Raw genomic sequence first — 47265 nt, forward strand, 5'->3', positions numbered from 1 at the left:
TGGAACAGGCATCTTGCCTGTGCCCAGAAGCCCACAAGAAACCACCCACAAAAAAACTCACTCTTTGTGGAACAGGCATCTTGCCTGTGCCCAGAAGCCCACAAGAAACCACCCACAAAAAAACTCACTCTTTGTGGAACAGGCCGGAAAGCCTGTTCCCAGAAGCCCACCAGAAACCACCCACAAAAAAACTCACTCTTTGTGGAACAGGCATCTTGCCTGTTTGTGAGCCCCACCCACAAAAAAATTCACTCTTTGTGGAACAGGCATCTTGCCTGTTCCAAAAGGAAACTTATATTTCATTTCACAGGGTACATTTACCTAGCTAACTTTTTTTCCAAACGCAAGATATTTCCCCTAGCATTAGTACGGTACACCCAAGTTTGCCTACCATCAGAAACCACAACCCGCCAACCTTCAACAATCATTTGACCGCAAATTTCATCCGCTTTCGAGAGTCCTAAACAAGTATTCGGCCAACTTTGTTCGCTCGATTCAGTTACTTTCAACTTGTCAGCAGCAATGCCAGTGGAGTCCGACAACTCTCGGCGAACTGCTGCTGCTACGGTTGCGGGCAATTTGTTCGGGGGATTTGGGGGAGTCGTCTCCGCCAAATTTCCCGGTTCGGAAATTAGAGTATTGAGTGCCAATACCGAATAGCTGATTTTTTGGGGCACCGCTGCTGAGGAAAATTGCTGCGCGGTTTGCGGCGGTTGCCTTTCCAACTGAGCAAGGGAATCTTTGAGAGCGCCCGCGTTAGCTGCTGCGGTGTGTCTTAGCGCCGGATACATTTCCCATACCAGAATTCCTGTCAGCACCAAAGCCAAGATTACAGGATTGGGCTGCTTTTGGTCTCGGTTTTTATTTATTTGAAATTTATTTGTGGAGATTCTTTTCATCATACGCCCTCTGCCTCACTTTACACAATGCGCGATCGCTCCTGAACACTCAACTGCAGATACTGATTTAGACACTATTGCTGGTGCTATTGGTTCCTTTGTGCAGAACCGACTTGACTGCTGGTGCGTGCGGCGCAAGTATTTCCTACTCGCTGCCGGCTGTTGTGTTTCAGGAAACTTGCACTACCCAGTTATTACTTAATTTTTACTTTTTGTCTCCGGGTATTAAGAAAAATTTATGCTTAAGTAAATATTCTTAAAAGCCTCTCATCTTGCGCCCGCATCTCAGTACAAATTACTATTCTGCGTCCCAAAACTGCTAAACGTGTTTTAGACTGGGGGAAGCGAGCTGAGCCAAGGATATCACAGGGATGCCTCAAATTGGGTTGCAACAGGACGAAAACGCATTAGAAATTAAATCAGCTATCGCTGATTAATTATATTAGCGTTGTGGTTTTCTAGAGCGATCGTCCCCGAAACTACTAAAAAAGTAGCGATCGCTACTTTTTTAGTAGAATATTGTTGAAATCTATCGATTATGAACAGAAAATCTCTGGGAATCCATTTAATGAATCGGCTGAGCTATCCTCAAAAATTTACCTTAATCGGTCTTCTATTTGCAATACCGTTAACCTTGGTCATGTACCTGCTGATTTCCGAAATTAACAGCAGGGTTGATTTTTCCCAAAAAGAAATCTACGGTAATCAATACCTGCGCCCACTGCGCCAGTTGAGGGAATACATACCTCAACTGCAACTCTTAAATTATCAGCCTTTAAATACAAATTTAAGCCTGCCAGATACGAGAGCCGATTTAGAAGCTAAGATGGACGCGAACTTTCAATCCCTAGCTAATACAGATCGCCAGCTTGGAAACATATTAATGTCCAGTGAAAAATTTAATAATCTTTATCAAGATTGGCAAAACTTCAAACTTCGTCGCAGCCAGTGGAGTTTAGAAACTTGCGATTTGGTATATCAACGTTTAGTGGCCGACATTGATAGAATGAGCACTCACGTCGGCGATACTTCTAATCTAATTTTAGACCCCGATCTTGATACCTATTATTTGATGGATGCTACCTTACTGAAGATTCCAGAAATCCAAAAATTCTTGTCAGAGATTAGGCTTATTTCTCAAAAAAACAGCTTGCGTTCCTATGCCACACCTGAAGAAAGATCGAAACTGATTACTTGGGCAGGCAAATTGAGAGAACTTAATCAGGATTTAGCAATCAATATGGAGGTAGGATCTAGCAATAATCCTCACGGGAATCTGCGACAGAAATTAAGCGAGGATGTGACCAAATTCAACTCCGTAGTAGAGCAGCTAACTGGGCAAATAGATAAACTGATTTATCCCACAGCCTTAGTGGAATATTATGCCTATCTCGATGGCAGCGATAGAGTTATGAATTCGAGTTTTGAACTGTGGGACGAAACTATCAAGGAATTAGACTTTCTCCTGCAAAAACGCATTGAGAGTTTTGTTGCCAAGAAACGCATAATTTCTATTGTTGTGTTAATAACCTTAGCCTTAGTTATTTATTTATTTGTAAGTTTTTACAGAAGCGTTATGCAAACTGTATTTGTCCTTGACGAAGCTGCAAAAAAGATGGCAAACGGCAATCTTAACCACAAAATTATTTTGGATAACAGAGATGAACTCGGGCAAGTTGTGGGTGCGTTCAACAAAATTGCCGATGCCTTAGTTGGTGCAAATCAAAAAATTACTGTTCTCAACGATCGCCTAAAAGCTGAAAATATGCGAATGAGCGCCGAACTAGACGTTACTCGCAAGATTCAGCAGATGCTGCTGCCCAAAGACCGAGAGCTCAACGAAGTTATCGGCTTAGATATTGCGGGATTTATGGAAGCTGCTGAGGAAGTAGGCGGCGACTATTACGACGTACTCCAGCACAAAGGTAGAGTAAAAATCGGCATTGGGGATGTGACGGGACACGGATTGGAGAGCGGGGTTTTAATGATTATGGTTCAAACGGCAGTGCGAACCTTGCTCGCCTACAATGAACCAGACCCAGTAAGATTTTTAAGTGCTATTAACAGTGTAATTTACGATAATGTGCAGCGCATGAAATCCGATAAAAACGCCAGCCTTGCTTTGCTAGACTATGAGGAGGGGATGCTGAAATTGAGTGGCCAGCATGAAGAAATGATTGTTGTGCGGTGTAACGGTTCTGTCGAGCGGTTTGATACGATCGATTTGGGTTTCCCGATCGGGCTGGATGTAGATATTGCTGAATTTGTTGCTGAGAAAATTGTGCATTTGCGTTCAGGAGATGTGGTTGTGCTGTACACTGACGGGATTACGGAAGCTAAAAATATGGATAAAGTGCTTTATGGTTTAGATAGGTTAATTGAGGTAATAGAGATTAATTGGCAGCGTTCGGCTGCGGAAATCAGGCACGCTGTAATTAAGGACGTGCGATCGCACATCGGCGAACAAAAAGTTTTTGATGACATCACATTGCTGGTACTCAAACAAAAATAACTACTTGCATATCCCTTCTAAAGTTTAAAATATATTCAGTGATGCCCCTCATCTCAAACTTTAGCTCTCACCTCGGTATGACTCAGATTTTCGGCGATTTCATCGAGCAGCCCGCTAGCCAAGAATACTTAATAATTGGATTTTCTCCGAGTTCGGTTCCTCTGAAGCAGCGGTGGCGGAACAACGGTTTGTCGGCGGATTTTCTGGCTGACTATCTGACGACTTTTTTTCCGGGCAACCAAGATGAACCCTCGACAATTGAAAGACAAGCTGAAATAAAAAGCGCTGTTAGCTACATTGCCAACGAGTTATTGGAAAATGCCATGAAGTTTAATGATGAAACCTCAGAGTACCCGATCGATATTAAACTGCAATTAGAGAGCGACGGAGTGATTGTCTCAGTGGCTAACAGCATCTCTCCGCAAGCTGTGGACAAGTTTCAGGCTTATATTCAGGAGTTGCTGGCCTCGGAGCCAAGCGAACTTTACCTTCAGCGGTTGGAAAAAAATGCTGCTGACGACAACTGTACCAATTCTGGATTGGGTTTGTTGACCATGCTCACCGATTATACCGCCAAACTTGGCTGGAAATTCCAGACCGTGCACCAAGACCCGGAATTAATTGCGGTGACAACGATGGTGCAATTAACAGTTTGACATACCTCCTCGTCCTCAAGGAGCGAGGATTCCTTAACGCTTCACAGCAACGCGCTACCAAAGTAGTCTTACCGTCGCTCCACGTCCGTTTAGAGTCTCCCAATGCCCGCTAGGCGACTATGTTTCGTTGTACTCAAGCAAAAAGCTTGGTGTCTTCAGGGTTGCAGTTAAGCATTGCCCCTCCGAACTGTCTAGGTGCGCTCTCATCGTAGCTATTTCAACGCGTCTTGAGCCTGTAGACTTCTCTATTCTAGCTCAAAGCCCTCGTAGAACGACGGGGTTTTAGACCCATTTCTTTGATAAGCAACGCTAGCGATCGATAATATTTAAGGGACTTTTTTTTGTGGCTATGGAAATTAATACAGAAGATTACCAGATCTGTTACGATCCAGCAACGGCAACCGTGAGTTTGATTGGATCTCTAAGACTGAGCGGGCCTGCAGAGTACGCGCCGATAGCGCAGTTGCTGGCCCAGGTTGCCGACTTGGAACCGACGAAAATTATCCTCAATTTGCAGCAGTTAGAATTTTTGAACAGTTCTGGCATCAATATGCTATCGAAGTTTATTATCGAGATCCGCAAAACAGCCAGGGTGCAAATGGCGGTACAAGGCTCTCACAGCATAGCTTGGCACAGTAGATCTTTGAGGAATTTCCAGCGCCTGATGCCTGGTTTAGAGTTGGAATTTCTATAGAAACACGCTTACTTTTTGGGTGCGAGCTATTGAGCAATTTTTTGTTAGTCGAGGCGCAAATTCTAGAGTTATGCTGGAAGAACAACCATCTAGAGAACAGCTACTTTTAGAGATAGAAAGACTGCGCCAGCAAGTGGAAGACTTGAAGGAGGAAAAAGCGGATCTAGAAATCTTGCTGGAAACTACTGCTGAACATTCCGATACGGTTGAAACTGAGTTGCGCTCTCGCGCATTCGAGGCGGTGCGCGAAGGCGAAATCAAGCTGGCTCAATTTCTCGAAGCGATTCCGGTAGGCGTGGTAGTGCTCGATTCTCAAGGCAAACCTTACTACGTAAATCACGCGGGACACCAGTTGCTCGGTCAAGGAGTTTTGCCCTTAAATTCAGTTGAGGATTTGTCAGAAAGTTATCAAATTTATATGGCGGGAACTGAGACTATTTACCCTTTCGAGAATTTGCCTATCGTCCGAGCTTTGAGGGGCGAAAACGCGACGGCTGAGGATCTGGAAATTCATCGAGCCGACAAGAAAGTTCCCCTAGAGATTTGGGGAACGCCAATTTTCGACGAGGGTGGCAAAGTTGCTTTTGCGATCGCAGTTTTTCAAGATGTCACGGAACGCAAAGAAGCTGAAGCAGATCGCCAGTTATTTATTAAGAAACTATTTGACCTCAACCAAAATTTAGAAAAATCCCTGGATGCCGAATCAGACTTAACTGATGCCTACGGTAGATTTGTGCCGCACCAATTTCTAAATTTGTTGGGATATGAAAGTATTATAGATGTCCATTTAGGCGACCAAGTGCAGCAGGAAATGTCGGTGCTATTTTCGGATATTCGCGATTTCACGACGCTTTCCGAAACTATGACTCCCCAAGAAAATTTTAAATTTATCAATGCTTACCTTTCGCGGATGGAGCCTGCCATTACTAGCAATAACGGGTTTATTGACAAATACATCGGCGATGCAATTATGGCTTTGTTTAGTGACTTTGCAGATGATGCAGTGAAAGCGGGTATTGCAATGCTAAATACCCTCAAAAATTACAACGAATACCGTCTAGAGGTCGGCTACGTCCCGATCCGAATTGGCATTGGCATCAATTCGGGTTCTTTGATGCTGGGGACAGTCGGGGGGAAAAGCCGAATGGACAGCACTGTGATTAGCGATGCTGTTAATTTAGCATCTCGCATTGAAGGATTGACCAAAGATTACGGCGTACCTCTGTTAATTTCTCAGCAGACTTTAGAACGGTTGCGAAATCCGAACGATTATGCTATTAGGATTGTGGATAAAGTACAGGTTAAAGGAAAATCTCAATATGTCGTAGTCTATGAGGTATTTGATGCAGATATGCCGGAAATTATGTCGGCAAAGCTAGCAAATTTGCCTGTATATAATGAAGCTATGTTACTGTGCGATCGCAAGGAATTCCGAGAAGCGGGAAAATTATTTGAAGAGTGTTTGCGAACAAATCCCAGCGATCAGGTAGCTCGCATTTACCTGAAACGCTGTCGGGATTGGCGATCGCTCCTCAAAGGAATTTAAAGCAACTTAGTCTATTTTAGATTTAAGATTGACTTCATATAGACATCCTCGCATCATTTGTGAATTTCTTACTTTCTCAGAGCGGGTTCGGGGAAGGTTGGGGTGGGGTAAAAAATTTACGACTCCTGTAAGGATGGCTATATATCTTGAGAGAGATGACTGACCCCTAGCATCTGTCAAAGGTGTAAAATATAAATAGCTTTATACCTGTTACTTCTGAGGCTTCTCAAAATAGAACGGCTTAGGGCTCCAAAACCAGCGATCGGTAATTTGGTGCGAGAACGGCCGCAAGGGCTGAAGCTGTATCAGAAAAAGTTGGCGGATGAATTAGGGTTTAAAGCTGTAACGTGATTCTTGGACAAAGTTACCCATTGATGGAATTGTTGGGTAACTCTCTAGCAAGTCTCTCGATAACGTCACTAAGACTGCTTGCGGTAAGCTGAACTCGTTTTTCCTCTAGCCACTTAGTAGCAGTCTCGGTTAGGCTGAGGTTGACCTTACGCTTAGGCTCGCTGTAAATCTTTTTTCTAGGCATTTTCTTGTTCCGTATTAATTCCGCATACAATAAGAGTAAGGCAGAAATGAGGTAAAAGCAAATGTTACTTAGTTTCAAGACGGAATTAAAACCTAATAACAAACAGGTGACTAGATTTCGGCAGCATTGCGGAGTAGCAAGACACGCTTACAACTGGGCAAATTCAATCATCCTTGAAACATTGACACTCAGGAAGACGGATAAAACTATTAAGATCCCTTCTGCAATTGATCTACACAAGCGTTTAGTGGCAGAAGTCAAACATGAGCATCCCTGGTATTACGAATCTTCCAAAGCAAGCCCACAACAGGCTCTAACTGAATTGATAACAGCTTGGGATAGATGCTTCAAAAAGGTATCTAAACAACCTAGATTCAAAAAGAAAGGTGTATCGGGGGACTCCTTCTACCTAGAACAAGGAACCAAAGCAAAGCCAGGAATTAATAACGACGGCAAGCGTGTCAAGTTACCTAAGATTGGCTGGGTTAGGCTGCACGAACCATTACCAATTACGGCAGTTCACAACTGCGTAATCAGTCGAAAAGCTGACAGATGGTTCATTGCTTTTAAATACGAAATTGAGCAGCCCGCAACTCTACGTGACCGTCCTACTGTCGGAGTTGATATCGGCATCAAGCAGCTAGCTGTTTGTTCTAACGGCGAAGTCTTTGCCAACCCTAAAGCCTATCGTCGGATGAACCGTAAAATGAAACGTCTGCAACGGCGTGTCTGTGCGCGAGTCAAAGGGTCTAACAACCGCAAAAAGGCAATCGCTAAACAAGCCTTGCTGCACCTAAAAGTGTCAAACATCCGAAAAGATGCTATTCATAAGCTAACAACTTACCTCGCCAAAAACCACAGTGAGGTGAAGATTGAAGATTTGAATGTTAAGGCCTTTTTGAAGAACCACAAGTTAGCTGGTGCAATCGCCGACTGCGCCATGTACGAATTCAAGCGTCAACTTGAATATAAAACCGAAAAGTTTAACTCAAAATTGACGCTCATAGATCGATTCTTTCCTAGCAGTCAAATCTGTTCAAATTGCTGTAATCATCGGCATAAAATGCCATTAAGAGTCCGAGCCTTTGAATGTCCCAGTTGTGGAAATATTCAAGACCGTGACTTGAATGCGTCGAAAAATATAGAACGTTGGTTTGAAGGAATATTTATTCCAGAACGTTCAGAATTGGCGGTGAGTTCCACTCCCGTCAGCCTGCGGAGTAGACAAACCCGACAGCAGTCATGTTGTCGCTACTGTGAAACAGGAAGTTAACACCACAAGCACTCATGTCTAGCTATGTCAAGATTTGGGTAGCTATGGGTAAGTTTTTTAGAACGGATGACCTTTGCCACGATTAATCGTTGGGAAAATGGACAGGCTACGCCTTCTGGGTTGGCAGTCAAGCAAATTTAGATATTGCTGGATGAGTTGATAATTTGCCAGATGCAACGCTTCGCGAATGCAGTAAGGCGCTGCGAGCAAGATATTTTTCGGATAAGGAGTACAAACGGTGAGTTTAGAGGGAATCAACAGCATTTTCAGAGATATTCGACTACTTCCCTATGGTGTGGCGATCCTCTCCGTGGCTGTGGCACTGGCGCTAACCCGATCGCTTTTACCGTGGCTCTACCCAACCACGACGCCCCTGTTTTTCATCGCGGTGATGGTGAGTTCCTGGTATGGCAGTTTCGGGGCGGGGTTTCTGGCAACAATTTTATCTACGCTGGCAATCAACTATTTTTTTATTGAGCCGTTCTATTCCTTACAGATAGTTAATGTAGAGACAATTGTTCGGCTGGGTATGTTTTCGATCGCCGCAGGATTGAGCGCTTCACTCAATCTATCGTGGCGCACTGCTATAAGAAACGCAAAAGCAGCCTTGCAAACTTTACAGGAGGCAAGGTTCCTAGAACAAAAAGCCCAGGTTCGGGGCCAAGTAGCACAAACTGCGGCGACTGCGGCAAAAGAACAGCTAGAAACGGTACTTTCTACCATCAACGATGGGTTTTACATCCTCGATCGCGATTGGCGCTACACCTATGCCAACGATCGCTACTGTGAAATGGTTGGAATGTCGCGGTCAGCGATTCTGGGTCAGAACGTTTGGGAGCTATTTCCGGCTGCCGTTAACACCGATGCTTATGTGCAGTTTCATCGGGCAATGCGCGAACAAACACCGCTCCAGTTTGATTATCTCTACTCACCTTGCAAGCGTTGGCATGACCATCGAATTTACCCTTCGCCCAGTGGACTGACCGTTTTGCTTGCTGACATTACCGATCGCAAACAGACGGAACTCCTCCTAATCGAGCAGAAACGACTGCTGGAGTCGATCGCATTCGGGCAGCCACTAGACGACTGTCTGGCAGCCGTGTGTGACTCAGTATCCAGGCTGAATCCGGGTACCCGCGCCTGCTTCCTGCTAGCCGATGCTCAGCGGCTGATGTTTAAGAGATCCATTACTCCAGACTTTTCACCGTCTTTTGGTGAAGGACTCAAGGATGCTCCGATTAACGATTTGTGCATTGGAACCTGCGGCGAAGCAGTGTATAGCGGTCAGTCCGTGACCTGCGCCGACATTGCCAACGACGATCGCTGGTCGCAAGCATGGCGAAATTTATGCGTGGATCATGGCATTCTAGCCTGTCATTCTCAGCCCGTGCTCAGGCAGGACAATGTACCTATGGGATCGCTGATGCTGTGCTTTAGCGAGGCGCGGATGCCGACTGATTGGGAATACAAACTCGCGGAGTTTGGCATCCAAGTTGCCAGCATCGCCTTCGAGCGCGATCGATCGTTCCAAGCGTTGCGCGAGAGCGAAGAACAGCTCCGACTGGCTTGCGAAGGCGGCAATTTGGGTTTGTGGTATTGGGATATGGAAACTGACACGCTGAGTTTGACGGACATAGCCAAAGCGATGTTTGGTTTACCCGTCAATACCGCAATGTCCATGCAGGTGTTTTTAGAAGCGGTGCATCACGACGATCGCCCATTCGTTCACAGCGTCCTCACTGAGCTAAAAGCGAATCAACCGCATACTGAAATTGAGTATCGGACGCTGTGGGCAGATGGCACCGTTCGTTGGATTTTGGCAAAGGGCGATTGCGCCTACAACGCTGATGGCGTCAGAATTTCGATGCGCGGCGTATTAATCGACATCAGCGATCGCAAACAAGTCGAAGAAGCGTTGCGTCAAAGCGAAGAGCAGAGTCGCAACATTCTAGAAAGTATTGATGATGGATTCTTTTCCCTTGATGAGAATTGGCGTTTCACTTACGTGAATCGGTCAGCGGAAATTCTGCTAGACCGCACTCCGGGCGCTCTGATTGGGAAGAATTTGTGGGAAGAATTCCCAGGACTCAATGGCACCGAGTTTGAGCGGGTTCATCGGCGCGTGGCAAACGAGCGCGTGGCTTTTTCAGTCACGGCGTTTTATCCCGATCACGATCGTTGGTATGACGTTCGCACCTACCCTGCCGCGAACGGGATTACGATTTATTTCCGAAATGTCACCGCTCAAAAACAGGCCGAGGAGGTATTGCAACAACGAGAAGCAGAACTTAGTTTAGTCACCAATGCCGTGCCTGCCTTGATTTCCTTTGTAGACTCAGACCAGCGCTATCGCTTCAACAATCGAGCATATGAAGAATGGTTTGGACATCCGGCAACGGACATCTATGGCAAGCACCTTCAAGAGGTTTTAGGCGAAACTGCCTATGAAGAGATTCGTCCTTATGTTGAGCAAGTCTTGGCAGGAGAGGAAGTGACCTTTGAAACCCAAATTCCCTACAAAGACGGTCGAACCCGTTATATCAATGCGACCTATGTTCCCCGCTTCAATAGCCAGGGAAAAGTTGAAGGGTTCGTAGCACTGGTCAACGATATCACCGATCGCAAACAAGCCGAAGCCACACTACGGGAGAGTGAGGCACGGTTCCGGCTGATGGCAGATGCCGCCCCTGTGCTGATTTGGATGTCGGGCACCGATAAACTCTGTTATTACTTCAACCTCCCGTGGCTAAACTTTACGGGACGGACGATCGAGCAAGAAAGGGGCAATGGTTGGGCAGAAGGAGTCCACCCCGACGACTTCGATCGCTGTTTAGACACGTATGTGACTGCCTTTGATGCCCGTCAACCGTTCAAGATGGACTATCGCTTGAAACGCTGTGATGGCATATACCGTTGGATTATGGATGAAGCTGTTCCTCGCTACGGATTGGAAGGTGAGTTCTTGGGCTACATCGGCTCCTGTGTTGATATTGAAGACCACAAACAAGCTGAGGAAGCCCTACGCGAGAGTGAATCCCGCCTCCGTCTGATCATTGAAAGCGCCAAAGATTATGCCATCTTCACCCTCGACCTTAACGGCATCATTGCCAGTTGGAACTCAGGGGCAGAAAGGTTGTTGGGCTATACCGAGACAGAAGCAATTGGTTGCTCGAGTCGGATGATCTTCACACCCGAAGATAACGAACAAGGACAAGCCGAGTACCAGAGGCAAACGGCTCTACTGCAAGGACGGGCCGAAGACGAACGCTGGCACGTCCGCAAAGATGGGAATCGCTTTTGGGCCAGTGGATTGATGATGCCCCTGCTTAATGAAGCGGATTGTCTGCAGGGATTTGTCAAAATCATGCAGGACAAGACTGCACAACGGCAAGCAAGTGAGCGACTGCAATTGCTGTATGAAACTACCCGCGATCTGATGCAGACAGAACAGCCTCTGGCTTTGATGGACACGCTATTCCGCAAACTTGCAGTGCAACTCGATCTGCACTCTTACTACAACTTCATGGTGGAAGAAAAAGACAACCGCCGGATGCTGCATTTGACAAACTATGATGGCATCTCTGAAGAAAGGGCGCAGGCGATCGCATGGATCGATTTAGGGGAATATCTCTGTGGACTGGTTGCCCAAACGCAGCAGCAACTTGTCTTGAATCAAGCCGAACTCTCCACTCATCCGAATGGTAAAGCCGCCTATGAACTGGGCATCACGGCTTACGTGGGTCAACCGTTAATCGCTCAAGGACGGTTATTAGGAACGCTCTCCTTTGCCAGTCTGACTCGGACGGACTTCACGCCTGCTGAAATCGAGCTGCTGGGATCGACCTGTGACCAGATCGCGATCGCTCTGGAACGGGCAAATCTGAACGATTCACTGCAGCAGCAAGCGGAACAGCTAAAACAGGCAAATCGGATCAAGGATGAGTTTTTAGCGGTACTATCCCATGAGTTGCGATCGCCCCTCAATCCCATCCTGGGGTGGTCAAAGCTGCTGCAAACTGGCAAGCTAGATGCGGCCAAAACTGCACAGGCGTTAGCGACGATCGAACGCAATGCCAAGCTGCAAAGTGAATTGATTGAAGATTTGCTTGATGTCTCGAAAATTCTCCAAGGCAAGCTCAGTCTTAATATTCGTCCAGTCGATTTAGCTTTAACTGTGGAATCGGCGATCGAAACTGTCAATTTGGCGGCTGTTGCTAAATCCATTGATATTCGGACTGTGTTAGATCCTCAGATCGGACAAATTTTGGGGGATTCGGGCCGTTTGCAGCAGATTGTCTGGAATCTTGTTTCCAATGCGGTCAAATTTACTTCAGCCGGGGGGCGCGTTGAGGTGAATTTGACTCGTGTTGGCAATCAGGCTCAAATTACGGTGGCGGATACAGGGATTGGCATCGCACCGGAGTTTTTACCCTACGTGTTTGACTACTTCCGCCAAAAAGATGGCGCTACAACCCGCAAGTTTGGTGGCTTGGGATTGGGGCTGGCGATCGTGCGGCATCTAGTCGAACTGCACGGGGGCACCGTTGGGGCCCAGAGCCAGGGTGAAGGGTTAGGAGCTACCTTTACTGTAAGACTGCCTCTATCAGGGAAGGTAAGACAAGAAAACTCTCTTGCAGGACTTTCGGAACGATCGACTGCGGAGGAACCGTTATCCGGGATGCGGGTACTTGTGGTAGATGATGAGCCGGATATGCGAGAGTTGATTTCCTTTTTGCTAGAAGATGCAGGTGCAGAGGTACTGACTGTTGCTGTCCCTCAAGAAGCCCTCACGGCGTTGACTAATTTCCAGCCAGATGTCCTGGTGAGCGACATTGGAATGCCGGGGATGGATGGCTATATGCTGTTGCGGCAAGTGCGAGCCCTGCAGCCAGAACAAGGCGGGCTGATTCCCGCGATCGCCCTTACTGCGTATGCGGGCGAGGTTAATCAACAGCAAGCTTTGCAAGCTGGATTTCACCGACATCTGGCAAAGCCGATCGAACCGGATAAATTAATTAAGACGATCGTCGCACTTCTTAGCAAGAATACTCATGAGCCAGCAAGCTCTAAAAATTGATCAGAAGGAGTTCAAACCGATCGAACATCACCAAGCTTTTAAGTTGCTCAGGTTAGGCAGGGATATTTGTATTATCTTCTGTCCGGTCGATTCCCTCCGCTTCGCTTCGACCGAAATCAGGTAGGGGCGGGTTCAACAACAATATCTGCGAATAATTGACAATCTCAAAAACCCGCCCGGCCGGGATATTATGGTCAATCGCTCGGACGTGATAAGCTGTGTTGCATCTAGATTGCCTATGGTATTAGAGAGGGAGAAGGGGAGAGGGGGAGAGGGGGAGAGGATTTGGCGATTTTTGATCGGGACTCGAAATATACAATTTAAATGCACAACAGCTTATTACATGAGAATCTATCAATAAATCCGGTTTCTAGTCTAACAGTGCGTAAGTCCTGATAATATAATCAGTAATTTGGAGTGTCAAAAAAAGACGATGAGAATCAACAAGCAGCAGCCTAAAATACATATAAAACCTTCAGTGATTAAAGCGATAGCTCTGTTCTTTCTTTGCTGCTTGTTAACTGCAAGTTGTGGACAAAGAACACGTCCATCGGTCACTGCGAGCGGCGAAAATGCTAATAACCGCGTTACTATTGGCACAACTTTGAAATTGCGGACGATCGACCCTGCGGACGGTTACGAAACCTTATCTGGACAATTGCTACGCAATTTGGGCGACACTCTCTACGCTTACAAGTCTGGAACTACTGAGTTAATCCCCCACTTAGCGACAGCAATGCCAAAAGTTAGCCAAGACGGATTGACATATACAATCCCCTTGCGTCAAGGCGTTATTTTTCACGACGACACACCGTTTAACGCCGCAGCAATGGAATTTTCCTTGCAACGGTTTATCCAAAATGGCGGCAGTCCGGCTTTGTTGTTGAGCGATGCAGTAGAATCGGTGAAAGCGACGGGCGAATACGAATTAACTTTTCAACTCAAAAAGCCTTTTGCTGCTTTTCCTTCCCTGTTGACATTTTCGGGTATGTGTGCAGTTTCTCCGAAAGCTTACGAGATTGGGCCGGGTAAATTTAAACCCGATACCTTTGTGGGAACTGGACGTTACAAGCTGGCGAAGTACGGCAGCGATTCTCTCAAGTTTGACGTGTTTGACAAGTATTGGGGGGAAAAGCCGGTTAATCAAGGAATTGACATTTTGTTGCTTTCTAGTTCGTCAAATTTGTTCAATACTTTTCAGACTGGTGCAGTTGATGTGGCTTATTTGTCTCTGGATGCAGACCAAGTTCGCAGCTTGGACGAGGGAGCAAAAAAAGGGAAATGGCAGAAAATCGCGGGGGAAAGCAGTACGGTTAATTACATGACGCTGAATATGCAGTCTAAACCGCTGGACAAGTTAGAAGTGAGACAGGCCATCGCAGCAGTGATGGATCGCCCCTTGATTAATGAGCGCGTCCTGCAGGGACAAGCACAACCGCTTTACAGTCTGATTCCCACAACCTTGGACGTTCAAAAACCGGTTTTCAAAGAACTGTACGGCGACGCCAACACGGCCAAAGCCAAGGAACTTTTAACGAAAGCGGGATACTCGGCCACAAATCCTTTTGTTCTGCCAATTTGGTATGCTTCGGCTTCAAGAAAAAGAGCTTTAGTCGCGAGTACGATCGAGGCGCAAACTAAACTCAAAATGGACGGGATAATGCAGGTAGAAATTAACAGCGTTGAATCTCCGACTTTGTTTCAAAACATAGAGAAGGGCATTTATCCAGCGGTTTTAGTGGATTGGTCTGCCGACTTTTTTGACGCTGACAATTACATTCAGCCGTTTTTAGATTGTGCCACAGGTTCGGAGGCTGGGGGCTGCTCCAAGGGTGCAAGTCAAAGTCAGGGTTCGTTTTATTATAGCGATCGGGTAAATCAACTGATCGACAAGCAGCGCAAAGAAACAAACCCTGAAACCCGCAAAGGCATATTTGCCGAAATTCAAGACATACTGGGTAAAGATGTACCTTTCATCCCTCTTTGGCAGGATAAGGACTATACGTTTGCTCAGAACAGCATTACCGGCGTCCGTCTCGAACCGACGCAATCTTTTCCTTTTTGGTTCCTGAAAAAGCAATAATTCGTTACAATAATTTGGGGGAGTTGAAACGTCAATAATTATTGCATATTTTGTACACAACAGGGTGATGATTGTCACAGTTTATCAAAGAGACTGATCACCCAACCCTCTTTAATAATGTGGGATATTATTAAGAGAGAGATTTTGCTGAGGGTGGGTATATGAAACTTGGAATTTTAACAACAACAGGGCTGCTGATTGCGATCGGTTGTGCCTCGGGAGTAAAGGCAGAAAACGTATCACACGTCAAACAATTATTAGAAACTAAAAAATGTACCCAATGTGACTTGACAGGAGCGGAGCTTGCTGGTATTGATTTGACGGGCGCAGATTTGAGCGGTGCGAATCTGAGCGGTGCAAATTTGAACGGTGCAAATTTGAACGAAGCCAAACTGAATGAAGCAAATCTGAAACAAGCTAAATTGCAAGGTGCGAGTTTAATTGCGGCTAAAATGCACGGGGCTAATTTGGAGGGTGCTGATTTGAGCCGCGCTAATCTGAGTTTGGCTGGTTTAGTGATTGCGAGTTTGAAAAATAGCAACCTCACCAGCGCTAATTTAATCGGCGCTAATTTAGAAAGCGCCAATTTGGCAGGTGCAAACTTGAGAAATGCTCGCCAGTCTTTAGCGAATTTATCTAATGTCAGCCTCAGAGGTGGCAGTTTGTCGGGAATAGACGTACAGGGAGTCAACTTGCGGGATGCAAATTTGACCAATGCAAATTTGAACGGTGCAAATTTGAACGGTTCGGACTTGACAGGTGCTAATTTAAAGAATGCCAATATGGCAAATGTAGATTTGAAAAACGCTTCTTTGCCGTAGGACGATCGCCAATTGCTATATCAAATTCTGGTGCTTAACAAAGTTAATATAATAAGGTAGGGGCAATTCTGAAATTGCCCCTACAGTTTTAATGGTAGGATTTATATCATGTCCGGTCGATTACCCTTCATCAGGTAGGGGCGGGTTCACTAACAATATCTGCCAATAATTGACAATCTCAAAAACCCGCCCGGCCGGGATATTATGGTCAATCGAGCGGACATGATATTATCTGGTTTCCTGTCGCTGCGTAGGTCAATCGATTTTAGATTTTAGATTTTAGATTTTAGATTAAAGCATTGACTTGCGCGAGATGAATCCGGGGGCTTGTATCCTGGATGCTTTCGGTCATTGTTCGGTGTGCGAAGCTTTTCCCCGGTGTCTGCGATTGCTTCATATTTGGGGTTCTAGGATCAATCTTGCTCGTGAGCATCTTGGGCGAAGCGGATAATGTCATCATCGCCGAGGTATTCACCATTTTGGATTTCAATCATCACCAAGGGAATAACGCCTGGATTTTCTACGCGGTGAGCAGTATTCATGGGAACGTAGGTTGACTGTTTCTGCATGAGAATCGTCTCTTTGTCGTCGCAGATAACTTTAGCGGTACCGGAGACGACAACCCAGTGCTCGCTGCGGTGATAGTGCATTTGGGTGCTGATGTGATGCCCCGGCTTGACTTCAATGCGATTGATCTTATAACGATCGCCCGCGTCTATGACTGTAACTTGACCCCAGTAGCGGGTTTGTGTGCGATCGTCAATTTTTTCGATTGTGTCCACTGTTTCCACCATCCTGTTTATCTCGCTAACGGTGTCTGTAAAAATATCTGTATTTGAAAGTATAGCAGGGATTGGCTAAGTGCGTAAGTGCGATCGATTTAAAGATTACTGAATTAGTCGCCACTCGCGAGCATCAACAAATTGCGACAAATGCCCCACATTTGTTGTAGCAATTACCACATCATTGCCTTCACTTGCCTCCAATATTGCTTGAGCCGCCAAAATCACATCCCCGTCAAGTGCATTAGGTTCGGCTGTTGGTCTTCCTCTCCTTCTCGCGTCAGCCCACAACTGAGCGGCTAAAAGCATTACCTCTGTAGTCAAAGGACGGTATGTAAGTTGTAATTTCAATTCATCAAGCCGTTGAATACCTGCTAATTTACCTGCGCGGATCAACTCCCGTCGCACTTCGTAGTCAGCAATTTCAGGCAGAATTATTATTTCGCCCCTCCGCATTAAAGAGTTTAGCCAAACTTTGCACTCTTGAATTTCAGCAGAGGATGCTTTAGGGTTTGTTACCATTCCTAATGGGCCAGAGTCGAGAATTATTACTCTACTCATGGGAATAATGGCCGATTAGAAAGGCGGTCTTCATCTAAAGCTTTACGGAGATATTCAGCGGTTTCTGTTTGTTCTTGTTCATCTCCCTCCTCAATCCATGAATTGATTAATTCAATTGCACCTTTATTTCTTTGTATCCGTTCCTCCAGCGACAGTTTAGTAATGTCTATTTTCTCAGATGTCTGGGGAGGCTCGGACAATACGGGCTTTACTGTCACCGTTTCCAGAAATAAGCGCATCATCTGAAGTAAGTTTGGCCAATATTCTCTGGGAGTTTGCTGAATTACGCGGAGGAATTCCGCGATCGGCTGGCTTAATGGGCGATCGCTTTCTTTGTCTTCAACCGTAGGAGTTTCGGGCGCTGATTCTACTGTCCCTTGGCTTTCGCTGCTTAAAACTTGTTCGGACATAATTACTTTTTTCCTTTCTCTCATTTACTCATATTATAAACAAAGGGCGGGCAATTGCCCGCCCCACTTTTTACTTGCTCAACACACCATCGGGAATCCCCAAAATATCCTCAATTCGAGGCATATCTTCCAAAGCAATCACTCGTCCTTCATCCTCAAAACCAGCAATTTGATCGAAATTCAAATACCGATACAAATCACCAGCAAAAGGATCGATTCTCTTCGACACAATGTCGTTGTATTCTTGGACTGTAGGAATGCGACCTAACAGCGAACAAACGGCAGCCAATTCCGCCGAACCGAGATAAACTTGAGCATCTTTGCCCATGCGGTTGTTAAAGTTGCGAGTAGAAGTTGAAAACACCGTTGTCGCATCTTTAACCCGCGCTTGATTGCCCATACAAAGACTGCAACCAGGCATTTCTGTACGAGCTCCAGCAGCTCCAAAAATGCTGTAATAACCTTCTTCTTTGAGTTGCTGTTCGTCCATGCGAGTTGGCGGACAAATCCACAGGCGAGTTTTCACTTCCCCTGCACCTTCCAACACCTTCGCTGTGGCGCGGTAGTGACCGATATTTGTCATGCAGGAACCGACAAATACTTCGTCAACCCGATCGCCCGCAACCTCACTCAACAACTTAACATTATCCGGGTCATTGGGAGCAGCCACAATTGGCTCTGTAATCTCGTTCAGATCGATTTCGATGATTTCAACGTATTCCGCATCAGCATCCGCCTCCATCAGCACCGGATTTGCCAGCCATTCCTCCATCTTAGCCACCCGGCGCATCATCGTCCGCGCATCTTGATAGCCCCGCGCCACCATGTTTTTCAGCAGCGCGACATTGGAACGAATGTACTCAGAAACAGTCTCCACGCTCAATTTAATCGTGCATCCAGCGCAAGAACGCTCGGCCGTCGCATCGGTCAATTCAAAAGCCTGCTCGACCTTCAAATCGGGCAAACCTTCAATCTCCATAATCCGTCCAGAAAAGATGTTTTTCTTGTTCTGTTTCTCGACGGTTAGCAAACCTTTTTGAATGGCCACATAGGGAATTGCATTCACAACATCCCGCAGCGTTACTCCGGGCTGCAATTCACCTTTAAACCGTACTAAAACCGATTCTGGCATATCCAAAGGCATGACGCCCAAGGCTGCAGCAAATGCGACCAATCCCGAACCCGCAGGAAAGGAAATTCCCAAAGGAAAACGAGTGTGAGAATCGCCGCCCGTTCCCACTGTATCTGGCAATAACATCCGGTTCAGCCAAGAGTGAATAATGCCGTCTCCGGGGCGCAAAGCTATGCCGGCGCGCTCTGCCATGAAATCGGGCAATTCGTGGTGAGTTTTGACATCAACTGGTTTTGGATAAGCGGCGGTGTGGCAGAAACTTTGAATCACCAAATCGGCGCTAAATCCCAAACAAGCAAGTTCTTTCAATTCGTCGCGAGTCATTGGCCCGGTGGTATCTTGCGATCCGACTGTTGTCATGACTGGTTCGCAAGATGTACCGGGACGAACGCCGGACAAACCGCAAGCTTTGCCTACCATTTTTTGTGCTAAAGTGAAGCCTTTGCCCGTATCTACTGGGATTGTAGGGCGGGTAAAAATAGTGCTTGGTTTTAGTCCTAAAGCTGCGCGGGTTTTGTCGGTTAAAGTTCGTCCAATTAATAGCGGAATTCGGCCACCGGCGCGAACTTCGTCTAGAATTGTGTCGGGTTTGAGGGTGAAGGTGGAGATGATTTCTCCGGCTTCGTTGGTGATTTCGCCTTTGTAGGGATGGATGGTAATTACCATTCCTGTTTCCATTTGGGAGACATCACATTCGATCGGCAAAGCGCCGGAATCTTCAGCGGTATTGAAGAATATCGGGGCGATCGCACTTCCTAAAATATAACCGCCACTGCGCTTGTTCGGCACAAACGGAATATCATTGCCAATATGCCAGAGCACGGAATTAATCGCCGATTTCCGCGACGAACCGGTACCGACAACATCACCAACATAAGCTACGGGATAACCTTTTTGCTTCAAGTCTGCAATGGTTTGCAAAGCCCCAGGCATCTTACTTTCGAGCATCGCCAAAGCGTGTAGGGGAATGTCCGGCCGCGTGGTAGCATGAGGTGCTGGCGACAAGTCGTCAGTATTGGTTTCTCCAGGAACTTTGAAGACTGTAACGGTAATCGCTTCTGGCAGTTGGGGGCGGCTGGTAAACCACTCGGCATCCGCCCAAGAATCGACTACCTGCTTGGCGTAGGGATTGGTATCGGATAAAGTCAGAATATCGTGGAAAGCGTCGAATACTAACAACGTTTTGCTCAGTGCCCGGGCTGCGGTGGCGGGAATGGCAATTTCCGCAGTAGGATTGAGCAAATCGATTAAAGATTGGACGTTGTAACCGCCCATCATTGTCCCCAGCAGGTAAACTGCCCATTTGGGAGCAATTAGGGGGCTGTGGATTTCGCCTTTAGCAATGCCAGTTAGAAAACCAGCTTTGACGTAGGCGGCGCTGTCTACGCCTGGGGGGACGCGATCGCGCAATAATTCTATTAAGGTTTCTTCTTCTTGTGCCGGCGGATTTTTCAGCAGTTCACACAGTTCCGACGTTTGCTGGGCATCTAGCGGCAGGGGTGGAATTCCCTCATGGGCCCGTTCGGCAGCGGTACGGCGGTAAGATTCAAGCATTTCTCCTCTCTCCTCGGATAGTATTCGGTGGTTGGCAAGTAGGTGACTTTACTTTTTAGATTAGGAGCTTCCGCTGCACATTGGGTAAAGTACCTCGCCATACATCAAAACTTAACGCAACTTTAAAAACAGTAGATTGTCATACCAAAGACAGATGTGGTCTTTGACGGGAAAGCAGCATATCAAACTTCAGCCGAGCAGTTTAGGGGCGTTCCGTTGCATAGTTCTGGTTAAGATTAATGTGTTGTCGGCTACTGTAGATCCTCCTCTGCATCTGAAATCGTCATTTACCAATAGTCTGGACTGTTTTTAGTTCGTAGTTTGAAACCCTTGATTTTCCGTTGGTAGCTCGATTGGCGAATCGACTTGAAACTTTATATTCTACGAATGCTAATTAAAAACCGTCCGCAGTATTGATTGACCACAAGTTTAAAAAAGTTGTCTGCTAATGGATCGATTAAACAATGGAAAGTTTTATCCCTGAAAACTCTGAAGACTGTCACGGCTGGGCCTCCAAGCCCGACTTGTACAAAGAGCTGCAAGGAACCAAAGAATTATTGCTGACGATCGCCAACTCGATGCCAATACCCCTGATCGTCAGCAGTCTGGCGGATGGCACAATTCTTTATAGTAACGATTTATGTCGTCAGGCTTTCGGGTTCACAGGATTCAAGTCGATCGACCGCCAAAAAGCCGAAACGCTCTACCACAAACCTGCAGAGCGCCAGGAATTGCTGTTACGGCTCGCCCGCAACGGACTGGTCCGCGAGGCAGAAATCCGGCTTAAAAAAGCTGACGGCACGCTGTTTTGGGCAAGTGTATCGATGCGGTATCTGACATTGGTGTCGGGGAAAGCTGTTCTGTCGGTGTTCAGCGACATTACGGATCGGAAACGAGTGGCCGCCAAGGAGCAGGAATTGCTCACGTCAATCCACTCGCGGGCCCGCCAGCAAGCGGCTGTCGCTTACTTGGGGCAGCAGGCCCTGGCCGAAACAGATTTGTCCGCACTGATGGACAAAGCTGCGGTTTTAATTGCTCAAACCCTGGACGTTGATTATTGCCAGGTGTTAGAACTGTTGCCCTCTGGTCATGCTTTTATGCTGCGAGCGGGGGTTGGCTGGCAGCCGGGCCTCGTCGGCAGTGCTACTGTTGCCGCTTCTGCCCGATCGCAAGCAGGTTACACATTGCTAGTGGGCGAACCGACAATCGTCGAAGATTTGCGGGTGGAAACGCGCTTTAGCGAGTTGCCGCTGCTGCACAACCACCGGGCTGTCAGCGGCGTTACTGTAATTATTCCCGGCAATCGGGGACTGGGGAGCAACTGGGGACAAGCAGAACCAGCCAACAGTTCCTCCTCGCAGGCCTGGGGCATTTTGGGGGTTCATACCTGCCAAGGGCGGGTTTTCACTCAAGATGACGTTTATTTTGTAGAAGCGATCGCCAACGTGTTAGCTGCGGCGATCGAGCGGATTCGATCGCAAGAGCGTTTGCAAATGATGGAACGGGCGATCGAAAGTTGCAGTAACGGCATTGCAATCACCGACGCGACTGTTGCAGATAATCCGATTATTTATGTCAATCCGAGTTTTGAGCGGATTACTGGTTATAGCAGAGACGAGTTAATGGGCAAAAATTGCCGATTTTTGCAGGGCACAGACACTGACGGCCCCGCTGCCCAACAATTGCGAATTGCGATTGAAGAAGGCAGAGAATCTCAAGTTATATTACGCAACTTTCGGAAAGACGGCACGCCTTTTTGGCACGAACTGTCGATCGCTCCGGTTTACAACTCGCGGCGACACTTAACCCACTTTATTGGAGTACAAACAGACATTACCGACCGCCAGCGATCGGAAGAAGAATTATTTTTAAATTCTCAAGCTTTAGCAGCTTTTAGCGCTAATCTCAAACACTTGCACCGGATTACAACTTATCATTATCAAAACTTTGAAGAACTGGTTGACGATTATCTAACAGCAGGCTGTTTGATGTTTGGACTTTCTATGGGCATCATGGCTGAAGTTGACAACGAGACTTTTATTGTCAGAGCCGCGAAAAGCGATTTAGAATACTTCGTGCGAGGCTTAGAATTGAACCTCAGCGATACTTACTGCGCGGCAGTCATTAAACTTAACAAAACAGTTGCGTATTCTCATATAGGAGCCGATATTGAGATGCGCGAACATCCAGCTTATCAAAGCTGCAAATCAGAATCTTACATCGGAACCCCGATATTTGTTAACAATAAAACCTACGGAACTTTAAGTTTTAGCTCGCCAGAAATAAAAAAAAGAAAGTTCAAGTATGAGGAAATAGAAATTATAGAATTGATGGCTCAAAGTATTGGCAAAATTCTGTCGGTTCACCAAATGGAAGTCGAACGCCAGCAGGCTGAAAAAGAGCGATGCGAGTTGATAATATCACTCAAAGAAAGTGAAGAACGCTATCGCCGTTTAGTAGAACTATCTCCAGAAGCGATCGCCGTTCACAGTCAAGGGAAAATCGCCTACATCAATGCTGCCGGCGCTAAACTCCTCGGTGCGAACTCTCCCGAAGCGCTCATCGGCTTTCCCGTATTGCATTTCGTCCATCCAAACTATGTGGAAACAGCCAGAGAGCGCATCCGGCTAGTCGAGACAGAAAATCAGCCGCTCGACCTTGCCGAACAAAAACTGATTCGGTTCGATGGACAAATAATAGACGTTGAAGTTGCCGGCATCCCCGCTACTTATCAAGGCTCAACCGCCGCCCAGATTATTATCCGAGATGTCACCGAGCGCAAGCGAGTAGAACGGGAACTGCTGCACGGCGCTTTTCACGATGCGCTGACAGGTTTGCCCAACCGCGTTTTGTTCCTAGACAGGCTAGGACAAGCCATCCGCCGATCCAATCAGTCCCCCGATTACAAATTTGGTTTACTTTTCCTAGATTTAGACCGCTTCAAAGTAGTTAATGATTCTTTAGGACACGTTTTAGGAGACAAACTGCTAATTGCCCTGGCGCAGCGACTGCAAACCTGCGTCCGGGTTTCTGATACCGTCGCCCGGCTGGGGGGAGACGAATTCACCATCCTGCTAGACCACATTCAGAGCCTCAGCGACGCCACCCTCGCAGCTAAAAAGATACAAACAGAACTGACGAAGCCGTTTCATCTCGAAGGACACGAAGTATTTACCACCGCTAGCATTGGCATTGTTTTCAGTCGAGGCGAAGCCACCGACAGTGGCGAATCGAATTCGTACACTCACCCGGAAGAATTCCTACGCGATGCTGACATCGCTATGTACCGCGCTAAAGCTTTGGGTAAGGCCCGCCACGAAGTGTTTAATTTGGCGATGCACGACCAAACAATGTCGCTGTTGCAGTTAGAAACTGACCTGCGGTTGGCTATTTTGGGCAAGGAGGAATTAGGAGAGAGCAAGGATCAACGTTCGCACTTTATTGTGCACTACCAACCGATTGTTTCGCTCGCCAGCGGTGCGCTCGAAGGTTTTGAGGCCTTGGTGCGCTGGCACCACCCAGTTCGGGGTCTAGTTCCGCCGTCTACTTTTATCCCTGTAGCTGAAGAAACAGGTTTGATCGTGCCTCTGGGAGCCTGGGTGTTGCGGGAAGCTTGTCAGCAATTGCGGATTTGGCAAGAAATGTTAACAGAGGAACAGAGAAGAAGTCCAATGGAAGTCGGAACAAGGCCCTTCGACTCCCTTCGGCTGCACTCTGGGCAAGTCGCTGAGGGTAACAAGAAGGAAGAAGGCGCTTCGACTTCGCTCAGGGTAACAACAGGAAAGATGGCAACGGGCAATGTAGGGGATTTAACTGATGTAACAGATACAGGGAATGAGGCAAACGTAACTTTTACTGAGCGTAGCCCCAGTATTGGTCACAGGGAAGAAATAATCGGTAAAAAATTACCAATTCCCAGTTACCAATTCCCGATTAGCGATTTCCACTCATCTATTACCAATTCCCAATTCCCAATTACCAATACTTCGGCTACGTTCAGTACAAGTTCCCAGGTACCAATTCCGAATTTTAAATTACCAATTATTGATCCTTCGCAATTAACAATGAGCGTCAATCTTTCTCCTAAACAGTTAGGCTTCCCGAATTTAATCGAGGAAATCGATGAAATTTTAGCAGAAACGGGCTGCGATCCGAGCTGTTTAAAATTGGAGATTACTGAAAGCGCGATCGTAGAAAATGTCAAGAAAGCCAATATTGTGCTAGCCGAATTAAAAGGTAGAAATATTCGATTGTCGATCGACGATTTCGGTACTGGCTATTCGTCTTTAAGTTACTTGCACCGTTTTCCGCTGGATACACTGAAGATCGATCGATCTTTTGTGAGCCGCTTGGGGGCTGTCGAAAATGGTGACGACGGAGGTCAGCCTTTGCAGATTGTGCGGGCGATCGTAACTTTGGCTCACAATTTGGGATTAAATGCGATCGCCGAAGGTGTAGAGACAGCCGAACAATTATCACAGCTTCGAGAACTCGACTGCGAATTAGCTCAGGGATATTGGTTTTCTAAACCTTTGGATAGTGATGCTATCACTGAAATGCTTACAAAAATCGATTGATTTATAAAAGTTTCATATTTTTTGAAGTTCCTCTGCGGGGGAACTTCAGTTTAAATGTAAAGAATTTGGTTTTCCATTTCGTCGGCTGTTGTGGTATTGAGGATTGAAACCAGCCTACCCACGATTTTCCCATACGGATGCCGGACTGCAATGATAATTCCGTAATGTTTTCCCTCCCGACTGAAATATTCTTGAGCAAGCGCTTCAAAATCATTTCGATTGTGGGTGAGAATAGCTGCTTTTTGGCTAATAAGCTGTTCTGCATTTAAACTACACAGTCAAAATTTGATAAAGTTCTTGTGGGGTGGGCGTCTCGCCCGCACAAAAAATGCAATTTAGATGTAGAACAGCTTAGCATACTCCAACTGCTCGACATCTGTTTTTCCGAGTTGCCCTGCTTGTTTGGCAGTTGTTGCCTCAAAACCGCGAGAATGTAGCAAGCTAGCTACAAGCACATCGACATCTTCATCTAAATAGACATGAATAAAAATTTCACTCATCGATCTTTGACTCGCGGATCGATTAACTCATCGGGAATGCGGTTAAGTTCAATATACTTGTTAATTTCTGCTTGGCAATCTAGATAGTAGCTCAAGGCATCAAATACTTGCGCTAGGGTGAGGTGTGGCAAACGGTGAGGAATCTCTTCTGGCGAAACTCCAATGCGCCACATCTCCACGATCGCCCGCACCGGAGTTCGAGTACCCTTGATAATCGGTTCACCACTCAGAATTTCATCATTCCTGACAATGTGACAGTGTTCTGTTGATTGAAGCATATTAGTTTGATTTCTCTATTTTGGAGAATCCATAAATATTTTAGCTCAATTAGTTCGCGATCGCACGCTTCTACCTCAAAAACCAGGTTTCTGGCGATCGTCCTCAACCTAAAATGACGCAATTACGTTAATAAACCGGGTTTTTGCGTCCCATGCCCCATGCCCCATGCCCCATGCCCCATTAACAGCTAGCTTTGAGGGGAATCTCGATCGCCAATTCTGTACCCTGTCCGGGCGAAGAAGTGCATTTCAGCGACCCGTTGTGTCTGTCTGTAACAATTTGATAGCTAATTGACAAGCCCATCCCAGTGCCTTTACCCACAGGTTTAGTGGTAAAAAACGGGTCAAAAAGACGAGTGCCGACAGTCTCCGGTATTCCCGGCCCGTTGTCAGCAATCCGAATGATTACTTTGCCCGCTGGCGATATTTCAGTGCGGATGCGGATGTTGCTAGGGTGTTTCCGCATTTCCTCAGCAGAACGGCGCAGATCCCGTTCTTCCAAAGCATCCAAAGCATTGCTCAAGATGTTCATAAATACTTGATTTAACTGTCCGGCATAACATTCTACTAAGGGCAGTTGAGCGTATTCTTTAATTACCTCAATTTCTGGATGGTTGTGTTTAGCTTTGAGCCGGTGCTGCAAAATCATCAGGGTGCTATCTATGCCCTCGTGGATGTTGACTGCTTTCATTTCCGCTTCGTCCATGCGGGAAAATGTGCGGAGAGAAGCAACAATTTGTTGAATTCTGTCTGCACCGACTTTCATTGAAGAAAGCAACTTTGGCAAGTCTTCCATCAGAAAGTCTAGTTCAATATGGTCTACTTCTTCTTGAATTTCCGGGACTGGATCGGGATAGTGATTTTGGTAAAGTTCGATCAGGTGTAGCAAGTCTTGGGTATAGTCGTTGGCGTGGGTGAGGTTGCCGTAAATAAAGTTAACTGGGTTGTTGATTTCGTGGGCGACTCCTGCCACAAGTTGACCGAGACTTGACATTTTTTCATTTTGAATTAACTGCGATTGAGTGCTGGTTAATTTCTGTAATGTTTGTTCTAATTCGAGAGCTTTATTGCGAGTTTGGGCGTAAAGATCGGCTTGGTTGAGGGCGATCGCCAATTGAACTGTAATCGCTTGCAACAATTCTACTTCGCCCTCACTCCAGGGTCGCACAGCAGCGGAGTGGGCGCAGGTAACAACGCTCACTACTCCCGAAAGTGCCTGCATCGGAATTGCCAATATAGATTGGTAGCCCAGAGAGTTAAGAGACCTTCTCCAAACAGGGTCTGCGATTGCTTCGACATCATCGACTTGCAGCGTTTCTAGACGCAATACCGGTTCTCCTAAAGGGCCGAAGTCAGAAGCTTTATAGCGACCTATTAAATCGGGAAGTTCTCTTGTGCGAGATTCTTGAATAACTTCCCAGTAAGGTTCCTCTCCGTCGCAGCGATACCAGGCAAATTGGCAACGATCGATCTGCAGGAAAGCGCGAATTTCCTTAACTGCGACTGTAACGATGCTGTCGAAGTCGAGGGAATTGCGGATTTGAGTAGTGAGGTTGTTGAGCAATTTTTCTCGTTCGGCCTGCTGTCTGAGTCGGGCTTCCGATTGCTTCAAAGCAATTTCTCCCCGCTTGCGCTCAGTAATGTCTTCAGTAACTGCTAATAAATATTGGGGATTGCCTTCTCGATCGAGAATTGCGGTTTTCTTGGTATGAAATATGCGATTCTCGCCTTCTTTTGTTTGAATCACTTCTTCGGGAATGTCTAAAATTTGCCCGCTGGCGAGCACTTCCCGGTCTTTGGTGGTGAAAAAGTCGGCTTGTTCTCTGGGGAAAAAGTCGTAATCATTTTTGCCCATAACTTCAGCAGCGGGGAAACCCATTACTTCTTCGGCGACTGGATTCCACAGTACAAATCGCAACTCTTCTGCTTCTTTGCCAAATACTGCGACGGGTATGGTTTTGAGTACGGATTCCATAAAATTTTGAGCGTGTTGCAGTTCTGCTTCTGCCTGTTTGCGATCGCTAATATCTCGGACGTTGGCAATGACGCTGAGATTCCCGTTGAGATGAATTCTGGACAGGGCAATTTCTGCATCAAAGGTTGAACCGTCGTTGGGACGCCTCGCTTTCCATTCCACGCGACCTGTTTCGCCTGCTAATACTCTTTCCCAAAGTTCTTCCATTTGTTCAATGGGATTGTCGCCAATTGAATAGTCGTTTTTAAATGATAATTTTGTTGCTTGTTCCTGGCTCACTCCGTACATTTCTAACATCCGATTATTGACATCGAGAATGTTGCCTTCTAAGTCGTGAATGAAGATAGCATCGTAGACATTGTTAAAGATTGTCCGCAGGTTTTGCTCGGAAACTTGCAGGGCTGCTTCTGCAAGTTTTCGATCGCCAATTTCTTGTTCTAATTGCGTGACTGCTTCGGACAGTTCGGCCGTGCGATCGCTCACTCGGTCTTCTAACTCGGCGGCTGCTTGTCGCAGGGCTGCTTCGGCGGCTTTGCGATCGGTAATGTCGAGCGCCGTACCGAACATTTTTACCACCTTGCCACTGGCATCGGTTTCGGCACGACCCAAAGCGTTGAGATGCCGCAGCGTGCCGTCGGGACGGTAAAGGCGCAAGTCAAAATCGAAGGGGATGCCCGCTTCGAGTCCCCGCTGCACTTGAGTCTGCCACAATTCCAAATCTTCTGGATGGATCAGAGCGATTTGTTCGGCTAGGTTGGGCGCGCTTTCTGTCGGTTCGAGTCCGAAGATGCGAAAGAGTTCTTCCGACCAAGTGACGGTTTTGGTAGCTGCGTCGAGTTCCCAATTGCCGACGTGGGCGAGTCTCTGGGCTTCTTTGAGCTGCCGCTGGCTCTCGCGGATGGCGGTTTCGGCAACTTTGCGATCGGTAATGTCGAGCGCGACGCCGGAAAATACGATTTCGCCGTTCTCGTTGCGGGTGGGCATGGAGTCGCCCTGCCACCAGCGAATCTCACCGTCGGGCTTGACTAACCGCCCTTCGTAGTGCCAGGGAGAGAGATTTTCTACCGCTTCGTTGACGGAAGCGATGTAGCTTTCCAAGTCTTCGGGGTGGACGCGGGAAATGAATGTATTCATGTCTCGCATCATTTCTGCTGCTGTGATGCCGCTGATATCGAAGATGCGATCGCTCATGTAGTCAACTCTCCACACTCCCTGCCTGCTGCAAAATTGGAACAGAGATCCGGGGATGGTGGCTGCGATCGTCCGAAACTTGGTTTCGCTGGCACTGAGGGCGGCAAAAGTCTGTCGTAGTTCTGCCGTGCGTGCTTCTACTCTGCGCTCTAGTTCTGCGTTGGCGTGTTGTAAGGCTGCTTCTGCTCGCTTGCGATCGGTAATGTCGGTGGCTGTACCGGTGGTGCCGAGGCAGTTTCCGGTTTCGTCGTACAGGGCGATCGCGTTAAACATCAAATGTTTCATGCTGCCGTCTTTGGCGATTTGGGTGCTTTCGTACTGGAAAATTGATTCTCCTGCCAACAGGCGGGCGAAAACTTCTAAATCTTTCTGGCTTTGTTCTGGTGTCACAAAGTCGGAGAACGGCCTACCGATCATTTCTTCTGGTTCGTAACCGTAGATGTACTTAACTGCTGGGTTGACGAAGGTGTAGCGTCCTGAAGCATCGACCGACCAAATCATGTCTTGGGAGGTTTCTACCAGGCTGCGGTATTTGCTTTCGCTGGCTTTGACGGCTTCTTCTGTTTTTTTGCGTTCCGTCATGTCGCGGGAGACGCCGACAGTCATGACGATTTGGCCGTCTGCGTTGCGGATCGGTGTTTTGACGGTGCTGAACAGTCGCACTTCTGAGTCGTGCCGCGTCACCGGTTCTTCAGAAATTTGCAGAGTGTGCCCGGTGTCAAATACGAAGCCGTCATCTCTGACGTACTGGAGAGTATTGTCGGGATCGGCGAAAGGCGCGTCTACGATGTCTTGAAGTTCCTCTTGAGTCATGCCGTAATAATCGCGGAATGCTTGATTTGCCCAGACGATTTTCGATTGGGGGCCTTTGACTAATACCATATCGGCGATCGAATCGAGAATTTGGTGATATTTTTGCTCGCTGTCGCGGAGTTTCTGCTGGGCGGATTCGATTTCTGCTATTTGCCTCTGGGTTTGCAAGTGCAGTTCGGCTTGGTAGATGGCAACTGCTAAATGGTCGCCTACTTGTCTGGCAAATTCGATTTCGTCTTCTTGCCAATCGCGGGGATTGCCGCACTGGTGAATACACAGCAATCCCCACAGGTTTTGCCCTTGCAGTAGGGGTACGACTAAGTTGGCTCGGATTTGAAGCCGCTTGAGAATTTTGAGGTGACAAGGGCTCAACCGGGCTTTGTAGATGTCCGTGACTGCTTGAACATATCCTTTGGTGTATTTGGCTGCAAATTGTTCGCCGAAGCAGTAGTCGCGGATTTTGGCTCCCAAAGATGGGCTGTATTGGGGCAGTACGTCTTCGGACACTACTTCGCCCTCGTTCAATTGGGATTCGGGAAAGAAGCGATAGATGGCGACTCGATCGGCATTTAGGAGTTGCCGTACTTCGGTGGCTGTGATTTTGAATATTGTTTCTAAGTCTAGGGATTCACGAATTTTGCTAATAACTCCCATCAGCGCTTGCAGCTTTTTGAACCAGGTTTGAGACTGCGTTTCTCTTTCTAGGTGAGCTAGTTTCTCGCGCAGGTTGATTACTTCGTGATACAGGTATTCCTGAAACATAATGCTTTTTCTTTAGTTATTTTGCGGTTTGTTATCGAGGTTGATGGCATCTCAATAGCGCTCTGCAAGTTGAGCCTGGTAACTCAAAAAGGCAAAGAACATAAGCTGTTGGGCATTTAAAAGAGGATAGTAGGGTGCGGAGCGTACATAAGTATTTCCCATATCCCGCCACTGTTCTAGCTGACGCACCCTACCTCTATCGTTATTGGTTTAAATGTGTAACAGCTTATTCTCCTCCTTCTGCTAGCACTTAGCAGCTACTTACGCTGCATTTCCGTATTTTTTCGAGATTTGGAGGTCAATCGACCATTTTAGCTCCCGTATATTTACTGAAAAATTGGCAGAATTTGCTACTTCTTTTATTCTCAATTATTGAGAATAATGCTAACAAAACTTACACATAAACCGGGTTTATTAACGTAATTAGGTCAGGGAATGTCGGAAAGTGGGAACAAGAAACCCGGTTCCATTGCGAGATCGGGATGAGCGTCTCTGACTAATTTTGACATTTTTTGGGCTCGCCTTCGGTTGCAATTGTCACCTTTTTATTATTACCCCAAACTCCCTCAATGGTTTCCTTGTTTTGGCGATCGCATATCCTGTTGGGATCGCATCTATTAAAATTTGTTTAAATTGAGGCGATCGCCTTTTCTAGAGTTTTAAGTAATGCTCGATTTATCTCTCCTAAATTAGATTTTTTACAATCTTTAGGGTCAGCCGAAATTTTAGATATTTTTCCTTGCCTTCTCGTTATTTCATGCGAGGGATTGAATCTTTTCAACTGATTAAAATTCCCCGAATCAGAGGTTAGTTTTCGGTCAAACAGTTGAGGTAGTTGCAGGCTATGGTTAAATGGACTCAACTCAAGGGCTATTGCCTACCCTTCACCGAAGGCACGCGCGTTCGAGATAGCTTCGCACGCGCGGAGAATTTTTGCCCGATTTTTGCCATTTTTGAGAAGTGTAAAAGTTTTAGATAATACAAATATTTAGGGTATCACATTTTTGGCGAAAGTAAAGGTATTTCAAGCTGGATCAATAGAAATGGCGATCGCGAGGATTAAAGTTTGGGCGAAGTAATGATAAATTCCGTAGAAACTCGCATTTCACTTCCTACCTTTAAAGTGCCACCTTGTTGTTGGGCAATCCGATCGCGAGTGAGAGATAATCCAAAACCGACTGCTTATGCGGTTGGTATAGTAGTAAAAAGAAGATGGCAGATTTTGGCTTTAATTTCTAGAGAAACTCTGATGGTATTGTCGCGCAAACCAAGTTCAACTACTTTTGCCAGTTTTTGCGTTTTTAGCAAGTTTTTGAGAGTAAATTTTATGTTTATATATCGGTTTCTTGCTACCAATTTTTCGGCGTTTGAAATACAGCATAACAACCACGATCAATGATATTTATCAAAGCGCGGTTGAAACCAGATAAGCCAACTTCCGAAAGAGCTATCCCACTGTCACACTCAATATAAATTATTATATTGAAGTGGCGAGCAGGCTGCTGTGCTCAACCAACAGCTACAAGCTTAAGAAGCCGTTTTCAATATTGCCCTGGCTTCCTCAATATTTTGGGCAACCAATTTGCCCGACTTGATAAAGGCTGATCTTTCGGTATCGCTGAGTTCAAGTTCCACTATTTGTTCCACTCCCTGATATCCCAAGCGGCAGGGAGCTCCTAAAAAGATATCTTGCACGCCGTATTCGCCGTGCAAATAAACGCAGCAAGGCAAGAGTCGCGACTGATTAAATAAAATAGATTCTACCATCAAACAGACAGCAGATGCGGGTGCAAAATAAGCACTACCAGTCTTCATCAATTCTACAATTTCTGCGCCGCCGTGGCGAGTCCGCTGTACGAGTCGATCGATCGCCCCAGCATCCATAAGTTGATTGATGGGAATACCGTTGACAGTAGAATAGCGGGGCAAAGGAACCATCAAATCGCCATGAGAACCGATGACAGTGGCATTGACTTGAGCATTTGAAACGCCCAATTCCATTGCAATAAAAGTTTGAAAGCGGGCGGAGTCGAGAACTCCCCCCATCCCCATGACTCGGTGTTTGGGCAAATCTGCAGCTTCCCACGCTAAATAAGTCATGATATCTAGGGGATTTGTGACTGTGATTAAGATTGCTTCTGGAGAATGCTCGATCGCCTGTTTTGTGGCTTCGGTGACAATTCCAGCATTGATTTTAATTAAATCTTCCCGATTGATACCGGGTTTGCGGGGCACTCCGGCGGCAATTACTATGATATTTGAGTTTGCCGTATCTGTATAATCATTTGTACCGACAATTTGGCGATCGTGGTGTTCGACTCCCCTAGCTTCCATCAAATCCAAAGCAACGCCCTGCGGCCAACCCTCCACAATATCTAGCAATACTACATCTGCCAGATTTTTCTCGGCAATTCGCTGGGCTAACGTACTGCCGACTTTGCCTGCACCGATAATTGATACGCGGGTTGATGGAGAATTCATTTGATTTTAGATGTTAGATTTTAGATTTTAGATTTTAGATTTTAGCAATCAGCTTAATTGGGGAAAGGCGCGCGTCGCGCACCCTTCGCTACATTAAGAACAGTGAAGTTTAGTTTTGGTGAGTTACTTAAAATCTTCGAGTTGGTCTACCCGCAGCCAAATATTCGGGGTGGGTACTTTGCCAAATTTGACGAAGGCATAGTCGCCGCGAACATCCATCACTTCGCCCTTTGTTTCAAATATATAGGAGGAAAAGCGCTGGTCGCTGGCTTTGGCTTCTAGACTGTTTTCCAATTTTTCGCGTACAGCGCGAACTATACTGCCTTTCTTGATTGCCATAACTTGCTTTGTTTAGTTTAAAAAACTATACAAATTTTAATCTAGATTTGGCTTGAAAGTCACTCGGCGATTGAAATCGCTACTAAACAAACGAAGTCCGCCTACGCGGACTAAGGAATAAAGGGGTGCGATTCGTGGGGTAAATCTAAAATCTAAAATCTAAAGCCTAAAATCCATTGACTGCTTTTTATGTCTGACAAATGGGGCAAAAATGAGTCGATCGCCCTGCTAATTTTATACGTTCGATGGTTGCCGAGCAAGTGCGGCAGGGTTGACCGGCGCGATTGTACACCCAAGCGACGCCGCCGTAGTTGCCGTTGACACCTTGGACGTTGAGAAAATTGCTAAAAGTGGTGCCACCGGATGCGATCGCCTTCTGTAAAACTTGAATAATAGCTGTATGGATGCGCCCAATTTGCTCTGCGGTCAAATCCGCGCACAGAGTTGTGGGCATCACTCCCGACAAAAACAAAGTTTCGTCTGCGTAAATATTGCCCAAACCAGCTATCAGTGCCTGGTCTAGCAAAGCTGTTTTTATGGGTCGCGCCCGCCGTTGCAGCTTGCGGGCCAAATATTCTGTTGTAAATTCCTCTGAAAACGGTTCTGGCCCTAAAAGTTTCAAACCGATGACTGTGCCCGAAACCTCGGTTTCTGCGGGCACGTACCACATTTGCCCGAAGGTGCGCTGGTCTACAAACCGCAATTCTTGGTTTCCTTCAAAAAACAGCCGTACTCGCGCGTGTTTTTGCAGGGGTTCGGATCGGTTCACCCACAGCAGTTGTCCCGTCATCCGCAAGTGAACGCCCAACCAGCCTGCTTTTGAAGGCAAAAGGGAGGGGGAGAAAGAAGGCGTTCGGGAAGAGTTTGGAGTTTGGGCAAGAAATTCTCCCACTCTCCCCCTCTCCCCCTCTCCCTCTCTCCCCCTTTCCCTTTCTCCTTCTGGGAATTGAGATAGTTCTGCCAGTAGATATTTGCCGCGTCTGTACCAGCGGGCGATCGACTTTCCTTTGAGTTGTGTCAAAAAATCGGTCGCAGAGATTGAGCGGGCGATCGTGCTGTTTAACAACACGTCCCCGCCCAACATTTCTCGATCGAGGGTTGCTTGATTCAAACCCCGGCAAATAGTTTCAACTTCTGGCAGTTCTGGCACAATTAGCGTTGTTCTGTTCCTTGACCTTGAGGCGAACCTTGGACCGTGCCCGGCGTTTCAGAGCCCGCTTTGCTGTCCGCGGTAGTTTTCGGCTGCTGCGAGGGGCTACCCTGGCCGGTTTGCCGAGTTTTCTCGTCCAGCGTGGTTTGTTTGCCGCCGGAAGCTACTGGAGTCCCTGTTTTCGCTTTTGCTTTGGGTGCTGACACTTCCACTAATTCGCTTTGGGCGAAGTTGTTGGTGTTGACGCCTGCATAATTTACGCTGTTAAAGCGAACGATAACTGGGTATTTAATGCCGCTTTGGTCTACCGTAGCAACGGTGCCCACTTCTTGATACCAGTAGGATTCTTTGCGGAGAATCCGAACTGTAGAACCGCGTTGAACCATGAGCTTTGTTTCCTTTGCGATGAATAAACGGATAAAGCCATTTTTTTTACTCTAGTCGATCGCGCGGCGCATTTAAAGTCTGCAACGAAATTTTTACCTGTCGCGCCGTTTTTTGAGCTGCTGTTTGTAAAGAAAAGTAAATACTTTGCTAGGGCGATCGCTGGGGTTGCAAAATAAATAAACAGACATTATCCGTTAAATACAAGCTGTGCGATCGGATCTATAAAAAACTTTACAAATAGGAGAGCGGGCCGGAGCGCCTACATAGTGCATTAATAGGATTTAGGCAGAGCCGTGGCAATCCCCCAGCAGGCCGCGTTGCCCCAAGCGCTCTGGGAATTGCCACGGCTCTGCACGAGAAGGTTGCGTAAATCCTCATTCAGTCAAGTGATCCACCATCTAGTGTGTTAATGTTTGAATCCTGCATCTAATCATCTAGCGATTGATAGCACCAACTCGGACGGCGCAGGAGATTGAAGGTATCTAGGTATCGAACTCGATCGGGCGCTTCTACTGTAGCAATCGCTTCATGCAATAAGCCTTGAGGGTTATCTACGTCCCACAAAGGATGAACGATAATAACGCTTTTATCTCCCACTGCAAAACCCGGTAAAGCGCCGAACTGTTCCCCGGAACAACTAAACGAAGCACAAAATATATCGCGCAAAGCAGTTGCATTCAGCAGCCAATTTTCTAAGTCAGGAGTAGAAAAATCCCCATCGAGTCCGCATTGAAAATTGCTGCTAGCCAATGCCCTCAGCAAGGAAAGCCCCAAACGCCAATCCAGCAGACCGTGATAGTTCATATTGCGGTACTGCTGCAAGCAATCGTAACAAGAAGAGTCGCATTTTTGGCGGTGTTGTGGTGACATAATTGCCTCAGCAAAGCTATTTTGAGAATTCAGAATTTTGTCTGTAAGGATATCTTCCCAGTGATTAGCTAGCCAATAGGTGAAGCCAGAACCGTTAGCAAGGCGATCGCTAATTACAATTTCTCCTACTTTTTTATCCTCTAATTCAACCTGTCGCAAACCGCTGATGTCTAATTCTTCCGGATCGATGTCTAACTCCTGTGCCGCTACAGCACGAACCGTGAAAGCGGCTGAGTAGAAAGCAGCTTTGACAGCAGAACCGGGTGCAATAGGATCGAGGCACAATCCATCAGGTACAGTAACGGGCTTAATTCGCAGTACGCCAGTAGTTTTTGGGGCAATTATAGCGATCGCCTCTGACTCGCCCTGGGGTTTAAACCTCACCCCGTCAGGCTTATTCTGGAATCGCTCATCAATCCACTGATCGGGTAATAGTTTGTCACCGCGTCCAAATGTGGCAGTTCCTATTGCTCCCTTAAATAGCTGTCCTCTATTGTCATTGACGCGGAAAACGCGGCCGGACTTAGAGAAAGCTATCTGAGTATTCGTGTTATTTACTAAGTTAAAATCTTGAGGTTGGGCCTCGGCGACGCTGCCTGCACCTGTAATTAACGCATCGTATTCCTCTTTAGCGTCAGCTCCAGGATTGATGCTGGTACGGAAAGCTAAAGGGACAGCCCACTGAAAAACTCGAAATCCCTGTTCCTCAGTTGCCTCGCATTTCGGACAGATTGTATCTTCAAATATTGTATTAGAGGTTGCCGTATGTTGGCAGCGCTGACACCTCAACATCCATTTGCGATCGCTCAGAGGTTCGCCCGCAGGAACTAACCCGTGTTTACCGTCTGAAATTAACGGTGCTGTAAACCCGATCGCGGTATAAATTCGCTTGTCTTTAGTTTTTTCGGAACCTGGTGCAAATTCCGCGACTGCTAAATCTAAATCTCGATCGATAGTAGAAACTTTCTGTTTTCTAGACGGTTCGTGATGGTACAAATCGCGCACTCTTGAAGGCATCCCGTACATCGGCAAAATCCCGCCCTCAGCGAGGCGTTCTGCCAATCCATCACCAGTCAATTCTAAGTTATTGGCGCACTCATTAATTTTCTCAAACAACTGCTGACGTGCATAGTTTTCTAAGTTATCGCGATCGATACCTTCAACGCCGACTAGCAGAGAATTTATTACCTCAGTTACTTCACAAGAAGTTCCCAACCAGCGCCGAACTTGTTCGCGCCGTTCTTCCGTTTCCTTCCAATTTTGAACTGTGCCAAATTCACCGTGACTGTCCGGCTTTTTTTCCACCTCCCAGCAGTTGACACCAGCAGCAATAAATGCTATTCTCAAACATTCTTTGGTGAGGAGGCGCTGGGCCATCTCAACCTGTGACATAGCAAGAAAAGGAACCGGCGGCGGATCGCCCGTAATTTTTTCAGGATGCCGGTAATAAAACTCATCGTGCGATCGACCGCGACAGAGAGTAAGTACAATAGCAAAAGCCTGACCCCGGCGCCCTCCGCGACCCGCACGCTGCTGGTAATTAAAGCGCATCGGCGGCATATTTGCCATCACAACAGCCATTAAACTGCCAATATCAATTCCCACTTCCATTGTGGTTGTGACGCTCAAGATATCGATGGTATCTACTACTGGGATAAAATCTCTGTCTTGTTCGCCAAAATTCACGATGATGTTGCGGAAATGCCGTTGCCTTTCGGCTTGATCGTCGGTTTGCCCGGTCAACTCTTCGCAGTGCAACCGCAACGGTTGACGCTTATTTACAGCTTGGGTGGCGAAATAATTGCGATCGTACAAATCCCCGCATTTTCTATTAGGTTTCGCTGGTAAATGTGCCAAACAATTAGTACAAACACCTCCGGCGCGGTGCAGGTGATGGCGCTGGCAAGACTCGCACTGCCACACGGGGTCATCGGACACAGCAACTCGTACAGATAAATGCCGGGGATTAAGTTTAAAGTGGTGGTGTTGACCGTATTCGCAAATAGCAGATTTCAATGCAGGCTTCAATTCCTGTTCTGAAATTCCGCAAGCTTTTGCACACTCTTTAATATAATTCCGCAAGTTGGAGCGCGCATCACCCCAGTCTTTCCAGTCATCCAGCGGATAATCTTGAGGTTTTCTTGGATATCTGTAAAATTCACCTAAAATTCGCAATACGCCATCGCAAATACTCTCAAATACTGAGCTTGAAACTCCGCATTGAATGGCTAGCTGTTCTAATTGATTTTGGAGTAAATTCAGGCGAATATAACCCAATCCAGATGCTTCAATCCCAAAGTATAGGCGACTGAAAAGAGTGTCACAAACCTCGGATTTAACTTTTTCTCGAAGTGTGCTGTCTCGCCTTGTTTCTGCTTCAGGAGGCAAGTCTAGTTTCCACCCGGCGGTTGCAAAGTCAAATATTTTTGTCCAATGATGGTACTTTCCATCATAGGAAAATTCTTGGTAAAGAACATCGTTACCTGCAGGGTTAACGCCTAAGTTTACTAATCGCTGGATCAGGAGTCCCGGATCTTGGGAATTCTCAATGCCTTCAAATAGTGCTCTGAGAGGAACTGTGCGGGTATTGCCTCTTTGCTGAATTTCGTTGAGTAGCTTCTGAGCATTATCTCGATCTTTCTGCAAAATTTTTACTGCTACAGGAGAAAGTTCTGGTTGCCAGGTCAAGTTAGCTGATTCAAGCTTTTCCTGTAACTCGCTGACAATATTGGGGTTGCGTTGAGCAAATAACTGGGCTTCAGGACGAGTAGGCTGACCATATTGTTGAATATCTTCTAATAAACGTAATTCGCCTACAGCCAACTGTCCGAGTTCATCAAAAAGTGCTTCTCGTACCAAGTCGTCGTAGTGCGATCGCTCAATGCCGTTGGATATTGAAGCGGCATCTTCGCGGCTGTCAGAAAACACAACTAATTTGCGGGATTCTGCATCTTCCGGTAACTGATAAAACAGTTCTTTGGAAAGTAATTGACTCACCTTAGAAAAACCTGTGCGGAACCAACGAACAGGCGATTTATTTTTTTTCTTAGGATGGCTGTAGTTAGCAGCACAGCAGGGACAAATGGAGGGTAATGCTCCAATAAATTCTTGCTTCTCTACAGAGAGCGATCGCAAGTGAAACAGATAGCCTTTCACCCACTGTTCGTCCGGGGAATCTGGATCTCCTAGAATAACACGACCGCTGCGGGTATCTAACGATGCTTTATCCCAGGAGGCTTTCTCACCGCCTTCACCTTGTCTCGATGGCTGTTTCCAACCTTTGCAAACATCTTCATTAATATTTCTAAAAGGCCAAAACACGGCAAATTCAGAATACTTGCGGCGATCCAAAGCTATGGCTGTCTTGCGGTCGGGTATGCCTTCAATATCTGGTTCTGTCGGCAAAAGTTCCCATCCGTCTCCGTCATTATCCTGTCTTGTCAGCCTGTTTCCCCCAAGAAATACAGTTCTGCACTGTTCGCAATAAAGCAGTTCTAAAACTCGGTATTCGTCGTAAAGTATGGGAGGATTTTCGACAAATAGTTTGCCAACCAATCGATTTTTACTAATTTCATTTTCCTCGCACCCGTGATTCGGTTTAGTGCAAGCCCACAGCCCCTCAATATTCCTGAAAAACCAGTGCAGCCGGAAAGATGGCAAAGATTTTTTGTTCGATAAACCGCGAGTCGCTAGAAGTCCTGTTACTGCGAGTTCGAGGTTTTCATTGGGTAAGTCATTGCCGAAAATCTGTTTAGCAAAATTAGCGATCGCTACGGCGCGAATTTTGCCGTCAACTTTACAAGCATTGACCATTCTAGCACCAACTTGCGCGGTTTCAGATTCCACAATTTGACGGCAAGCACTGTATGCAGCCGTTGACTGCAACGTTTCTGCATTGTTGATTTCTGGTGCTGCTGCCAAAGCGATAAACGGTTCGCTCTCCAGAAACTCTTGACCTTCAATTGGTGGAATTTCTTCTAAATGACCCGGTATAATCTGTTGGGAATTCCATTGAGAACCAAAGAATTGATTCAGAAATTCTAAGCTTTTTGGATCGTCTGGTTCTAAAGATGCACTAGAAGCAAGAACCCGCAATTTTGGATGACCGGGATGCAGCCCCAAACGTTGCAGCAAAAGTCGCAGCAAATAAGCAACTTCTGTCCCAGAAGTACCGCGATATAAGTGCAATTCGTCAACAATTAAATGAAAAACGCTGCCATCTTTGTTTAACCATTCCTTTGTTTTTTCAAAAATATCTCGTTCGAGATCGCGCATCAGCATGATACTGAGCATAGAATAGTTGGTGATTAAGATATCTGGCGGGGCGTCTTTCATATCCCAGCGGCAGCGCATTTCTGCCCCATCTAAGCGCGGGAAAAAGAACCTCACATCTCGATCGCCAGTGCGATCGGCGTGTTCGCTAGCGCGCTCGGCTGATAACTGCATCTGCTGCATTGCTTCCAGAAGTTCTTCTATTTTTTTTCCATTAGGTTTACGATTTTCTTTGTATTCATGCCCCGGTACGGGAGTAACGCCGTTGTACCTGCCAAAATAGACTCGATTGCCTTTTCTATTATCTTGAAACCAATCTCGCGCTGCTTGAGAATCTAAAGCGCGGCGCAGCCTGGTAAGCTGGTCTTCAACTAAAGCATTCATGGGATATAAAATCAAGGCGCGAACTGCTGCATCCCGCTGTTCGTGACTTCTCTGAGGAACCCGATAAGATTTCTTAAAGCTGCGTTTTTTATTTACTAACGGATTGCATTGGTTCTGCCATTCTTCATTTTTCCACCAATCGTTAAGGTGTTCTGGTTCGGCTTTAGGCGGCTTCCAATTTCTTGATTCTTGCGCGAGGTAAGCAAACAAAGGTAACAGAAAAGATTCGGTTTTTCCCGAACCTGTACCGGCCGTTACTACAGCATTGTTGCCTGCTAATGCTTGCCGTAGCATTTCGATTTGGTGTTCGTAGAGTTCGTAATTGCCTACAAGTTCGCACTCGGCAAGTTGTTTAAAGTCTTGAAGGGCAGTTTCATCTAATCCCGGTACATTTGAAATATCTAAATCATTGATGGTTTTACCTGATTTTTGATAGCTTGGCATCGGTTCAATCCAGGGTTCTTGATGGAATGCACCGGGTTGGCGCAGCAGTCTTTCCCGTTCTCGTTCAATTTCGGGAAATTGAGTTCCGAAAGCGGTTTTTACATAAAGTAGAAAGTTGTCGCGAATTGTGTTAAATGCGTTAATTGGATTGTGCATAAGTTACCTCACTATGTTATATCTAAAGATTGCTGCAACAGTGTCTGCCCTAATTTAGCGGCGGTCATTTTTGCTATTTGAGGAGGAATAGCGGAGAATAAATTGAATCCCTGAATTTGCGGCAGAACACGCGGCATTTTTTCATATTTTGCTGCATAACCAGAACAAAGAGTTAAGGATCTTTCTAGAAGTCGTGGCAGCTTAACGCTGGCGGGTACTGCCATATGGAATGTGCGTTTGTCGTAGATAAGAACATTCCGCCGCAGTGCTTTTAGAATAGCGTACCTCCCCCAATCGAGGTCTATTTCCGCACACATTCCATCTTGCCACAGATAGTAAACTTTGGTGTTTCGGGATGGGTGAGTGTATTCACTAAGGCGAATGACGCCATCGGTTTGTTGTATGGATTGAAATTGTAAATAAATCGGGTCAAAGGTTTTGCTTTGCCAGTTTAGTTCTGGTTCTTTAGACCATTCGAGGGTAGCTAAGTAATCGTAAATACAGGCGGCAAAGTGCAGCAAAGACCAGGCTGAAGGCGTTTCGATAAAAGGTATTTTAAGCAAATTGCCGATCGCCCTCAATTCTCCTACATCCTCCGCTTGCACGGCGACTCGCTTCGGTATCAACCCTAATTCATTGGATTGTTCTGTGACTTCCAGGTTAATGTGATGTCCCACCGACTGACAAGCCTCTGATAATTGTGCGATCGTAGCAGGCGATCGTGCTCCTGCTAAAATTGCTTGAGGAAAGCCAGCACAAGGCAACCGCACCAATACAGGGGGAGCAGCATAAACCTTACTCTTGCTGCGATCGCCACTAAAATTAAAGTCACAGTGACCCAGGGAATTGAGGGCGCGAATTGTTTGAAGTCTTTTATTCTTAATTCCGGTATTTTCCTCCATCACACCCGTCTCAAGATTATACAAATAATCAAAGGTTTCCTTAAAGGATAGCCAAGCAACTTCCTTTTTTGCAGAAATAACGTAGAGCAGTTTTTCGCTAGTTTCAGACACGTTCTGCCTCCTTCTGAAACTGTTTCCACAATGGTTTCAAGTTGGATCGATCTGGCGGGGAAATTATCTTGCGATCGTGCCACAATATTTCTTTCCAAGCGCGCATCTTCTTGCGGTTTTTGCACTTTGACATCGACGGTTGTGACTCTGCCAAATTGGTGCCACAAAACATTGCTTGACCGCGATGGCGACCTTTGGAAATCGCCCAAACAGGCTCCCAATCTGTAGGTAGTGATTCCGCTGGGCAGATTGCTATTTGCCCTGGTTCTTTACCTACATAGAAAATCCGCTGCTTTCCTTGTATTGGTAAAAAAGTGTTGAAGTTAAAGTCTGGGAAATCAACGCCCCGTACCAATGCGCCAGCAACGCTTGCGCTCCCATTGTCCTCGGTCAGGAGATTCCCGAAGCGATCGAACTGTTGCGGGTTGCTTTGGGATGGCAAAGAATAGTTTTCTACCAATAACAGAGAACAGCGCCTGATAATATCATCTCCACTGCGTGCTTCAATTAGCAACTTTGTTTCTGCTCGAGTATCGGCTGGCAGTTCATAAATATCTGCTGCTTCCGTGGAATCTAATAGGCGATCGTTGCAATATACTTTTATTGATTCGCTGCCACCTTGCAGCACCAATTTTGGCGGTGCAAATTTAAAGAATTTATTACCTTTTTCCAGGCGGATTCCCCCAGCTAACTCTAGCCGTAAATTGGTCGGGAAAGCTAAGATTGGGTATTCTCGTTTAACAAGCTCGTCACTGTAAGCCCCCTTCGCTTTGAAGAAGTGCCACCCACTGGGCAAACCATTTATGATTTGCAAATTTTCAAAGTCTTGACAGCTAGAGTGTCCCCATCTTGTCAGCAATTCCAAACACTCTTGATGAGCTGCTAAATAAAATGGCTTTTGAATGGGCAACTGTCGCACTTCTACAAATCCGGGTAATGCCTGACTACCTCCATCAACGAATACTCGAATCCGCGATGCTGGCAGCCTAAAACACCATTTAGAGTCAGCCGAGCGCACTTGCAAACCTTTCAACCAATCAAATTCAGAGGCAACCAGCGGTTTTCCATCTGACTCAGATATCAGAGGTGAAGACCAACTCCCACTATCTTCGTAACAAGAAAAGGATTGAGAATTGTCTTCTAAAAATAACAGCAAACCATCTTCAGGAAATTCTTGTTTAGTATTGCAACGCAGGCTTAGGGTAGCGCGTTTGGCAGTTGAATCGTGCTTGCAGCACAATCTCAACAGTCCGTAAATCTGCGTTTTACCTGAGTCTTCAGCAGTTCCATCCCAATCGCGCAATTCATCAATAATCCATTCGAGCAATGCTTGGCGAAGTTCTTTGCTGTCGCTGGTTTCTTCTAATAAGTCTAGCGTCCGTTTTCGGAGTTGTTTGCACCCGTGTTTTGCTAACAAAAGTGCGATCGCTTCCTCAGCAGGATGTGAAGTAGAATCTAAGTCAGCAGCGGCAAAAATAGCCGGGAGTGCGCGCCGTTCTTCCTCAGTCAGAAGAGTTTGTGCAAGCGGCAGTCCAATGTGATTTCTCTTGCCAATGCTGGTGCTGTTGAAGATACCCAATTCGCCAGATTTATCTTGATTAGACCATTTTTCTAAATCTTCCCAGAGTTCAGACATCCGGTTAAATGAAGGATACTGCCCTGTGGTAGGTTCTTCGCCTAGTAATGTTCGCAAGCGCGGATAGTAAGAATGGGCGGCAAAAGTTCCTTCAATACCGGCTGCTAAGACAAAGAGCGCTAAATAAGCGATATAAGGCGGATAGTCTAATTGTCGCTGCTGCCAATTATCCCGGCTTTGTAAGGCTTTCACGCACAAACCCTGCCTTGTCACCCCAAAATGCCCCGTTTTGATAGCTGCAATAAAATCTGAGAAATCAACACCCCTTTCTTGACCAATATCCGTTATTAGTTTCTCTGTGACATACAGGTGAACGGTACTGCCCGCCATTTCCGGTTTAAAGAAATGAGATGCGATTGAATTATTCCAGGTTAAATAATCCATTCTTATGTTTTATATAATTTGACGGAAATTGGTAATTTTAAGTATTATAACTCTAGTTGCTAAGCAGGTGAGTATAGAGAAACTTAATTATGTCGAAATCGCCAGCCGATATCGATTATAATATTTGGCAAGGGCGTCCGTATAGCGAACAATAATAGGGTTTATATCCGTGAAGTTACTTAGTTAAATATGATGTCGTGCGAAAATTTAATAAATTAATGACAGATAAGATCGATCGACCATTAGCAACAGTAATACTCGCGATCAGTGCTGACGGTAAAATTGCCGATGCAGTGCGCTCGCCCGCGAGATTCGGTTCTGCCAACGACAAAGCCCACCTCGAACAGCAAGTAGCAGCAAGCGACGCGGTTTTGTTCGGCAACGGCACTTTACAGGCCTATGGGACGACGATGAGAGTGATTTCGCCGGAATTGCTCAAACAGAGGGAACTGCAAGGGAAGCCCCCACAACCGGTGCAAATTGTGTGTTCGCGATCGTCCCAATTTGACCCAAATTTGCGATTTTTCCAGCAACCTGTGCCTCGCTGGCTGCTGACGGGGCAAGACGGTAGGGAAACGCCATTGCCGTCTCCGTTCGATCGCACATCTGGCACCATTCTCAAGAACGGGCAAGATGCCCGTTCCACAAGAGATGAATTTTCTAGTGGAACAGGCATCTTGCCTGTTGATCAAAGGCTTATTGACAATGGTGCCATTCTCAAGAACGGGCAAGATGCCCGTTCCACAAGAGATGCCCGTTCCACAAGAGATGAACTTTCTTGTGGAACAGGCATCTTGCCTGTTCAGAAAAAGCTTATTGAGAATGGTGCAACATCTCTCAAGAACGGGCAAGATGCCCGTTCCACAAGAGATGCCCGTTCCACAAGAGATGAATTTTCTAGTGGAACAGGCATCTTGCCTGTTCAGAAAAAGCTTATTGAGAATGGTGCAACATCTCAATTCGATCGAATTATCTATGCGAAAACCGCAGGTGGAGAGATTGATTGGATTGATGCGTTTCAACAGCTAGAAAGCTTCGGTATCAAACGCTTGGCGATTCTGGGCGGGGGAAAACTGGTAGCGTCTGTGCTGGCTGCAGGCTTGGTAGACGAACTTTGGCTGACGGTGTGCCCGTTAATTTTGGGTGGGGCGGATGCACCGACACCTGTGGAGGGAGAGGGTTTTTTGGCAGATTTAGCTCCGAAATTGGAGCTTTTGGCGGTTAAACAGGTGGGACAAGAGGTATTTTTGCATTATCGGGTCGATCGAACTAACTAAAGCTCAAACGTACTCCGAGACTAGGGTTTGACGATTAAGCCCTCCGATCCCCCCTAGCCAAGGGCGGGCACTCTTGGCACCGCCCCTACGAAGGGGGGAACCGGAAGCACTCAAAGTCCCCCTTCTTAAGGGGGATTTAGGGGGATCGGGTCTCGGACAAAAGCGAGATTTGTCAGGTTTCAACATTCAGTTGACACCAGTTGCCATTGAGCTTTCCCAGCGATCGAATAATTGTATTAACTTAAATGAAGTTCGATCGCTCTACGCTCAAATCTCCCTATGCTGAAACAGCCAAAACCTCAATATTCTGTAGCCTGGATTAGCAAAATAGGCGAAATCCCGCAAGCGTCGTGGGATGCCCTGGCGATGCCACTAAAAACTCCATTTCTGGAATGGGATTGGCTTAACAATCTCGAAGTCTCCGGCAGTGCAACAGGTAAAACCGGTTGGCTGCCGCATCACTTGACTGTGTGGCGAGACAAACAGTTGATTGCTTGCGCGCCACTTTATGTCAAAAGCCACAGCTACGGCGAATTTGTGTTCGACAATCAGTGGGCCGATTTAGCTCAACGTTTGGGCGTTAAATATTATCCGAAATTGATGGGAATGACGCCGTTTACTCCGGCTGAAGGCTATCGGTTTTTGATTGCCGAGGGGGAAGATGAAGACGAGTTAACCGGAGTAATGGTAAGCGCGATCGACCATTTTTGCGATCGCCACAATATCTCCGGCTGCAATTTCCTTTATGTCGATCCCGAATGGCGCGAAAGAATGGAACGCCACGGTTTCAGCAGTTGGCTGCACCACAGCTATATTTGGCAAAATCAAGGCTATCAAAATTTTGACAATTATTTAGGCGCATTTAATGCCAACCAGCGCCGCAATATCAAGCGCGAACGCAAAGCAGTTGACCAAGCTGGTTTGTTGGTAAAAACGCTGACGGGCGATGAAATTCCCCAAGCCATGTTTGGTCAAATGTATGCTTTTTATGAGAATACTTGCGACAAATTTGGTTGGTGGGGAAGCAAGTATCTGACTAAGCGATTTTTTGAACAGTTGCACCACAATTATCGCGATCGAGTTTTATTTGTAGCCGCCTACGACAAGGAAGATGACAGACAGCCGATGGGTATGTCTTTTTGTTTGTATAAGGGCGATCGACTGTACGGGCGTTATTGGGGCAGTTTGCAGGAAATAGACTGCTTGCACTTCGATGCTTGTTACTATACGCCGATCGAATGGGCGATCGATCGGGGCATTCAAAGCTTCGATCCCGGTGCCGGCGGGCGGCACAAAAAACGGCGCGGCTTTCCAGCTACGCCAAATTATAGTTTGCACCGATTTTATAACAACCGTCTTGCCCAAATTCTCAAGTCTTATATCGGTCAAATCAACGAAAGAGAACAGGAAGAAATTGATGCAATCAACGAGGATTTACCTTTTACTAAATTACCTCCGTTGTTACTCGGCGAGTGACGGTTGACTGGGAATTGGGAATTGTAAATTAGTAACAGCCCATCGGTGTCAACCTAATACTAAAACCCTGTGTCTATCTCGTTTGTATCGAAGTTTCGAGTCCCCTAAATCCCCCTTAAGAAGGGGAGTCGGGGTTGAATTTGAATGCTCTTTCCCCTTTATTAAGGGGAGTTAGAGGGGGCGTAACAATAGTCTTGTCACCCCTTATTAAGAGGGGTTAGGGGGACTCGAAACTCAACTATAAACGATATTTATTATGGATTTTAGTCTTAAGTTGACACGAATGGTAACAGTCAACAGTCAACAGTCAACAGTCAACAGTCAACAGTCAACAGTCAACAGTCAACAGTCAACAGTCAACAGTC

The 47265-nt window shown here is 46.5% G+C and carries 29 protein-coding genes and 1 pseudogene; 14 read left to right on the forward strand and 16 right to left on the reverse strand.

The features are described 5' to 3' along the window. On the forward strand, window positions 1-329 hold a 329-nt coding region (locus QT990_RS24675), incomplete at its 5' end, for a hypothetical protein (protein ID WP_333465869.1). Here the strand turns inward: QT990_RS24675 and QT990_RS24680 are convergent. Continuing rightward, window positions 318-902: a hypothetical protein gene (locus QT990_RS24680; protein WP_333308666.1), complete on the reverse strand. Its 585-nt coding sequence runs from the start codon at window positions 900-902 to the stop codon at window positions 318-320. The two genes, QT990_RS24675 and QT990_RS24680, sit on opposite strands and share 12 nt — an antisense overlap. A 535-nt stretch (window positions 903-1437) precedes the next feature. Between QT990_RS24680 and QT990_RS24685 the strand changes: the two genes are divergently transcribed. The 4 genes from QT990_RS24685 (at window position 1438) to QT990_RS24700 (ending at window position 6307) form a co-directional block, all read left to right on the forward strand. Continuing rightward, entirely contained in the window at window positions 1438-3411 is a 1974-nt protein-coding gene (locus tag QT990_RS24685; RefSeq protein ID WP_333411284.1) for a SpoIIE family protein phosphatase, read from the forward strand. 77 nt (window positions 3412-3488) lie between these two features. Next, a complete protein-coding gene (locus QT990_RS24690) occupies window positions 3489-4067 on the forward strand; it encodes a DUF6272 family protein (RefSeq protein ID WP_333143001.1) in 579 nt (192 codons plus the stop codon). Window positions 4068-4416: 349 nt separating this feature from the next. Beyond that, complete coding sequence (locus tag QT990_RS24695; RefSeq protein WP_333308680.1) at window positions 4417-4761, forward strand: slr1659 superfamily regulator; 345 nt, start codon at window positions 4417-4419, stop codon at window positions 4759-4761. 70 nt (window positions 4762-4831) lie between these two features. Then, complete coding sequence (locus tag QT990_RS24700; protein WP_333308662.1) at window positions 4832-6307, forward strand: adenylate/guanylate cyclase domain-containing protein; 1476 nt, start codon at window positions 4832-4834, stop codon at window positions 6305-6307. A 364-nt stretch (window positions 6308-6671) separates the two neighbouring features. On the opposite strand, the gene QT990_RS24705 is transcribed toward QT990_RS24700, so the two are convergent. Then, on the reverse strand, window positions 6672-6842 hold the full coding sequence (locus QT990_RS24705; RefSeq protein WP_333291488.1) for a hypothetical protein: 171 nt from the start codon (window positions 6840-6842) through the stop codon (window positions 6672-6674). A gap of 61 nt (window positions 6843-6903) precedes the next feature. On the opposite strand from QT990_RS24705, the gene QT990_RS24710 reads away from it, so the two are divergent. The 4 genes from QT990_RS24710 to QT990_RS24725 all read left to right on the forward strand — a co-directional run bounded on the left by QT990_RS24710 (window position 6904) and on the right by QT990_RS24725 (window position 16096). Beyond that, window positions 6904-8115 (forward strand): RNA-guided endonuclease TnpB family protein, encoded by a 1212-nt coding sequence (locus tag QT990_RS24710; protein WP_333308660.1) that lies wholly within the window; start codon window positions 6904-6906, stop codon window positions 8113-8115. 238 nt (window positions 8116-8353) lie between these two features. Beyond that, the gene (locus QT990_RS24715) at window positions 8354-13192 is read left to right on the forward strand and encodes a PAS domain S-box protein (protein WP_333465870.1); all 4839 of its coding nucleotides are present in this window, start codon (window positions 8354-8356) and stop codon (window positions 13190-13192) included. 433 nt (window positions 13193-13625) lie between these two features. Beyond that, window positions 13626-15275, forward strand: coding sequence for an ABC transporter substrate-binding protein (locus QT990_RS24720; protein ID WP_333465871.1), 1650 nt, complete (start codon window positions 13626-13628; stop codon window positions 15273-15275). A 161-nt stretch (window positions 15276-15436) separates the two neighbouring features. Then, window positions 15437-16096, forward strand: coding sequence for a pentapeptide repeat-containing protein (locus QT990_RS24725; protein WP_333142996.1), 660 nt, complete (start codon window positions 15437-15439; stop codon window positions 16094-16096). 413 nt (window positions 16097-16509) lie between these two features. Here the strand turns inward: QT990_RS24725 and QT990_RS24730 are convergent, their stop codons facing one another. The 4 genes from QT990_RS24730 to acnB all read right to left on the reverse strand — a co-directional run bounded on the left by QT990_RS24730 (window position 16510) and on the right by acnB (window position 20535). Continuing rightward, complete coding sequence (locus QT990_RS24730; RefSeq protein WP_445251431.1) at window positions 16510-16890, reverse strand: cupin domain-containing protein; 381 nt, start codon at window positions 16888-16890, stop codon at window positions 16510-16512. A 93-nt stretch (window positions 16891-16983) separates the two neighbouring features. After that, a complete protein-coding gene (locus QT990_RS24735; protein WP_333411279.1) occupies window positions 16984-17439 on the reverse strand; it encodes a nucleic acid-binding protein in 456 nt (151 codons plus the stop codon). Then, a complete protein-coding gene (locus tag QT990_RS24740; protein WP_333142994.1) occupies window positions 17436-17849 on the reverse strand; it encodes a hypothetical protein in 414 nt (137 codons plus the stop codon). The genes QT990_RS24735 and QT990_RS24740 overlap by 4 nt, the downstream gene beginning before the upstream one ends. A 70-nt stretch (window positions 17850-17919) precedes the next feature. Continuing rightward, window positions 17920-20535, reverse strand: a complete 2616-nt coding sequence (gene acnB, locus QT990_RS24745) for a bifunctional aconitate hydratase 2/2-methylisocitrate dehydratase (protein WP_333465872.1) — start codon at window positions 20533-20535, stop codon at window positions 17920-17922. A 464-nt stretch (window positions 20536-20999) separates the two neighbouring features. On the opposite strand from acnB, the gene QT990_RS24750 reads away from it, so the two are divergent. After that, window positions 21000-25112 (forward strand): EAL domain-containing protein, encoded by a 4113-nt coding sequence (locus QT990_RS24750; protein WP_333465873.1) that lies wholly within the window; start codon window positions 21000-21002, stop codon window positions 25110-25112. Window positions 25113-25447: 335 nt separating this feature from the next. Here the strand turns inward: QT990_RS24750 and QT990_RS24755 are convergent, their stop codons facing one another. From QT990_RS24755 to QT990_RS24765, 3 genes are all read right to left on the reverse strand, one after another. Beyond that, window positions 25448-25612: a hypothetical protein gene (locus QT990_RS24755; RefSeq protein WP_333465874.1), complete on the reverse strand. Its 165-nt coding sequence runs from the start codon at window positions 25610-25612 to the stop codon at window positions 25448-25450. Further along, window positions 25609-25890, reverse strand: a complete 282-nt coding sequence (locus QT990_RS24760) for a DUF433 domain-containing protein (RefSeq protein WP_333133610.1) — start codon at window positions 25888-25890, stop codon at window positions 25609-25611. Before QT990_RS24760 ends, QT990_RS24755 begins: the two co-directional genes overlap by 4 nt. 181 nt (window positions 25891-26071) lie before the next feature. Further along, window positions 26072-30631, reverse strand: coding sequence for a PAS domain S-box protein (locus QT990_RS24765; protein ID WP_333465875.1), 4560 nt, complete (start codon window positions 30629-30631; stop codon window positions 26072-26074). Window positions 30632-31709: 1078 nt separating this feature from the next. Here QT990_RS24765 and QT990_RS24770 point away from each other — a divergent pair. Then, window positions 31710-32030 (forward strand): hypothetical protein, encoded by a 321-nt coding sequence (locus tag QT990_RS24770; protein ID WP_333142989.1) that lies wholly within the window; start codon window positions 31710-31712, stop codon window positions 32028-32030. A gap of 128 nt (window positions 32031-32158) precedes the next feature. Here QT990_RS24770 and mdh read toward each other — a convergent pair whose 3' ends face one another. From mdh to QT990_RS24805, 7 genes are all read right to left on the reverse strand, one after another. Continuing rightward, on the reverse strand, window positions 32159-33112 hold the full coding sequence (gene mdh / locus QT990_RS24775; RefSeq protein WP_333142988.1) for a malate dehydrogenase: 954 nt from the start codon (window positions 33110-33112) through the stop codon (window positions 32159-32161). A 123-nt stretch (window positions 33113-33235) separates the two neighbouring features. Next, window positions 33236-33451 carry an NAD(P)H-quinone oxidoreductase subunit O gene (locus QT990_RS24780; RefSeq protein WP_015178120.1) on the reverse strand — a complete coding sequence of 72 codons (216 nt, stop codon included), beginning with the start codon at window positions 33449-33451 and terminating at the stop codon, window positions 33236-33238. Window positions 33452-33638: 187 nt separating this feature from the next. After that, window positions 33639-34601, reverse strand: a complete 963-nt coding sequence (locus QT990_RS24785) for a DNA-formamidopyrimidine glycosylase (RefSeq protein WP_333288534.1) — start codon at window positions 34599-34601, stop codon at window positions 33639-33641. Between the two features lie 2 nt (window positions 34602-34603). Next, window positions 34604-34987: a photosystem I reaction center subunit IV gene (locus tag QT990_RS24790; RefSeq protein WP_333308654.1), complete on the reverse strand. Its 384-nt coding sequence runs from the start codon at window positions 34985-34987 to the stop codon at window positions 34604-34606. 427 nt (window positions 34988-35414) lie between these two features. Beyond that, on the reverse strand, window positions 35415-41114 hold the full coding sequence (locus tag QT990_RS24795; RefSeq protein WP_333465876.1) for a DEAD/DEAH box helicase: 5700 nt from the start codon (window positions 41112-41114) through the stop codon (window positions 35415-35417). An 11-nt stretch (window positions 41115-41125) separates the two neighbouring features. Continuing rightward, on the reverse strand, window positions 41126-42127 hold the full coding sequence (locus QT990_RS24800; RefSeq protein ID WP_333308650.1) for a hypothetical protein: 1002 nt from the start codon (window positions 42125-42127) through the stop codon (window positions 41126-41128). Next, window positions 42120-44147: a hypothetical protein gene (locus tag QT990_RS24805; RefSeq protein ID WP_333465877.1), complete on the reverse strand. Its 2028-nt coding sequence runs from the start codon at window positions 44145-44147 to the stop codon at window positions 42120-42122. The genes QT990_RS24800 and QT990_RS24805 overlap by 8 nt, the downstream gene beginning before the upstream one ends. A gap of 218 nt (window positions 44148-44365) precedes the next feature. On the opposite strand from QT990_RS24805, the pseudogene QT990_RS24810 reads away from it, so the two are divergent. From QT990_RS24810 to QT990_RS24820, 3 genes and pseudogenes are all read left to right on the forward strand, one after another. Continuing rightward, window positions 44366-44704, forward strand: a pseudogene (locus tag QT990_RS24810) (RibD family protein); the annotation flags it as partial. Next, entirely contained in the window at window positions 44684-45424 is a 741-nt protein-coding gene (locus QT990_RS24815; RefSeq protein WP_333465878.1) for a dihydrofolate reductase family protein, read from the forward strand. The pseudogene QT990_RS24810 and the gene QT990_RS24815, both read left to right, overlap by 21 nt. A gap of 279 nt (window positions 45425-45703) precedes the next feature. Beyond that, window positions 45704-46900, forward strand: a complete 1197-nt coding sequence (locus QT990_RS24820) for a GNAT family N-acetyltransferase (protein WP_333308646.1) — start codon at window positions 45704-45706, stop codon at window positions 46898-46900. The last annotated feature ends 365 nt before the right edge of the window (window positions 46901-47265 follow it).

The organism is Microcoleus sp. T3_B1 (genome assembly GCF_036700445.1).
Lineage (GTDB): Bacteria > Cyanobacteriota > Cyanobacteriia > Cyanobacteriales > Microcoleaceae > Microcoleus.

What these genes read in the sequence shown, in the direction of transcription:
- QT990_RS24705 (WP_333291488.1), bottom strand. Translation starts at nt 6,842, where the DNA reads ATGCCTAGAAAAAAGATTTACAGCGAGCCTAAGCGTAAGGTCAACCTC.
- QT990_RS24700 (WP_333308662.1), top strand. Translation starts at nt 4,832, where the DNA reads ATGCTGGAAGAACAACCATCTAGAGAACAGCTACTTTTAGAGATAGAA.
- QT990_RS24755 (WP_333465874.1), bottom strand. Translation starts at nt 25,612, where the DNA reads ATGAGTGAAATTTTTATTCATGTCTATTTAGATGAAGATGTCGATGTG.
- QT990_RS24685 (WP_333411284.1), top strand. Translation starts at nt 1,438, where the DNA reads ATGAACAGAAAATCTCTGGGAATCCATTTAATGAATCGGCTGAGCTAT.
- QT990_RS24725 (WP_333142996.1), top strand. Translation starts at nt 15,437, where the DNA reads ATGAAACTTGGAATTTTAACAACAACAGGGCTGCTGATTGCGATCGGT.
- QT990_RS24735 (WP_333411279.1), bottom strand. Translation starts at nt 17,439, where the DNA reads ATGAGTAGAGTAATAATTCTCGACTCTGGCCCATTAGGAATGGTAACA.
- QT990_RS24795 (WP_333465876.1), bottom strand. Translation starts at nt 41,114, where the DNA reads ATGCACAATCCAATTAACGCATTTAACACAATTCGCGACAACTTTCTA.
- QT990_RS24740 (WP_333142994.1), bottom strand. Translation starts at nt 17,849, where the DNA reads ATGTCCGAACAAGTTTTAAGCAGCGAAAGCCAAGGGACAGTAGAATCA.
- QT990_RS24765 (WP_333465875.1), bottom strand. Translation starts at nt 30,631, where the DNA reads ATGTTTCAGGAATACCTGTATCACGAAGTAATCAACCTGCGCGAGAAA.
- acnB (WP_333465872.1), bottom strand. Translation starts at nt 20,535, where the DNA reads ATGCTTGAATCTTACCGCCGTACCGCTGCCGAACGGGCCCATGAGGGA.
- QT990_RS24680 (WP_333308666.1), bottom strand. Translation starts at nt 902, where the DNA reads ATGATGAAAAGAATCTCCACAAATAAATTTCAAATAAATAAAAACCGA.
- QT990_RS24770 (WP_333142989.1), top strand. Translation starts at nt 31,710, where the DNA reads ATGATAAATTCCGTAGAAACTCGCATTTCACTTCCTACCTTTAAAGTG.
- QT990_RS24730 (WP_445251431.1), bottom strand. Translation starts at nt 16,890, where the DNA reads ATGGTGGAAACAGTGGACACAATCGAAAAAATTGACGATCGCACACAA.
- QT990_RS24820 (WP_333308646.1), top strand. Translation starts at nt 45,704, where the DNA reads ATGCTGAAACAGCCAAAACCTCAATATTCTGTAGCCTGGATTAGCAAA.
- QT990_RS24780 (WP_015178120.1), bottom strand. Translation starts at nt 33,451, where the DNA reads ATGGCAATCAAGAAAGGCAGTATAGTTCGCGCTGTACGCGAAAAATTG.
- QT990_RS24805 (WP_333465877.1), bottom strand. Translation starts at nt 44,147, where the DNA reads ATGGATTATTTAACCTGGAATAATTCAATCGCATCTCATTTCTTTAAA.
- QT990_RS24760 (WP_333133610.1), bottom strand. Translation starts at nt 25,890, where the DNA reads ATGCTTCAATCAACAGAACACTGTCACATTGTCAGGAATGATGAAATT.
- QT990_RS24695 (WP_333308680.1), top strand. Translation starts at nt 4,417, where the DNA reads ATGGAAATTAATACAGAAGATTACCAGATCTGTTACGATCCAGCAACG.
- QT990_RS24690 (WP_333143001.1), top strand. Translation starts at nt 3,489, where the DNA reads ATGACTCAGATTTTCGGCGATTTCATCGAGCAGCCCGCTAGCCAAGAA.
- QT990_RS24790 (WP_333308654.1), bottom strand. Translation starts at nt 34,987, where the DNA reads ATGGTTCAACGCGGTTCTACAGTTCGGATTCTCCGCAAAGAATCCTAC.
- QT990_RS24750 (WP_333465873.1), top strand. Translation starts at nt 21,000, where the DNA reads ATGGAAAGTTTTATCCCTGAAAACTCTGAAGACTGTCACGGCTGGGCC.
- QT990_RS24720 (WP_333465871.1), top strand. Translation starts at nt 13,626, where the DNA reads ATGAGAATCAACAAGCAGCAGCCTAAAATACATATAAAACCTTCAGTG.
- mdh (WP_333142988.1), bottom strand. Translation starts at nt 33,112, where the DNA reads ATGAATTCTCCATCAACCCGCGTATCAATTATCGGTGCAGGCAAAGTC.
- QT990_RS24710 (WP_333308660.1), top strand. Translation starts at nt 6,904, where the DNA reads ATGTTACTTAGTTTCAAGACGGAATTAAAACCTAATAACAAACAGGTG.